This is a genomic window from Prauserella rugosa, assembly GCF_000719975.1.
GTDB lineage: Bacteria > Actinomycetota > Actinomycetes > Mycobacteriales > Pseudonocardiaceae > Prauserella > Prauserella rugosa.
Window position 1 is genome coordinate 1 of the sequence record NZ_JOIJ01000025.1, and the last position, 41,867, is coordinate 41,867.

At 67.7% G+C, this 41,867-nt stretch carries 57 protein-coding genes and 1 CRISPR repeat array; of the genes, 16 read left to right on the top strand and 41 right to left on the bottom strand.

All coding sequences use genetic code 11. The features are described from left to right. The 31 genes from IF64_RS25665 to IF64_RS0122570 form a co-directional block, all read right to left on the bottom strand. A partial coding sequence (locus IF64_RS25665) for a recombinase family protein (RefSeq protein ID WP_036877607.1) occupies window positions 1-492 on the bottom strand: 492 nt, incomplete at its 3' end. A gap of 237 nt (window positions 493-729) precedes the next feature. Further along, window positions 730-936 (bottom strand): hypothetical protein, encoded by a 207-nt coding sequence (locus IF64_RS0122425; protein ID WP_145600914.1) that lies wholly within the window; start codon window positions 934-936, stop codon window positions 730-732. Between the two features lie 56 nt (window positions 937-992). Then, complete coding sequence (locus IF64_RS0122430) at window positions 993-2,207, bottom strand: RNA-guided endonuclease InsQ/TnpB family protein (protein WP_030534152.1); 1,215 nt, start codon at window positions 2,205-2,207, stop codon at window positions 993-995. Between the two features lie 2 nt (window positions 2,208-2,209). Beyond that, window positions 2,210-2,617 (bottom strand): IS200/IS605 family transposase, encoded by a 408-nt coding sequence (tnpA, locus tag IF64_RS0122435; RefSeq protein ID WP_030534153.1) that lies wholly within the window; start codon window positions 2,615-2,617, stop codon window positions 2,210-2,212. A 102-nt stretch (window positions 2,618-2,719) separates the two neighbouring features. Beyond that, on the bottom strand, window positions 2,720-3,088 hold the full coding sequence (locus IF64_RS0122440) for a hypothetical protein (protein ID WP_030534154.1): 369 nt from the start codon (window positions 3,086-3,088) through the stop codon (window positions 2,720-2,722). A 106-nt stretch (window positions 3,089-3,194) separates the two neighbouring features. Beyond that, complete coding sequence (locus IF64_RS0122445) at window positions 3,195-3,806, bottom strand: hypothetical protein (protein ID WP_145600916.1); 612 nt, start codon at window positions 3,804-3,806, stop codon at window positions 3,195-3,197. A gap of 162 nt (window positions 3,807-3,968) precedes the next feature. Continuing rightward, complete coding sequence (locus tag IF64_RS0122450) at window positions 3,969-4,604, bottom strand: RNA polymerase sigma factor (RefSeq protein ID WP_030534156.1); 636 nt, start codon at window positions 4,602-4,604, stop codon at window positions 3,969-3,971. Next, window positions 4,601-4,888, bottom strand: coding sequence for a hypothetical protein (locus IF64_RS0122455; protein ID WP_030534157.1), 288 nt, complete (start codon window positions 4,886-4,888; stop codon window positions 4,601-4,603). The genes IF64_RS0122450 and IF64_RS0122455 overlap by 4 nt, the downstream gene beginning before the upstream one ends. Window positions 4,889-4,896: 8 nt before the next feature. Further along, window positions 4,897-5,541 carry a GmrSD restriction endonuclease domain-containing protein gene (locus IF64_RS0122460; protein WP_051758081.1) on the bottom strand — a complete coding sequence of 215 codons (645 nt, stop codon included), beginning with the start codon at window positions 5,539-5,541 and terminating at the stop codon, window positions 4,897-4,899. After that, on the bottom strand, window positions 5,538-5,747 hold the full coding sequence (locus IF64_RS0122465) for a hypothetical protein (protein ID WP_030534159.1): 210 nt from the start codon (window positions 5,745-5,747) through the stop codon (window positions 5,538-5,540). The genes IF64_RS0122460 and IF64_RS0122465 overlap by 4 nt, the downstream gene beginning before the upstream one ends. Continuing rightward, window positions 5,744-6,205 (bottom strand): NUDIX domain-containing protein, encoded by a 462-nt coding sequence (locus IF64_RS0122470; protein ID WP_030534160.1) that lies wholly within the window; start codon window positions 6,203-6,205, stop codon window positions 5,744-5,746. The genes IF64_RS0122465 and IF64_RS0122470 overlap by 4 nt, the downstream gene beginning before the upstream one ends. A gap of 5 nt (window positions 6,206-6,210) precedes the next feature. Continuing rightward, window positions 6,211-6,639, bottom strand: coding sequence for a hypothetical protein (locus IF64_RS0122475; protein ID WP_030534161.1), 429 nt, complete (start codon window positions 6,637-6,639; stop codon window positions 6,211-6,213). Then, complete coding sequence (locus tag IF64_RS0122480) at window positions 6,633-7,160, bottom strand: hypothetical protein (protein WP_030534162.1); 528 nt, start codon at window positions 7,158-7,160, stop codon at window positions 6,633-6,635. Before IF64_RS0122480 ends, IF64_RS0122475 begins: the two co-directional genes overlap by 7 nt. A 17-nt stretch (window positions 7,161-7,177) precedes the next feature. After that, window positions 7,178-7,405, bottom strand: a complete 228-nt coding sequence (locus IF64_RS0122485; RefSeq protein ID WP_030534163.1) for a hypothetical protein — start codon at window positions 7,403-7,405, stop codon at window positions 7,178-7,180. After that, window positions 7,395-7,640 (bottom strand): hypothetical protein, encoded by a 246-nt coding sequence (locus IF64_RS0122490; RefSeq protein WP_030534164.1) that lies wholly within the window; start codon window positions 7,638-7,640, stop codon window positions 7,395-7,397. Before IF64_RS0122490 ends, IF64_RS0122485 begins: the two co-directional genes overlap by 11 nt. Continuing rightward, entirely contained in the window at window positions 7,637-8,407 is a 771-nt protein-coding gene (locus tag IF64_RS0122495; protein ID WP_030534165.1) for a metal-dependent hydrolase, read from the bottom strand. The genes IF64_RS0122490 and IF64_RS0122495 overlap by 4 nt, the downstream gene beginning before the upstream one ends. 226 nt (window positions 8,408-8,633) lie before the next feature. Then, complete coding sequence (locus IF64_RS0122500) at window positions 8,634-8,822, bottom strand: hypothetical protein (RefSeq protein WP_030534166.1); 189 nt, start codon at window positions 8,820-8,822, stop codon at window positions 8,634-8,636. Continuing rightward, complete coding sequence (locus IF64_RS0122505) at window positions 8,819-11,248, bottom strand: MarR family transcriptional regulator (protein ID WP_030534167.1); 2,430 nt, start codon at window positions 11,246-11,248, stop codon at window positions 8,819-8,821. Before IF64_RS0122505 ends, IF64_RS0122500 begins: the two co-directional genes overlap by 4 nt. A 105-nt stretch (window positions 11,249-11,353) precedes the next feature. Beyond that, window positions 11,354-12,712 carry a hypothetical protein gene (locus tag IF64_RS0122510; protein ID WP_030534168.1) on the bottom strand — a complete coding sequence of 453 codons (1,359 nt, stop codon included), beginning with the start codon at window positions 12,710-12,712 and terminating at the stop codon, window positions 11,354-11,356. Between the two features lie 19 nt (window positions 12,713-12,731). Beyond that, entirely contained in the window at window positions 12,732-13,226 is a 495-nt protein-coding gene (locus tag IF64_RS0122515) for a hypothetical protein (RefSeq protein ID WP_030534169.1), read from the bottom strand. A gap of 14 nt (window positions 13,227-13,240) precedes the next feature. Beyond that, window positions 13,241-13,789: a hypothetical protein gene (locus IF64_RS0122520; RefSeq protein WP_030534170.1), complete on the bottom strand. Its 549-nt coding sequence runs from the start codon at window positions 13,787-13,789 to the stop codon at window positions 13,241-13,243. Then, complete coding sequence (locus tag IF64_RS0122525; protein WP_030534171.1) at window positions 13,776-14,141, bottom strand: hypothetical protein; 366 nt, start codon at window positions 14,139-14,141, stop codon at window positions 13,776-13,778. The genes IF64_RS0122520 and IF64_RS0122525 overlap by 14 nt, the downstream gene beginning before the upstream one ends. A gap of 205 nt (window positions 14,142-14,346) precedes the next feature. After that, window positions 14,347-15,408: a DUF2637 domain-containing protein gene (locus IF64_RS0122530; RefSeq protein WP_030534172.1), complete on the bottom strand. Its 1,062-nt coding sequence runs from the start codon at window positions 15,406-15,408 to the stop codon at window positions 14,347-14,349. 130 nt (window positions 15,409-15,538) lie between these two features. Next, a complete protein-coding gene (locus IF64_RS27310; RefSeq protein WP_157575532.1) occupies window positions 15,539-15,697 on the bottom strand; it encodes a hypothetical protein in 159 nt (52 codons plus the stop codon). After that, on the bottom strand, window positions 15,694-15,933 hold the full coding sequence (locus IF64_RS0122540; RefSeq protein ID WP_030534173.1) for a hypothetical protein: 240 nt from the start codon (window positions 15,931-15,933) through the stop codon (window positions 15,694-15,696). The genes IF64_RS27310 and IF64_RS0122540 overlap by 4 nt, the downstream gene beginning before the upstream one ends. Next, entirely contained in the window at window positions 15,930-16,277 is a 348-nt protein-coding gene (locus IF64_RS0122545; RefSeq protein WP_030534174.1) for a hypothetical protein, read from the bottom strand. The genes IF64_RS0122540 and IF64_RS0122545 overlap by 4 nt, the downstream gene beginning before the upstream one ends. A gap of 157 nt (window positions 16,278-16,434) precedes the next feature. Further along, window positions 16,435-16,701 carry a hypothetical protein gene (locus tag IF64_RS0122550; RefSeq protein ID WP_030534175.1) on the bottom strand — a complete coding sequence of 89 codons (267 nt, stop codon included), beginning with the start codon at window positions 16,699-16,701 and terminating at the stop codon, window positions 16,435-16,437. After that, entirely contained in the window at window positions 16,698-16,910 is a 213-nt protein-coding gene (locus IF64_RS0122555) for a hypothetical protein (protein WP_030534176.1), read from the bottom strand. The genes IF64_RS0122550 and IF64_RS0122555 overlap by 4 nt, the downstream gene beginning before the upstream one ends. Beyond that, a complete protein-coding gene (locus tag IF64_RS0122560; protein WP_145600900.1) occupies window positions 16,903-17,250 on the bottom strand; it encodes a hypothetical protein in 348 nt (115 codons plus the stop codon). Before IF64_RS0122560 ends, IF64_RS0122555 begins: the two co-directional genes overlap by 8 nt. 156 nt (window positions 17,251-17,406) lie before the next feature. Next, on the bottom strand, window positions 17,407-17,658 hold the full coding sequence (locus IF64_RS0122565) for a WhiB family transcriptional regulator (protein WP_030534178.1): 252 nt from the start codon (window positions 17,656-17,658) through the stop codon (window positions 17,407-17,409). Beyond that, the gene (locus IF64_RS0122570; protein WP_030534179.1) at window positions 17,655-17,900 is read right to left on the bottom strand and encodes a hypothetical protein; all 246 of its coding nucleotides are present in this window, start codon (window positions 17,898-17,900) and stop codon (window positions 17,655-17,657) included. The genes IF64_RS0122565 and IF64_RS0122570 overlap by 4 nt, the downstream gene beginning before the upstream one ends. Window positions 17,901-18,340: 440 nt before the next feature. On the opposite strand from IF64_RS0122570, the gene IF64_RS0122575 reads away from it, so the two are divergent. From IF64_RS0122575 to dnaB, 7 genes are all read left to right on the top strand, one after another. Continuing rightward, a complete protein-coding gene (locus IF64_RS0122575) occupies window positions 18,341-19,135 on the top strand; it encodes a GntR family transcriptional regulator (RefSeq protein WP_030534180.1) in 795 nt (264 codons plus the stop codon). Beyond that, window positions 19,132-19,905 carry a glycosyltransferase gene (locus IF64_RS26770; RefSeq protein WP_084706044.1) on the top strand — a complete coding sequence of 258 codons (774 nt, stop codon included), beginning with the start codon at window positions 19,132-19,134 and terminating at the stop codon, window positions 19,903-19,905. Before IF64_RS0122575 ends, IF64_RS26770 begins: the two co-directional genes overlap by 4 nt. Window positions 19,906-20,064: 159 nt before the next feature. Beyond that, complete coding sequence (gene folP, locus IF64_RS0122580) at window positions 20,065-20,844, top strand: dihydropteroate synthase (protein ID WP_051758093.1); 780 nt, start codon at window positions 20,065-20,067, stop codon at window positions 20,842-20,844. Beyond that, window positions 20,844-21,632: a GntR family transcriptional regulator gene (locus IF64_RS0122585; RefSeq protein WP_030534182.1), complete on the top strand. Its 789-nt coding sequence runs from the start codon at window positions 20,844-20,846 to the stop codon at window positions 21,630-21,632. Before folP ends, IF64_RS0122585 begins: the two co-directional genes overlap by 1 nt. 92 nt (window positions 21,633-21,724) lie before the next feature. Then, window positions 21,725-21,925, top strand: a complete 201-nt coding sequence (locus IF64_RS0122590; protein ID WP_030534183.1) for a type II toxin-antitoxin system prevent-host-death family antitoxin — start codon at window positions 21,725-21,727, stop codon at window positions 21,923-21,925. Between the two features lie 317 nt (window positions 21,926-22,242). Next, window positions 22,243-23,598, top strand: a complete 1,356-nt coding sequence (locus IF64_RS27315; protein WP_145600904.1) for a hypothetical protein — start codon at window positions 22,243-22,245, stop codon at window positions 23,596-23,598. A 232-nt stretch (window positions 23,599-23,830) separates the two neighbouring features. Continuing rightward, window positions 23,831-25,255 (top strand): replicative DNA helicase, encoded by a 1,425-nt coding sequence (gene dnaB, locus IF64_RS0122600; RefSeq protein ID WP_036877615.1) that lies wholly within the window; start codon window positions 23,831-23,833, stop codon window positions 25,253-25,255. Window positions 25,256-26,064: 809 nt separating this feature from the next. Here the strand turns inward: dnaB and IF64_RS26305 are convergent. The 3 genes from IF64_RS26305 to IF64_RS26310 form a co-directional block, all read right to left on the bottom strand. Continuing rightward, window positions 26,065-27,033, bottom strand: a complete 969-nt coding sequence (locus tag IF64_RS26305) for a ParB/RepB/Spo0J family partition protein (RefSeq protein WP_051758083.1) — start codon at window positions 27,031-27,033, stop codon at window positions 26,065-26,067. Beyond that, window positions 27,033-27,854 (bottom strand): ParA family protein, encoded by an 822-nt coding sequence (locus tag IF64_RS0122610; RefSeq protein ID WP_342779973.1) that lies wholly within the window; start codon window positions 27,852-27,854, stop codon window positions 27,033-27,035. Before IF64_RS0122610 ends, IF64_RS26305 begins: the two co-directional genes overlap by 1 nt. Before the next feature lie 396 nt (window positions 27,855-28,250). Next, window positions 28,251-28,524: direct repeats of the CRISPR family, unit length 30 nt; unit sequence CGGGATCACCCCCGCTCGTGCGGGGAGCAC. 171 nt (window positions 28,525-28,695) lie between these two features. After that, window positions 28,696-30,117: an RNA-guided endonuclease TnpB family protein gene (locus tag IF64_RS26310; RefSeq protein ID WP_211252643.1), complete on the bottom strand. Its 1,422-nt coding sequence runs from the start codon at window positions 30,115-30,117 to the stop codon at window positions 28,696-28,698. A 250-nt stretch (window positions 30,118-30,367) separates the two neighbouring features. Here IF64_RS26310 and IF64_RS0122620 point away from each other — a divergent pair, with 250 nt between their 5' ends. Beyond that, a complete protein-coding gene (locus IF64_RS0122620) occupies window positions 30,368-30,970 on the top strand; it encodes an NUDIX hydrolase (protein ID WP_246134945.1) in 603 nt (200 codons plus the stop codon). On the opposite strand, the gene IF64_RS0122625 is transcribed toward IF64_RS0122620, so the two are convergent. Then, window positions 30,967-31,470, bottom strand: a complete 504-nt coding sequence (locus IF64_RS0122625) for a hypothetical protein (RefSeq protein ID WP_145600906.1) — start codon at window positions 31,468-31,470, stop codon at window positions 30,967-30,969. The genes IF64_RS0122620 and IF64_RS0122625 overlap by 4 nt on opposite strands. 221 nt (window positions 31,471-31,691) lie before the next feature. On the opposite strand from IF64_RS0122625, the gene IF64_RS0122630 reads away from it, so the two are divergent. Beyond that, a complete protein-coding gene (locus tag IF64_RS0122630) occupies window positions 31,692-32,492 on the top strand; it encodes a hypothetical protein (RefSeq protein ID WP_030534191.1) in 801 nt (266 codons plus the stop codon). 12 nt (window positions 32,493-32,504) lie between these two features. Here the strand turns inward: IF64_RS0122630 and IF64_RS0122635 are convergent, their stop codons facing one another. Beyond that, on the bottom strand, window positions 32,505-33,284 hold the full coding sequence (locus IF64_RS0122635; protein ID WP_030534192.1) for a hypothetical protein: 780 nt from the start codon (window positions 33,282-33,284) through the stop codon (window positions 32,505-32,507). Window positions 33,285-33,361: 77 nt separating this feature from the next. Next, complete coding sequence (locus IF64_RS0122640; protein ID WP_030534193.1) at window positions 33,362-34,009, bottom strand: hypothetical protein; 648 nt, start codon at window positions 34,007-34,009, stop codon at window positions 33,362-33,364. A 109-nt stretch (window positions 34,010-34,118) separates the two neighbouring features. Between IF64_RS0122640 and IF64_RS0122645 the strand changes: the two genes are divergently transcribed. The 4 genes from IF64_RS0122645 (at window position 34,119) to IF64_RS0122655 (ending at window position 37,694) form a co-directional block, all read left to right on the top strand. Further along, the gene (locus IF64_RS0122645) at window positions 34,119-34,481 is read left to right on the top strand and encodes a hypothetical protein (RefSeq protein WP_030534194.1); all 363 of its coding nucleotides are present in this window, start codon (window positions 34,119-34,121) and stop codon (window positions 34,479-34,481) included. A gap of 214 nt (window positions 34,482-34,695) precedes the next feature. Continuing rightward, entirely contained in the window at window positions 34,696-35,019 is a 324-nt protein-coding gene (locus IF64_RS25670) for a DUF6247 family protein (protein WP_030534195.1), read from the top strand. A 162-nt stretch (window positions 35,020-35,181) separates the two neighbouring features. After that, a complete protein-coding gene (locus IF64_RS26775; RefSeq protein WP_145600910.1) occupies window positions 35,182-35,919 on the top strand; it encodes a ribonuclease H family protein in 738 nt (245 codons plus the stop codon). Further along, a complete protein-coding gene (locus IF64_RS0122655; protein WP_145600912.1) occupies window positions 35,916-37,694 on the top strand; it encodes a TnsA endonuclease N-terminal domain-containing protein in 1,779 nt (592 codons plus the stop codon). Before IF64_RS26775 ends, IF64_RS0122655 begins: the two co-directional genes overlap by 4 nt. 23 nt (window positions 37,695-37,717) lie before the next feature. On the opposite strand, the gene IF64_RS26315 is transcribed toward IF64_RS0122655, so the two are convergent. The 4 genes from IF64_RS26315 to IF64_RS0122675 all read right to left on the bottom strand — a co-directional run bounded on the left by IF64_RS26315 (window position 37,718) and on the right by IF64_RS0122675 (window position 40,015). Beyond that, complete coding sequence (locus tag IF64_RS26315; protein WP_051758088.1) at window positions 37,718-38,461, bottom strand: hypothetical protein; 744 nt, start codon at window positions 38,459-38,461, stop codon at window positions 37,718-37,720. 83 nt (window positions 38,462-38,544) lie between these two features. Then, entirely contained in the window at window positions 38,545-39,069 is a 525-nt protein-coding gene (locus IF64_RS25675) for a hypothetical protein (RefSeq protein WP_036877617.1), read from the bottom strand. A 101-nt stretch (window positions 39,070-39,170) separates the two neighbouring features. Further along, on the bottom strand, window positions 39,171-39,605 hold the full coding sequence (locus tag IF64_RS0122670) for an Hsp20/alpha crystallin family protein (RefSeq protein ID WP_030534198.1): 435 nt from the start codon (window positions 39,603-39,605) through the stop codon (window positions 39,171-39,173). A 230-nt stretch (window positions 39,606-39,835) separates the two neighbouring features. Next, window positions 39,836-40,015 carry a hypothetical protein gene (locus IF64_RS0122675; RefSeq protein ID WP_030534199.1) on the bottom strand — a complete coding sequence of 60 codons (180 nt, stop codon included), beginning with the start codon at window positions 40,013-40,015 and terminating at the stop codon, window positions 39,836-39,838. 1 nt (window position 40,016) lies between these two features. Here IF64_RS0122675 and IF64_RS0122680 point away from each other — a divergent pair, with 1 nt between their 5' ends. From IF64_RS0122680 to IF64_RS0122690, 3 genes are all read left to right on the top strand, one after another. Next, window positions 40,017-40,289, top strand: a complete 273-nt coding sequence (locus IF64_RS0122680) for a helix-turn-helix domain-containing protein (RefSeq protein ID WP_051758089.1) — start codon at window positions 40,017-40,019, stop codon at window positions 40,287-40,289. Window positions 40,290-40,554: 265 nt separating this feature from the next. Further along, window positions 40,555-41,046, top strand: coding sequence for a DUF5994 family protein (locus IF64_RS25680; protein ID WP_211252644.1), 492 nt, complete (start codon window positions 40,555-40,557; stop codon window positions 41,044-41,046). A gap of 254 nt (window positions 41,047-41,300) precedes the next feature. Further along, window positions 41,301-41,504: a hypothetical protein gene (locus IF64_RS0122690; RefSeq protein WP_051758090.1), complete on the top strand. Its 204-nt coding sequence runs from the start codon at window positions 41,301-41,303 to the stop codon at window positions 41,502-41,504. Window positions 41,505-41,867: the final 363 nt, after the last annotated feature.

The following is a 41,867-nucleotide window of genomic DNA, read 5'->3' on the forward strand; positions in this document are numbered from 1 at the left end:
CCGGATTGACTGTCCTTCGTCTCGGCGGGCGAGGATGGCGCGGCGTTTGTCGTCGTCGACGACGGGCGGACGTCCGCCGGTTCGCCCTTGTCGTTTGGCCGCCTCGAGGCCATTTTTGGTTTTGCGGCTGATGTCGCGGCGTCGGTCCTCGGCAAGGGCGAGGGCCAGGTCGAGCACGAGGGAGCGCTCGCGGTGCTCGCCGGCGGCGATGCCCTCGAGGACCTTGACCGCCACGCCGCGCTGGAACAGTTCCGAGAGCACGAGCAGGCCGTCGAGGAGGTTTCGGCCGAGCCGGTCGACCTCTTGCACTGTGAGCATGTCGTCGGGCCGCAAGTAGTCGACGGCGGCGGAGAGCTGCGGCCGGTCGGCCGCGCGCTTGCGCCCGGAGATCTTCTCCTCGAACACGCGCACGCAGATCGGCTCGAGCGCATCCCGCTGCCGCTGCGTCTCCTGCCCACTGCTGGAGACCCGGACGTAGCCCACGAGCGCCATCGCGCACGCCTCCGTTCGTTAAACGTGTTCGTCAACTGGTCCACACCCTAACTGTTTTTGAACGAGTTTGTGAACACCACGACGTGCAAACACGCGAACGCACGCCCTCCGGTGCGCGCCGTTCGGGAACCGACCGTTTGATGAACGACGTGCCGGGTCTTCGCAGACACAAAAAACGCGCCCCTCCACTCCCGGTTAAGGCCGGGAGTGGAGGGGCGCGTTCCGGTAATGCGGCTGTCATGCGGCCTGTGTAGTGGTGTTGAGGTTGCCGAGTACCTCGAGGGCGGCGCGGATCTTCTCGGCTGTCTCGAGGTGCGCATCGAGCTGGCGACGGGCCTGGTTGAGTAGCCCGTCGTGGTTGTGGGGCCGTTGAGCGGCCTGGGTGGCGGCGAACACGGTCGTCAGCGCCTCGCGTGTCCAATCGGTGCCGCGCTCGAGTGCCATGTGCAGTTGCCGTGACTCCACCCACCGCTAAAGCGGCGGGCTTCCTCCGGTGCTGCTCAAGCAGCGTCGGAGAGGACCAGCCCGGCCCTGGTTGCGATGTTGATCGCCGCGTTGACGTCCGCGTTCGCCGCGTGCCCGCAGCATTGGCAAACGAACTCGGCTTGGCTGACACGGTTCTCCTTCGCAACGTGCCCGCATTCCGGGCACGTACGGGAGGTGTTGCGGGCGTCTACCCGGATCACGTGGCGACCAGCGCTTTCAGCCTTGTCTGCCAGGATTCCGAGGAACTGTCCCCAACCCGCGTCGAGAATGCTCCGGTTCAACCCGGATTTCGCTGCTGCCCCGTTGGGCAGGAACGCGCCGGGTTGTTCCGGGTCTGGCTTGGATTTCGCGGCGGCGGTCATGCCGCCGATGTTGAGGTCTTCGTGCGCGATGACGTCGTGGGCGCGTACGAGCGCGAGTGCGGTCTTGTGGTGGTGGTCCAACCGCTGGCGGCGGACCTTGGCATGCAGCTTGCCGACCCTGCGCACGGCCTGGCGATGCTTCTTGGTGCGCGCCGACTTGCGAACCTTCTTCGGGAACTCGTCCAGGGCGCGTTGCGCTTCGGCCAGTTCGTCAGCAGCGCGTTGGGCATGCCTGGGGTTCGCGAAATGTTCGCCGTTGCTGGTGGTAGCGAAGTGTTCGACCCCCATGTCGATGCCGACGGCCCGGCCGGTTTCCGGAAACGGCTCAGCCGGGACGTCGTCACAGGACAGGACGACGAACCAGCGGTTCGCCTCGCGCTTGACGCTGACGGTCTTCACCCGCCCCTGGACTGGTCGATGCTGGTGCACGCGGACGTGCCCGACACCTTGCAGGCGCACGCGGGTCTGGGTGTCGTGCGGGGTGGAGTTCCACCGGCACCCGTCGCCATCCTTGGGGAAGTCGACGGTGTCGAAGTGCCCCTTGCCTTTGAACCTCGGGTATCCGGGCTCGTCTCCGTTGCGGATGCGACGGAAGAACGCCTCGAACGCCTTGTTCAACCGGCGCAACGTCGCCTGCTGCGACGAGAACGACCACCGGCCTTGCCCGTCCGCGTCTGCGGTTCGGATGTCGCGAAGCTGTGCGGACTGGTCGCCGTAGCGGACGCTGGTCTTCGACGGGTGCGCGTAGGCTTCGCGGCGTTCCTGCAACGCGGCGTTGTACAGGTCGCAGTGGTCAGCCAGCATCGCCCGCAACGCCTGCTGCTGCTTGCGGGTCGGGCGGAGGAGGAACTTGTACGAGCGGCGCACGGCTACACCCGTTCCCATTGGGTGTCGATGTATCGCTGCACGGTCTCGGCACTGACAGAGCCGACCGTGGCGGCGAAGTACGACGACGACCACAACGTCGGGAGTCGTGACTTGAGGTGCGGGAACTCTTCACGCAGCACGCGCGAGGTGAAGCCCTTGAACTGGTTCGCCACGTATGAGGCGGACGACTTCGGGTCATGCTTGACGAACAGGTGCACGTGGTCGGGCATTACCTCCAGGGCCACGATTTCCCAGCCGCGCTCGTCGGCTTTCTCCCGGATCAGTTCGTCCAGACGTTCCGCGACCCGGCCACCGAGGACTCGGCGGCGGTACTTCGGGCACCACACCACGTGCAGCCCGAGGTCGTACACGCCCCCGGAGAACCGGCGGACTTTCCTGGTCGCAGACACACCCTGATTATACACACAACGTAGGTATAACCTTGGAGGGGAGGGAGGCGAGGGATGTTCGGTGCAGGTTGGCGACGGAAGGTCGCGAAACGTAGCGCCGATTCACCCCGCAGCTAAAGCAGCGGGTCCCCTCGCCGAAAGATTGATGGCCACGCCTCGGGCGAGGGCTTCGAGGACGTAGGCGTCGGTGACGCTGATGAAATCCCCGCGGTCGCCGGCATGGGCCACGGGTTGGCCCCAGCCGGCCTGATCGAAGAACTCCAGCGCTGCGGTGATCGCGGCCCAGGGCTGGAGTCCGGGATCCCCGGTGGCGTCGTGGATGCGGTGGGTGGCCTCGTCGACGACGAATCTCCGGTCGCGCACGGGAAGGCGCATCAGCATCTCGGCCGTGACCGGTTCGGGCTCCGACGGGGCCTCACCGGTGTTGTGGACGGTGGCGGAGTCGGTCAGCGGCAGAACCGTGGTAGACACGACTGTCCTTTCAGGTGAGGGGACAAGAAAGTCCCGGGGCGCGCGGGCTGTAGGAGGCGAGCGCGCCCCGGGCACAAACTCCGGTCAGCTCTCGGCCGTGGCAGGGTCAGTCGATGCCGGTGCGGTGCTTCAACGCGCCGAGCTTGCTGCCGTACATGTAGAACACAGCCACGAACACGTGGATGCGATCCGGCACCTCGAGACTGTCGATGACCTCGTCGATGTCGTCGGAGTCGAGATCGACCCCGGCGGCGATGCGCCGGTTGAACACGTCTTTGGCCACCTGGTGAGGCCGATCGCCCATACGAATCGGGTGCAGTTCGCGCAGATCGAACTCCACCGGCAGCGGCAGAGTGACCAGTTCTGCCGGGTAACGGGCAGTCAGGATGGCCATGGCCGTGTTCACCACGTGCGTGATCAGCGACGGGCCCATGTGCAGGTTCTTGATCAGACTGGTCAGCTCGGCGAGCGTGACGACGTCGTCCTCGATGCTGACCGGGGTATCGATGTCCACATCGAGGCGGCGCATGGCGTCCTCGATGTTGTCCAGAACTTTCCCCGGATCGATCATCATCGTCTCGCCGTCGCTGACACTCGCGCGCCGGTGGCGTCGATCCAGCATTTCAGCGATCAGCTGTTCCGGCGTCGGGTCTTGGGGCGCAGTCATGAAACGTGTCCTTCTGTCGAGGGTGTTGAACGGCTCCAGTGTTGAAGCCACAGAGCGGGTTCCGGCGGGTTCGACGGACGGCTGCGCGACAACGTCGCTGCACAGCGCAGAAATCGACCCTGCTCAGCCATGACAGGTGACGAGGTGCTCGCGGGCCGCAACATGTCGCTTACCTGTGGCGCAGCCCCCGAAAGCGACCTGGGGTATATGGCGTTATGCAGCTCCTTTTCGGGCTCTCTGGGTGCGTGGTGTGGTGGCGGTGGTGCGCAGGCTGGTCAGGGCGCGATGTCGGGCTACGCGCACCGAGCTGATCGAGGAGCCGAGGCGGGCGGCGATGCTCTCGTCGGGTTCGTCGCGCAGGTAGTGCGCCACGAGTGCTTCGCGGCGGCGGGGTGCCAGGGCGGCGATGGCCGGTTGCAGCTGGCGCAGGGTGTCGTGCAGCTCGGCCTCGCGGTCGGGGCGGGATTCCTGCCGTGGTGCGAGGTGGTCGAGGTCCTCGGCCGTTCCGGCGGGTGTGGCGGGCCAGGACCGTTTCGGCTGGCGCATGAGGTCGGCGATGCAGCGGCCGGTGAGGGTGTGTACCCAGGCCAGCAGGTGTCCTTCGCTGCGCCACTCGAGCACGTCCAGGCTGCGCCACAGGCGCACCAGCGCCTCCTGGACGATGTCGTCGACAGTGCTGCCGCAGCGGTGGATCTGGTGCCTGCGCGGGCGGGCGTAGCGGGCGATCCAGTGGCTCAACGGACGAGCCAACGCCGTGAAATCCGCCGGCCGTCCGCTCTGCGCGGCCAGTAACAGTGGTTTCCACTCCTCGCCGCGCGGCAGGTGTGTCGGTTGTTTCGGTGTGGTCATGGCCGCTTCCTCCTTTCTGGGGCGGGATACAGCGGCGGTGGGAAGTCACCGGGTGGGCCGTCGGGGTCGGTGTTCAGCCGGTAGGTGGCTGGCTCGATCAGCTCGTCGCCGAGACTGCTGATGCGCCACCGGCCGCGAGAATCAACGCTGGTGGGCTGATATGCGGGCTGGTCGGCATAGGCGGTGGCGCGGCGACGTGCCGCGTGGATGTGCAGCACCAGGGCCACGCCGATCGTGGTGACGATGACCAGCACCGCCACCACGATCGCGACGAGAATCGGCATGTCCGACCTCAGCAGCGGTCGAGACCACGGTCGATGGCGTCGTGCTCGACCCGGTCCACAGTGAGCGCGTACTCGGCTTTCGCGGCGACGTAGTCGACGAGATACGTGCACACGTCGACGTCGGGCAGCCACTCGGCGGGATCCGCATCGCCCTTCGACCGGTTCGAGCTCGCAGTCACCGGAACCAGGAACCGCACGTCGTTCGCGAACTCGCCCCTGCGGTCCTCAGACCACGCGTAACCGCCGGAGGCGTGCGCCTCGGCCAGCGGGACCAAGTGGTCGATATCGAGTTCGGACGGGTCGGTCACGACCTCTCCGTCGTACGACGAGGTCCACCGGCCGTTGCCGATGGTGCAAGCCCCTTTGGTGCGCACCATGTCCTCGGCATGCTCACGAAGCACCCACTCGCGGGCATCGCAACCATCCCCGACAGGCATCCAGTGAGGCCAGTCGTCGCGGTCGTAGCCGTCGGTGCTGTGCTCCGGACGCACCTCGAGGGAGGCGAGCTGGTCGCGGGCCTGATCGACGTCGGCGACCCCGTTCGTCTGGGAGAACGGCGCAGCAGCGGTGTCACCATCGCTGATCCACACGGCACCCCCGGCCAAGACCACACCGGCGATCGCGTATCCGACGTACTGGACGATGCGCTTCACAGCTCCTCGCCTCCTGTCGGCACCTCGAGTACGGCCAGGGCGACCACGGCCGTGGAGAGCGCGTTGGCCAGCTGAGCGCGCTCCACGGCGGAGTACAGCCTCGGATCTGCCTCGCTGAACGCAGAGTTGGCGACGTCGAACGCGGCGAGGGCACGGTGATGCAGCTCGGACGACGACGGTGGCGCTGTCGTGGGTGTGGTCTTCATTCGTCCCCCTTGGCCCAGTGGCGGGTGCAGAGCATCTGGACGGCATCAGCGGCGATGTCGCCGTGGTCAAACGCCAACGCGGGCAACCAGTTGATCGACCACCAGCGGGCATCGGCGGCGTCGTCGGCAGGCTCAGGCCGCGGACATCCGCCGACCGGTCCGGTCGCGGACGGGACAATGCCCCAGTACGCAACGGTGACGAGTCCGCGCGGGTCCCGATCAGGCGTGGCATATCGGCCGACCGGGCGAAGTTCGTGGCAGGCGACGTTGGTTTCCTCAGCGAGTTCTCGACGGGCCGCGGTTTCGGTGTCCTCACCGGTCTCGATGTAGCCGCCGGGCAGCGCCCAGTAGTCGACGTACGGCTCCCACCGGCGACGGACGAGCAGGATGTGCCAGCCAGCGTCGTATCCGAACAACGCGACGTCGGCAGTGTCAGGAAACAGGGCCTGTGTGGGCATCGGAATCAGTCCTTCGTAGTCGTGGCGGTGACAGCGGCGGCGATCGCGTTCGCGACGTGGTGCCAGGCTTGATCGAGCAGCGGGGCACCTCCCCGCTCAAGGAACGGCCCCTTGCCCAGCAGTCGGGCAGTGCGTGGGAGGAGGCCGTGCTCGCGGCGGTCGGCGGCGTAGTGCGTGACAGCGGAAACCAGCTCGCCCATCAGCACGCCGCGGGCCGTGAGGCCAAGGTCAAATGCGCGGTTCGCCGCGGCCACAGCGGCGAGGTTGGTGGCGGTATATCCGGCGACGTGGGCCGCGCAGGCGATCGCGCCGTCGCGGCCCTGATCGCCCTTGCGTTGGGCCTGGTGGTCGGTCTGGACCCAATAGTCGCCGAGGTGGTGCGCGGCGTGGCGTACCGCAGCAAGGGCGGCGAAACGGGTTGCGCGGGTCAGCACCAGGGCCTCCAGACCATTACCGGGGATGCGTTGCGGGCGTAGGACGGCGTGGTGGTGGCGTCGTCGGCGTAACTGAATCGCCACGGCCGATCGAAGGCCGCTCGCTGGAGACACAGTCCGCACTCGTCGTTCGGTTCCAGCTCGGCCAGCACCTCGTAGTGGCCGTGCCGGGCGGAGTCGATCGCGCCTTCGAGGCAAGCGCACAGGGGCAGGTCGCAGACGTCGTAGACCCATCCCCACTGCTCGAACAGGGCCCCTTCGTCGAAGGGCTCCTCGATCTCGCGCTCCCAGGCCAGGCGTTCAAGCAGCGAGCGGACGTTGTCGAGTGGGTGGTGTCCGAAAACCACCACGAGCTGCTCCAGGGCAAGTGACGCGTCGTCGACCACGTCGACAACGGCCCAACGCAGGCCGTTGTCCTCCCCGCGAGACGTCTCAAGCAATTCCGGCGGCCACGGTCCTGTGGGATCGGGCTCGGCGAACAGTCCGCCGTCGCTGGCGCGTTTGAGCGTGGACGTGGGCATGGCGGCTCCAATCGGTTTCAGGGTTTGCGGCCGAGGGCGCGGGCCAGCAGGCGGATCTTTTTGCCGGTGCCTCCGCAGCGGCCGCATTTGCGCCAGTACTTGCCTTTCGAGTTCGGGGCGGTCTTTTTGCCGCCGCCGCACGCCCCGCAGTGGGTGTAGGGCCAGATGAGGGCGTAGGCGAGGTAGGCGGCGGCGAGGGCGAGTAGGAGGAGGAGGACGGCGCGAACGTTGGGGTCAGTCCACATAGGGCGGTCCTTCGGGGTGACGGTAGGCGTGCGCGCGGGCGGCGAGGGTGTAGGCGATCGCGTCGAGTTCGGCGATCACGACCTCCAGTCCGGGGTGGGCCGCGGCGCGCAGTTCGCGGGCGCGGGCTTGGAGGGCGCGGGCGATGGCGGTGTCTTCGTAGGCGAGGTAGTCCCGCTCGTGTGGGGCGAGCCCGGCCACCGGGGGCCGGGTCAGGCGCTGTAGCTGCGGGATCACACGTGACCTCCGGCGAGGCGGGCGCCGTGGGCGGTCAGTTCGAGCAGCAGTGGCAGCAGACCGGGGATGGCCGCCACGCACCCGACGAGCGTGGCGGGAAAGATCAGCCGGGTTTCCCAGGCCGAGCCGGTGCGGAACCGCAGCCAGCGCGGTGGGCGGATCTCGTACCAGGTCTCGCCTGCGATGGGCAGAGGGAACAGGAACGGGCAGCCGGACAGGGTGAGCGCGTCGCCGAGGCAGTGGGTTATGCACCCCACGGCGACGGCCAGGCCGAGGAGTGGTCCGAGAGTGGCCAGCTCGCCCATCGGGTCGGCGAGCCCTATCAGCCACCACACGGCCGCGCCGATGGCGGCGGGAAGGACCCAGTCGCCGAGGGCGTTCTCGGCCAGCAGCAGGCCGAACACGACCACTGCCAAGCTGGCCCACGGGGTGATGGCGGCGGCTCCGGCGGTGGCCGCGCCACAGATGAGAGCGAACAGCACGGTGTGAGACAGGTGCCGGTGTGTGCCGCTGCCGTTCTCGTCGCGCGGTCCTTTCGTGGCCTGATACAGCGCCGCGGAGGCAGCGCGCAGGCCGCGGGAGAGCAGGCCGGTGATCGGGCCGAGCAGTCGCGAGGCGCGGGCGTTCGGGTGGTCCAGGTCAGGCAGTAGGGCGTAGCCGGCGGTGGTGGCGGCGAACACCAGCGTTTGCGGGGTGTCGGTGCCGACGGCCGGGGCGACGAGCAGGCCGGCGAGCAGGCCCGTGGCAGCATGGGTTTTGCCCATCATCGGGGAAACACCTCCCCCTTTCGTTTCGTCGAGTGGTGGGTGGAGACCGGGTGCGGCGCGGGGTTGTCTGTGGAAGGGCGCGTCCGCGCCGCACCCGGCAGTAGCGGTGGTGTCGAAGAGTGAGGGCCTGGCCCGGAGCGTTTCGCCGTCGGCGTTCTCGTCTGGGCATGAGGAAGGCCCCGCCACCACTGGGTTGGTGACGGGGCCTTCCTTCGGGGGCGGGGAGTCAGCGGCGCCGGTCGGCGGCTTCCGCTTGTTGTGCGACCACGAGGGCCTGTGTTGCGGTGGCGAGGGCGATCACCGCGAGTGCGCGTTGCTCCTCGGTGGATTTGCCGTCGACGCCGCGGAACACGCGTTGTGCCTCGTGGAAGGCGTCTTCGGCCTCGCTGGCGAGGACGCCGTAGGACTTGCTCAAACCTCGTTCTCCTTCTTCCTGTTGATCCACTTGCCGTTTTCGGTTTTCGCGACCAGGCCGCGCTTGGCGGCAGCCTGGAGCCGTTTCGTCGCGGCCTGGCGGCTGATGCCGAGCAGGTCCGCGACCAGCGACGCGGTGTGTTCCTTGCCGTCCCAGCCGAGCGCGTCGAGCAGCGCGCGCTCGGATTCGGATACTGGTTCGCGCTCGAGCACCTGCGCGGCCTGAATGTCCGCGTCAGTCGGGCCGGTGTCCTCGACATCGTCGGCAAGCTCGTCGCCATCGTCGAACAGGTGCATTGGCGTGGCATCCGGAACAGCGAACAACTGCGGTTCGGTCTGCTGCCCTCCCGCCGGGGCGACGATGTTGCCCACGGAGGCGACGTCCATCGCCGCGGCGGTGCGGTTGTCCAGCTCGGCGGGCTCGTAGCGCGACATCCACACCTCGGGGTAGTCCTGCCCCGCATCCCGGTCCGGCCCACCGGGGCCGTAGGGGTCGCGCGGGTCTTCCGGGGTGTAGACCAGCGACGGCACGCGGTACATCGCCGACGGCCGATCATCGGCCCCGGGCCGGTAGCCGAATCCACCGAAGGGCAGAGCACCCAGGTTGGGGGTGCCGTTGGGCAACATGCCGCCACGGGTTTTCGGGGTGAACCGCAGCGTGAACAGGTTCTGCGACCCGCTAGTGGCCGAGCGCAGACGTTCCGACCCGCCGAGGGTGTCGTGCAGGTCGATGTCCTGATCTGCCAGCACCAGCGCACCACCGGTCTTACGAGACTCGCTGGCCCAGAACCCGAGCGCGTTGCCGTACTTCTCGTACTCGCGCGGCCCTTCCTTGCCGTTCTCGTCGATCGGGCCGGGGAACCGCATGGTGGCAATCCGGTGACACTCGTCGATGATCACCATGAGCGGTGGACGGTGCGGGTCGTAGTGGTACTGCCCGTCGAGCTGGCGGGCCAGCTCGGTGTCCTCGCTCAGCTCCCGGCTCCGTTCGTCCAGGAACGCCGACATACGTGCCCACAGGGTGGCTACATCGTCCGGGCTGGAGGTGTAGAACTCGTCGGCGGCGCGCTTGAGCATCGGCGACGAGGACCCGTTCTGCCCGTCGGCGTAGATGATGTACACGCCGAGCATCCGCAGCGCCACGGCGAGCACGTTGAGCAGCACGGACTTGCCGCCGCCGGTTCCTGCCAGGACATAGCCGGACATGACGCCGGCAGCACCGCCCAGGTCGTAGACCGCATGGCCGGTGCCGTCGACGAAGTGCCCGACCACGATCTGGATGTGCGCGGCGTAGGGCACCTCCCACCGGGAGTGCACGATCTTGCCGTTGGCGTAGACGATCGGGCCGGTGTAGTCGTACGACGGCGTGGCCACGACGTGGCGCATCCACACCACGGCCGGGTTGACCTCGTCCGGTTCGAACGAAAGCTTGTCCTGCATCACGCCGAGCTTCATCGCGATCTTCTTGATGTGCCCCGACACCTCGTCAGCGACCATGTCCCGGTCGGAGTCCAGGACGATGCGATAGGACTCGACAGCCGCGTTCTGCTCATGCGCTGTGATCGTCGATCCGGGAACCACAGAGGTGGCCACGCGGTTCTCCCACGCAGTCAGGATGCCCATGATCCGCTGGTGCTGCGCGTCCAGCTGGTCCGGCTCCGGTTCGGATTCCGGCTCCGGCTCGGGCTCTCGGGTGTCCTCGTCTGGCTTCGGCGGGATGGTGTGTTCGACGTTCTTCCACCACGGCAGGGCCAGCACCGCGGTACCGGCCACGAGGATGAACCAGGCGGCGCCGATGTTCGGCGTGGACCAGGTAATCAGCGAAGCCAGTGCCACGAACAGCAGACCGAGCAGACCGCCGAGCTTGGCGCGCTGGTGGAACCGGGCAGGCACGCGATCGCGCACCGGGGCCAGTCGCTTGCCGGCGCCGCGGGTCCACAACCACCACGCGCCACCGCCAGCCACAGCAGTCATCACGCCCGCGGGCACCACGGGCACGGTGACGCCCCAGCCGGCGCCGAGGGCGCCGCACACGGCGAACGGGGCTGCCATCGCCCACGGGGCGAGCTGTTTACGGTTGCGGTACACGGCGGTGATCACGTCGGACTTGACCGATCGTCCGGCGGCCTTGGCGTGCTCGACGGCCCACTGCTTGCGGTACTCGGCGTGCACCTCACGCTTGGCGCGCTTGGCGACCTCGCTCTCCAGGGAGGTGCGCATGGCCGTCTCGGTGAGCGGGTTGAAATTCTCACCGCGCTTCTTCGCTGCCTTCGCGTCCTTGGACTGCCGCTTCATCGCTGCGGCGGTCGCCTCTTTGAGGAGCTTCTCCGTGCGGGCCTGGACGTCGGCCTCGCGACGTTGCTTGCGGGTCGAGTTCTCGTCGACGAGCTCGTCGTCGACGACGTCAGGTTGAGTCGCCGTCGTCATCGGCCGGATTCCTCTCTGGAGTTGATGCGGGAGGTGGTGCCGAGGGGCCCAGAGACCGCACCCACCCGACAGGCGAGTGGATGCGGTCGAGTGCTGCTCGGCAGCTCAGGCGTTGGCGTAGAAGCTGGTGTTCTTCGCGACATCGCCGGAGTGGCTGGCGACCTGCTCGGAGATGCCGGTCTGCGAATCGAGCGACGAGGAGATCGTGGTGAACGCCGAGCGAGCGCCGTCAGCGGTGGCCGACAGCTCCGACCAGCGATCCCGCACACCCTGGGTGGCGGTGAGCATGGCCTGGATCTGCTCTGCGGCCTGGCCCAGTGCCGCGGCGGTGCGTTCCATGCCTTCGCCCGCGAGCGTGGAGTGGGCCATCTCGAGGCGGGAGAGCTGGCTGCGCAGTTCCTCGCAGGTGCGCTCGACTTCGGCGCGCTGCGCGTCCGCGGTCGCGATCATGCGGTCCGTGGCGGTCTTGCCCTGGCGTGCGAAGTGCTGCGCGTCCGCGAGGGTGGTGATCTCGCCGGTGGCTCCGGTCGTCGAGTTGGCTGCGGTCATGGTCTGGTCCTCCTTGGTGGGGATGGTGCTGCCGACGTCGGAAGTTCCGGCGTCGGAGTTGTCGCTGGTGTTGTCGTTTCCGCGAACCCAGGTGCGTTCGATCTGTCCGTCGTCATGGACCTGCCAGTGCTCGTCCGGCTCAGCGGTCACGGACACACCACGGGCGACGCGGTCGGCGAGGATCGCCTTCGCCGCGGCCTGGCGCTCGTCGCCGTCGCGGCGAGCGAGTGCGGCGAGCACGGCGTCGGGCATGGCATCGAGGCGCATGCGTTCGGGTTCGTCGCCGTCCTTGTTCTGCTCGGCGGCTTCGTCGGCGATGGCGTCGTCACCGCCGTTGGCGTCGGGGGCGTCCTTGTTGGTCTCGCGCTGCCGGAACGGCAGCACCTTCGCTGGTTCAGCGTCGGTCTTGTCCTGTTCGTCGACCACCTCCTTGTCGGTCTTTCCTTCGTCGGTTTTGCGGGCGGCGAGGACGGCCTTGAGGCGACTGCCTTTCTCGGCGTCGCGGAACGCGGTCAGGGCGCGCTCCCGCCTGGCCCGCCGACCGGCTTTCTTTTCGAGCTTGGCCTGCTCGGCGCGGTAGCCGGCATCGCTGAACTCGTCGCGATGCGCCTCAAGCCACTCACGATCGGCCTTGCGCTTACCGGCGTTCTTGGCTCGCCGCTTCTCTGCCGCGTTGCCCAGCAACCGGCGCAGGTAGCCGTCCTTAGGCTTGCCGTTCTTGCCCTTCGTGCGGCCGGTGACCGCTCCGGCAGCACGGCGGGCCGCCTTGCTGCGCCGTTCAGCCGCTTCCTGCGACGGCAGCGGCCCTTCCCGGCCTTTGGCGATGTGGGCGACGTCCTTGGCGGCCCCGCCGACGACACCACCGAGCAGGCCGGAGCCGAGGACGATCAGGAACGCGATCGTTCCGGGATCCATAGCGGGTACTCCTTTTCTGTTAGGTGACGGCGTTGATCAGAGCGGTAGGTCCGGCCAGAGCAACCCACTGGACAGCGCCGGTGAACATCGTCGCGATCCATCCGACCGAGGCCCATGCCAACGGCGGAGCGGCGAACACCAGCGTCTTCGCGCGCTTTTCCGGGTTGAGGTCCAGCAGGTCGATCACGGCGGCGGCGAGCAGGATGCCGAACGCGATGCTGAACGTGATCTCCGCGGCCCCGGCGCTGGCGCCGAACACTGACGCAACCCCCGTGCCAACCCAAAGCAGCACCGACCCGACGATCTGCGCGATGGACTGCCAGCCTTCGGGGAACCAGGGCAGCGGTGCGGTGAACAACACCCACACGCCGAACAGCAGCAGCACGAACTGAATGAACGCGAGCCAGTCGAACTTGCCCTTCGACAAGCGCGACAGGAGTTGGCTCTGGTTGAGGAGAGCTCGCAGGGCTAACAGCGCGATCCCCGCGGGCCAGAGGAGGAAATCGATCCCCATGGTCGGGTTCCTTTCTATTCGGTGATGGTGTGGATCTGCGCGGGGATCCACGTGGCGATGTGGGCGATGGGCTGCAGGACCGGCACGGCCAGCAACGCCGCTGTCAGGAGCGCGGCGACGACGGCGCGGGTCGGGGTGGAGATGACCCACTGGCAGGCGTTGAGGCCGTACACGCCGACCATGGCCAGCGCCCCGTAGATCTGGGCGCCGATGCGCAGCGGGCCGGATTCGGCGATCTGCGCGCCCTGCTGGGCTCGGCGGTAGACCTCGCTGGCGGAGTAGGGCCGTTCGGTGAACAGCGGCATGTCGAACCGAACCCCGGCGACGACCTGCCGGTAGCGGGACGGTTCGGACTCGCCGTCGGCATCGTCGTGTTCGACGACGTCGTCGAGATCGGCGTCGGGTTCGTCAGCGGGCGTGTCGACGACGACGGGGATTTCCGTGGTCGTTTCCCCTGGCGTCTCGGCCGGCACGTCCGGAACGGCTTGCAGGTGGGTGGGTCGTTCGTCCGGTTCAGCGGCGGCCGTGGCCGCAGCTGGTTCGATGTGTTCAGGCAGCGGCACGGCCGCCTCCCTTCCTCTTCTTGTTGGCCGCGCTCCGGCGGGTGCCGGTGCGGATGATCTGGTCAGCGGTGCGGATCATGTGCTGCACGAGTTCGTCGACCACGTGTTGCTCGGGCTCGTAGCGGCCCAGAGCTGAGCGCAGGTATTCGCGAGCCGCATCGATCTGCCCGGCCAGGTCCCCGCGGCGCTGCTGCACGCGGGCGTGGGCGGTGGACTTGCCGGCGGAGATGGCGCGGTCACGCTCGCGCTGGTCGGTTTCCCCGGCAGGCAGGTGGGTGCGATTGCGTCGCAAGACGCCGGGTTTGGTGGTGCGCGCGCCCGGTGCGGGCACGGTTCGCCGGTGACCGGCCATCGGTGTGCTCCTGTCGTGATCGAGGAGAAGTTCAGGCATGAGGGCGAAGGCCCCGCCCGACGGGGGATCAAGGGGTCGGGCGGGGCCTTCTGGGGTCACCACGCGGTCCTGTGTCGGGGGATGAGCTGTGCTCACACCGGACGTGGTGGTGACGGTGAAGTCCGTGCCCTGGCCGGGTCTGGGGGTCACCAGCCAGGGCACGGGGTCAGTTGAGCCAGTCGGCGCGCTGGTTGAGCAGCTTGCTCAGGTGCGGCCGGGACGGCGGGGTCTTGCCCTGCGCGAGGATCGCGTCGCGCAGCTGCGCCGGCGTCCTCGCTCCCGCCTCACGGCCGATGGCGAGCGCTTCCTCCGACGACACAGCCTTGGCCGTCTGCTTCGACTTCGCCTGCCTCGCAGGCGCAGCGGAACGCGTCGGGACGGTGACCTCCGCAGTGGTGGGCGCGGGTTTCGCCGCGGTCTGCTGGGCGGCGCGTTCCTGCGCGGTCCACTGGTGCAGCGCCGAGGCCGCCGAGTGCACGAACACCGCCAACAGACACGGGACCAGCAGCGCGGCCGCCGTCGACGTCCAGGCGTAGGACTCGGGGATGCCGGCCATCGTCTGCCCCGTGATCTCGTGACCGGTCACGTTGAACACCAACGACGCCGCCAACGTCAGCGCGCCCAAGGCCCAGCCGTTGCGGCGAAACACCGGATTCGACGTGAGTCCGGCCATGACCACGCCCGCGACCGCGCCCGCGTCGATCACGACCGGGAACAACTTCGCGAGCCAGCCGGTCCAGCCGTAGTGCTCGGCGGCGATCGCCATCATGTCGAACGACAACACGAACGCGCCGAGGGAGACGGCGGCGGCCATGACGCACACCGTGATCACCTGGCGCTGGGTGATCTCCTCCGTGGGCTTGGTCTTCTTCGGCGTCTTGGGGCGCTTGGTCGTCTTGGCTTCGGTGCGGGCATCGATCCACCGGGCAACTGCCGGCCTGACGATCGGCTCCCGTTTCCTCGTCCCGCTGTCCTGCTCCGGCCCGGGCTCCTCCTCGGCCTTCTCTGGCTTCGCCGGTTCAGGCTCGGAGGCCGGGGCGTCTTCGGAGGCCGGGGTGTCTGGTGTGGTGGCATCCGACCGGTCGACCGCATCGAACGGCGCTGTGTCGCTCATGGGGTCGTACTCGCGGTGCATCAGCTCGCGGATGTCGTCAGGGGTCGCGTTGCTGCCGCCGGGGATCCAGAGTCCGCTCGAGGTCTGGCGGGCGGGCGGGATCGGGTCGGTCACGGTGGTCTCTCCTTCGTCTGTGTTCGGTAGTCCCGGCGGACTGGGCTGCACACGGCCACCGGGGGAACGCCAGCAGGGGGCTGGCGTGGCCGTGCGCAACCCGGCACGCAGGGGCGCCAGATCGGGGCGGTCAAAAGATGTTCGCGGCGAACTCGACGATGTTCTGCGCCGCGTCTCCGAGGAGGCCGAATCCATCGCGGACGATGCCGGCGGCTCGTTCCGGCGATCCGATGATCAGGAACAACACCAGCCCGACAACGGCGATGATCAGCAGCTTTTTACCTTTCACAGCCGCACCTCGTCGTCGATCTCGCTGTCCTCGACGTCCCCGGCGGGTTCGGCCAGGTGCAGGCCGACGATGAGCATCAACGTGACCGCCACTGCCGCGTACAGCGCCGGGCGGATATCGGCGGTAGCGACGGTGAACGCCAAGCCGGCGCCGGTGGCTCCTGCGGCGAGGACGGTGACGATCACGAGCGCCACCTGCCGCCACACGGCCAATTCGCGAATCTCGGTGCCCGTCATGCCGCCGCCACCGCTTCCGGCGACCTCTCCGGCGCGTCGAGGCACATCACGAGGTTGTCGAGGTGTGCCTCGAACATCTCGGCATCCAACGGCTGGGCGCTGGACGTCACGAGAATCGCGATCCGACGAGCCGTGTCGCGGAGATTTTCCCCCTGCACGGCGGCGGTCATGAGGTGCAGCGACTCGACCCAAATTTCGTGCAGCCGGGACAGCTGCTCGGCACGTTCCAGGAAGTCGGCGCGGTCGTCGACGACGGTGGCGTCTCCGATCAGGCGGGCGTGTACCTCGCGCAGGTCGGACGGCCGGCGCACCTGGTTGATCATGTCGCGGTAGCCGGTAATCATCGGTTCCCCTCCTCGTCCTTGTTCTTGCGGTTGGCGCGCCAGGTTCGGATGCGGGGCGCGGTCCAGCCGGACCTGGGCAACCACCGGGCCCCAACGGGGTCTGGACAACACGGGGTCCGGTGGCTGCCCCGGCGCTGGCGCCGAGATTCAGAGGTGCTCACGCCGCCGGCGTTTCCGCCCGCAGGGCAGTGCGGACGGCGACGCTGGCAGCGACGAGCGCGATCAGCCCGGAACCGAGGACGACCGGAACCGGGCTGGCCAGGACGGCGACAACCGCGGCGACGGTGGCGAGGATCATCAGGATCACCACGGGCGCGGCGCGTCCGGTGTTCCAGTCGGCGATCTCCCGCGGCTCGAGACCGTCCTCGTGGTCCACGTCGTCGACGGGGTCGGGATCGAGGGTGGCTGTGTCGAGGCTGCTCACTGGTCCTCCTGGTGGTCGATGGAGCTGGCGGCCCATCCCGCCGATGCGGCGAGGACCAGGCCGGCCACGGCGGGTACGGATGAGGCAAGAGCGGTCGCGGTGATCAGTCCGCCTGCGGCGGCAATGACGGCCACGCCGATCAGGGCGAGCATCGCCACGAGCGGGTCGCCGCGGCGGGCCTGCTCGAGGTCGACGTCGAGCTCACGCACAGCGCTCACCGGTCTTGGTCGTGTAGATCGCCAGGCGGCGCCACTGGTGCGCGATGGTGATGCCGAGCATCGTCAGGGCCATGTCGCCGGAGTGCGGGAGGCGTTCGGCGTAGCCGGACTCGATCAGGTCCGTGATCGCCTTGTCCTGCTGGGCGGTGGCGGGCAGGCCATGAATGGTGGCCTGATCGGTGTCGTGGTCCAGATGCACCGCGTGGTTCGCGATGTCGTTCAGCATCTGGTGCACGTGCCACAGGTGCGGCATCTCGTCCACTGGCTCGAAAGGATCGAGCGGCTGCGTTCCGTCGGGCTGGCCGACGATCGGGTCAACTAGACTGGTCATAGCGGGTCTCCAATCCCCGTGCGTGAGGCCCCCGCCCTGACTGGCAGTCGAGAGGGCGGGGGCCTCGTTCTCTTTCTGGTCACCGGGTTCGGCGGCCTGGGAAACGCACCGGCGTGTTCTGCGGGCGCATGTGCCGGTGCGCTCCCCCGGTGCCGATCACCGGGTCTGGGCGGCCTCCCAGAGCTCCTGGCGCCAAATGGCGGCGCGGTCGTCCTCGGTCAACCCGCCCCAGATTCCGTGCTCGATGCGCCCGGTCAGGGCCTCGTCGGCACAGTCGGTCTGGACCGGGCAGCCGTGGCAGATCTCGAGAGCACGGGCAACGTTGAGTGGGGTCTGCGGGGCAAAGAACAGGTCGGCTTCGGCGCTGCCTCGGCAGGCGGCGGACACGTGCCAGTCGGCGGGCATCATGCGGCGACTCCCATCTGGTCGAGGTCGTGCGGCTCGGCCGGCGTGGTGGGTAGCTGGAGCACCGGCGCCAGCAGAGCGCGACGTTCACGAAGCTCATTGGCGGTGGCTTGCTCGGCGAGCAGCGCCTCGATCAGCTGTTGGGTCTCGTCCCACGAGTCGTGCTCGAGCGCGGCGAGGTCGGCGTCGGTGGGCTCGAGGCCGGGCAGGTCAGCAGCAAAACGGTCGATCGTGTTCACGGACATGTGATCTCCAATCCAGGCGATGTGTGTGGCTGGGGTGTCGCGGCCCGTCGCTCAACCCCCGGCGTACGCAGGACTGTTGAGCGACGACCGCCGCACGCCAGACAGATGTGCGGGGATCTGGGACCAGCCTCCGGTTTTGATCTCCGACCATCGGCGTCCTATGCCACGCCGTCGCTCGCCGAACCTGCACTTGCTGGTCCGGGTCGTCGCGGTCGCTCGCCAGTCCATTGCTGAACCGGGTCGTCGCGGGACTCACGCTGGTCGGGGTGCACCCCTCGCTGGTCCTCTGAAGTTCTCAAGCTGCAAACCCTCTGCACTAATCCCGCGATATAAATCCATTGGTCTTTTATCCCGGGATAAGTTCTGCTGAGGAGTCTGCATGAACCCCCGGGGTGACGTCAAGCCTTATCCCGGGATAAGTTGAGAGGGAGGAGGTCGCGATGACAACAACCGCCGCAGATGTGGCCCACCACCTGCGTGAGGCCATCAAGCGAGGAGACCTGGTACCAGGTCAGAGGCTCGGCTCGAACGCCGAGCTCGTGGCGCAGTACGGCGCTGGCAAGAACACCGTTTCGAAGGCGATCGGCCTGCTCAAGGCAGAAGGGCTGCTGGCCGGGACCACCAGCGCAGGTATTCACGTGCGAACGCCTCCTCCGCGCACGGTGCGCAGCAACACGCGCTACGCGCAGGAGAAGAAGTTGGTGCGCGCGCCACTCGAGGAGCGCCGCTGTTTCGGATCGGCCGAGGCAGATACCGATGTCAGCGTCGACGACCTCGACGAGGACTCGGCGCACTACGACGTGGTCGCAGCCGACGAACAGGTCGCCGCCGCGCTGAGGGTCGATGAGGGCAGCTCGGTACTGCGGCGGCGCTACTCGCGCCGCTATCACGCCACCGGCGGACTGCGCCCCTCGACGAGCTACCTACCCGTGAACCTGATCTCTGACAATCCAGAGCTGTTCGACGCTGGCCACGAGCCGTGGCCTGGCGGCACGATGCACCAGCTATACACCGTCGGCATCGAGGTGGCCTACATCGAGGACCGTGTCACCGCAGTGATGCCCTCTCCTGAGACTCAAACCGAGCAAGACATTCCCCCCGGTGTTCCGGTTCTCCAGATCGAGAAGATCAGCTTTACCGGCGACGACGTCCCCGTCGAAGTCACCTACATCCCCTTGTCCGCCGAGAACACCACCCTGATTTACCGCACCGACCTCCCGGGATGGACCGAGTGAACCTCATTTCGATCATCACGCCCGTCGTAGCCGGCCGACACCACTACCTCCCGCAGGCGTACGAGTCTCTGCTCGCTCAAACCCTCCCCGCAGGTTGGGAATGGGAGTGGATCGTGCAGGAGGACGGCGACACCGGTGTGCTCTCGGCCCTTCCCGATGATCGGCGTATCCGTGCTGGGGCCGGACGTGCTGGTCGGGCCGCCATGGCCCGCACCCTGGGACTGGCACGAGCTCGGGGCGTTCTCACGCGGACCCTTGACGCCGACGACGAGCTCACCCCGGGAGCCCTGTACCGCGACATCACCACACTGATCGACAACCCCGACATCAGTTGGTGCGTGTCACCGGCAGTGGATCTGCACCCTGATGGAACCGAGACCAGCGGCCCCTGCGACCCCCCGGCGGGGCCTCTTGCGCCCGGTACGGCTGCCGAGGGTTATCGCAACAACCAACTCCCCGTCGTTGGTGGCACCGTTACCGCGTACACCGAGCTGGTTCGGCTCCTCGGTGGATGGCCGGCTCTTCCAGCGTCCGAGGACGTCGCTCTGCTACTGGCCCTGGAAGCGGTGTCGCGCGGATGGATGGTCGGCACGACCAGCCTCCGCTACCGCAAATGGCCGGGGCAGAGCACCGCAGAGCAGACATTCCGCGACACAGACGAAGTCGAGGACCGGCGAGCAACGCTGTTAACGCGAATTCAGGCGTTCCGGCGAGCAGGTTGGAGCTGGTCACCGTCTCTACTTGCTGAGCCACTGACCATGCCTGCCTGACTACAATCCGACCCGACTCAGGTGTGGGGCCGTCCCGTTGCGGGGCGGCCCCACACCTATGTGAGCCGCCAGTGCATCTACCGATGAGGCAGGATCAGGAACGTGAGGTTCGAACTCGAGTTCCGCGGACGCCGGATCGCCCGCGACCGGGCGCTGATCATGGGGATCATTAACCGCACCCCCGACTCCTTCTACGACCGTGGCGCCACCTTCCAGCTCGATCACGCCAAACGCGCTATCGATCAACGAATCCACGACGGCGCCGACATCATCGACATCGGCGGCGTCAAAGCTGGCGAGGCCGGTGACTACGTCAGCACCGACGAGGAGATCGATCGGGTCATCCCCACCGTGGAATGGGCACGCCAGCAGTACCCCGACCTCATCATCAGCGTCGACACGTGGCGCCACGAGGTCGGACAGGTGGCGTGCGAAGCCGGCGCCGACCTTCTCAACGACACCTGGGCAGGCGCAGACCCAGAGCTGGTCCGTGTAGCTGGCGAGTTCGGCGCCGGATACGTCTGCTCCCACACCGGCGGACTTGCTCCACGAACCGACCCCCACAGACCCCGCTACAGCGACGTTGTCCAGGACGTAATCACAGAGGTCACCACGGCCGCCGAACGCGCAGTGAATCACGGCGTCCCACCACGCGGTGTGCTGATTGACCCCACCCACGACTTCGGCAAGAACACTTGGCATTCACTCGAGCTGCTGCGCAGTACCGACCGACTGGTGGCTACCGGTTGGCCTGTTCTCATGGCGCTATCCAACAAAGACTTCATCGGCGAGTCGCTCGGTACCGACGTGGACAACCGCACCGAGGGCACCCTCGCGGCGATCGCCATCGCGGCGATGGCTGGCGCCGCAGTGTTCCGCGTGCATGACGTAGCGATGACTCACACCACCCTGACCACTGTCTCCCGCATCTACTCGTGATGGAACCTCAGAAGACCCCAGCTCGAAGCCCGATCGCGGTGCGGATCGCCGACGATCTGCGCATCCAGATCGAGTCTGGCCAGCTGCAACCGGGCGACGCACTGCCGACCCTGCACCAGTTGGCCGAGCAGTGGTCGTGTTCCATCACCAGCGCCCGCACCGCGATCGACCTGCTCAAGAAGCAAGGGCTCATCACCGGCGGCAGGGGCAAGGCGCCGAGTGTGCGCATCCCGCCCCGGCAAGTGGTCCGCACATCGAAGCGGCACCAGGAGGAGAAGGACATCGTCCTCGAGCCCGAGGACGTGCGCAGTCGGCGCGGCCTCGCCCAGGACACCCTCGAACTCACCGCTGACTACCAAACGGTGCCCGCGGGCGAGAAGCTCGCCGAAGCGTTCGGCATCGACCCCGCCGACGAGCTGCTACAGCGCATCTACGAGCACTCCGACCCGCGGACCGAGCGGCTCGAAGCGTGGTCGATCTCGTGGATCCCGATGAAGCTCATCGAGTCGAACCCGGCCATCGCAGACCCCGCGAACGCGGCCTGGCCCGGCGGAACGCTGCACCAGCTCTACACAGTCGGCATCGAGGTCATCGAGGTCATCGACGACGTCACCGCCGCCATGCCCTCGACGGTCGACGTCGAACGTTGGCAACTACCCGACGGTGTGCCGATGATCTGGTGCCGCCGCACCTCGATCGACACCGAAGGCCGCGTGGTCGAGGTGACCGACGCCCAGTACCCGGCCGACCGCACCGTCCTCAACTTCCACACCCCACGCAACACCTGAGCGGGCGACACGCCAGAACCGAAGCACGCGAAATCGCGGTTTCATGCTAGGTTGAGACCACATCGCAGCACTGTGACCACCAGGAGAGCGCCATGACCGAGATGACGCTGACAGACCTCGACGACAACACCGGCCTACTCCGGAAGAAGATCAAGGACGGCGAGTCGGTCACGCTGACGTTCCGCGGAAAGCCTGTCATCGCGGCCGTACCGATGGACCAGTACGAAGAGCTCGTCGCGGCAGCTGAACGTCTCGCCGAGATTGAGGCGCAGTCCGAGGCGGTGCCGGCATGATTTAGTCACAGGCATCGCGGTGGTGCTCGCACGTCGTCTGGCGGGATGTGGCCGGACGTGGAGGCCAACTCCGCACGCGCCGACTGGCGAAATCGTGGCCGGGCCGGTGCAGGGACAGAGAGCAACGCCGCAAAACGACCCCAGACAGCAGAAAACCCCCCGCCTGAACTTTGGCCGGTCCAGCGAGGGGTCTTCTAAGCCAGTAGCTGCGCCCGCAGCTCCTAATTCGATGATACATGACGAGGCATCGCAGTACATGCGTTGTCATGACCACGATCACGTGGTGCGGGCGCGGCTCCGATCACTGGAGCCCTTAGTTGAGCAACCTGTCCAACGCCGACGCCAGCAACGACACCCCGACTAAGGCTGGCGGCGACTTCCCCCATCGCATCGAAGCTGCCTACCTCGAATCGCCCGGCTGGGTAACGGTGCCCCGCTGGGTACAGCTGTCCGGAATCTCCCCGCTCGCACGGGAACTGGCAGCCGAGCTCGTGGACGGCGCGAACCGTGTGCACGGCGACATGGCTCCCACGTTGGATCGCGAGTACCTCGCGTGGGTCGTCGGAGTCAGCCGCTACGACAAGATCGCTCGAGCTCTCCGGGAACTGGTCGACATCGACTTTCTGGTGATTTACAGCGGCGGCACCGACCGCAACGGCAACCGGACACACCGGCATGACTCCCGGACTGGTCGGAAGCTGCCCGATACCTACGGCATCCGCCCGAATCCGCCGGAGTCGTATGCCGGACCTCGGAACACCACCGAGGCGTACGAGCTGTTCCTTCGTGACCGCGAGAGCGCCCGACAGCGGTCAGGAAGTTCAAAGCGGGCACTGTCGATCCCGCGCCAGTCATTCACCCGCGTCTCAGCGTTTCCGCGGGTCACGCCCACACCCCCCACTGAGGGTGCGGGGGTCATACCCACACCCTCAGTGGGGGGTACGCGCCAAGAAACCGCAGGTCACGCCCACACCCCCTGTGAAGGGTGTGGCCACATCCCCTGTAGGGGATGTGGTGATGTTTTCGCAGGTCACGCCCACACCCCCGAGCTACGCGTGCGCGCGCGTCGATCTGAGTCTGATCTCCTCTCCGAGGAGAGGAGAGGAGATCAGACTGAGCCCGTGCCGGGCGGTGCGGCGGAGCCGCCCGCCACGGGCAAGGACGAGCACGATGTGGCGGCGGCGGAGATCGTTGAATCGGCTCCGTGGGAGCGCGTTGCTACCCGCTTGGGGTCGGAGGTCTCTGCCTCGCAGCTGGATGTGGACCAGATGACTGGGCGGATCGCGGAACGGCTGCGGGATGGGTCGGTGACGGTCGCGCAGGCTCGGCAGGTGGTTGCTGCTGCTTTGGACGAGGCCAAGCACAAGCCGGTGGCCTACGTGGCTGGGGCGTTCGCTGCTGGTCAGCTGGCGAGTTGGCGTGCTCGGGTGAGTCGGGTGGTGCTGGCCCAGCCGTCGGCATCGGTCGAGGTGGCTGAGTCGGGTTCGGGCCCGGTGAGCAGCGCAGACGCGGCCGAGTCGTTGCCCGAGTGCGAGGAGTGCGGCACCGCCGCAGGGGGCTCGACGAAGGGGCGTTTCCGCCGGGATGAGCGCGGTCGCATGGTGCGTGATGCCGACGGCAACCGGGTTCCGTGCGTGTGCGTCGGTGGTCCGGCGGTCTGGCACGCGGCCTAGATCACCCCGAAATGCCGCTCAGTTGCTCGCTGTCGTCCTCTGAGAGTTACATGCGTGTGATTCCCCGGGCTGGGGCGGTTGTGGCGGCACAGGGCGAATCAGGGCCAAATTTCGATCTTGTGGTCACGATCGGGCCGCAGTAGCGGCGCCCGGCGTGGCCACTCCCCCGAGACAAGAGCCCGGCCGGGGCGGCATCCCCGGCCGGGCGGTGAACACGAAAGGTGCGCCAATCATGTCCACAACCACGAGTGTCTCTCAGGACGACGAAGCACGTGAGCTGCTGGCCGACCTGCGTGCCGAGCAGTCAGTGCTGGGCGGGATGCTGCTCTCGGCCGATGCGATCACCGAGGTCACCGCGACGCTGACTCGCGAGGAGTTCTTCTCGATCCGTCACCAGGCGGTATTCGCGGCGATCGTGGCCTTGCACCAGGACGACCGGCCGGCCGATGCCATCACGGTGGCCGCCGAGCTCGACCGTCGGGAAGAGCTGCACAAGGTCGGCGGTGCGCCGTACCTGCACACGCTGATCGAAACCGTGCCGACCGCGGCGAACGCTGGCTACTACGCCACGCTGGTGCACGAGAAGGCCGTGCTGCGACGGGTGGCCGAGCTCGGGATCCAGGCCAACCAGCTGGCGATCAACAGCGCCCGCATCGACGGTGACGGCGGTGCGGATGTGGCCCAGCTGCTCTCATCGGTGCAGCAGCGCCTTGACGAGGTCAACGACGCTGCCACCGGAACCGTGCGGAAGGCGACGTTCGCGCGGCTGACCCGGGACCGGCTGCAGCACCTCGACGACTTGCAGGCCGGTCGTCTGCCGGGTGGGTTGCCCACCGGCTTCGCCGACCTCGACGCGGTCCTCTCCGGTGGCCTTCGGCCCGGCCAACTGGTCACCGTGGCCGCCCGCCCTGGCGTGGGCAAGTCGACCCTGGCCATGGACTGGGCCAGGCACGTCGCGTTCCACCACGGCGACCCCGCACAGCGCCAGCCCGTGATGTTCTTTTCCCTCGAGATGTCCGAGGGCGAGCTGTGGGACCGGGTTATCTGCGCCGAAGCCCGGGTTCGCCACTCGGACTACACCAGCCAAGGGCGACTCGACGAGGCCAGCCGCGACCGGATCTACCGCAAGGCCGCCGAGACATCCCAGCCCGTGTCCGAGGGCTCGAACACCTGTGTCGGGGATCTGCTGATGATCGACGACAACGCACGCGTGACCCCGGGTCAGATCCGCGCCCTGGCCCGGCAGCAGCAACGTCGCACCGGCCTGTCGATGATCGTCGTGGACTACCTGCAGCTGATGCACGCCGACACCCCTGCCGACAACCGCGAACGCGAGGTCGCTTCCATCACCCGCGAGCTCAAACTCGCCGCCAAGTCGCTCGAGGTGCCGGTCGTGATGCTCTCCCAGCTCAACCGCAAGAGCGAAGACCGCGCCGACAAGAAGCCGGCCGCCTCCGATCTACGCGAGTCCGGCGCGATTGAACAGGACAGCGACATCATCATGCTCATCCACCGCCCAGACTCGATCGAGCCAGACTCGCCCCGCGCCGGCGAGGCCGACCTGATCCTCGCCAAGAACCGCGGCGGTCCGTGCTCAACGATCTCGATCGCCCAACAGCTGCACTACTGCCGATTCGCCGACCTCGCCCAAGGCTGACCGAGTCCGTATAACGCCCTACACGGCCGGGCCATAACGGCCGTGTAGGGCCGAGGGTTGCGCGGACGCGTGCGCGGGCAAGCTCAGTAGCTCCGGAAGAAGCCCTAAGCGACGCGACGCGCGACGCGCCTACGCGCACGCGCGCGCGAGGGCGAACATGTTTCCGCAGGTCACAGCACTATGGGATGCGCGGCGCAAGTTGCGGTGTGATGACGGGTTGCACTCTGGGGTTGCGCCGGGTTGCGCTCACACAGTTTCTGCAGGTCACAGGGGGTTGCGCCCAGGGTTGCGCAGCCGTCGTCGGCGTCAGAACGGCGCCGGCTCCGTCCACTCCTCGAGCGCGGCCCCCGGGGTGGCACGTGTACTGCGCCTGCCGGGACGACATCGACAACCGCCCGTGTGCCACCGACGCGATCACCACGCTCGGTCCAGTCGCACCGAGCTCCCAGGCTGTGGACCCCCGCTGGGCCACGAGCCTACGAACACACCAGTCGCCGGCTGGGTCACACGCCGCCGCGCCGGCGGTCCGATGACACCTTCGACAGGCCCTCCGGGACACCGGGATGATCGTCACTGACGACACCATCGCGGTGTCGTCGAGCCGGAGCCGGACGACACCCCGAACCCGTCATCACAAGGTGTCGTCCACCGTTGTCGATGACACCCCGCGCACCCGTCATCGGCGGGTGTCATCAGAGTGTCATCGGGGGTGTCATCGCGACCGTCATCACCGCAGCTCACGCAGCAGATGACACCCCCGGCGACGACACCCACAGGGACAGTCCAATGACGGTGTCACCGACGCCTGATTAATGGCTCCCTGACGAAGCCTGGGAGCCATCGAGTTTGGCCGCCGCGAGCACCGCCGGAGGCAGCCCGTCGACGTCCACGCCGAGTCCGTCGGCGACGCCTTTGAGTATCGCCCGCAACTCATCCTCGGACGTCCCGTCGCGACGCGCGTCGCCGACCGCGAGCACCAACTCCCGCACCGCCTTCGCTGCGTTCGCCGCCGCCTTCGGCAGGCCCGGATGCAACTGCGCCGACTGCGATCGCTTCGACCGACCGTTACCGGCCGTCGACTTATCAGGGCCTGATAAGTCGACGGCGCCGTCCTCGTTAACCTCCGGCTGTCCTCCGCCGGATATCAGGGCCTGATAATCGGCCACCTGATCCGCATGGCTCTTGCCCTTCTTCGCGAGCTTGAGGGCGTCGTCGATGGCGAGTTCCCCGGCCTCGACCTTCTGCTGCAACTCGGGCGCGACCTGCTTCCGCAGCTTGACCCTGCCGGATATCCATCCCTGCGACCGGCCCAGTGCCTTCGCTGCCGCCACCTGGCCGCCGTGCAGCTCGACCAGCTCGGCCACGGCGTCCGCCTCGGCCAGCGGCGACATCGCCCGCCGGTTCACGTTCTCCGACAGCACCGCGACCCGCAGATCGGCAGTCCTGACCTGGTGCACCGGAACCGTGGCCAGCCCGGCCTCCCTGGCCGCCCACAACCTCCGGTTGCCGTTGACCACCACGTGCCGAGCCTCGGATGCCTGCACCTCGGCGGCGTGCTCCGGCCATGTCTCACAGAACGTCTCGACCGTGACGATGCCGAGCGGCTGGAGCACACCCTGCGCGCGGATCGCATCGACCAGCTCGTCCGCGTCGTCCTGGGTCTCGTCCCGCCGATTTGCCGGTGACCCCACGAGCAAATCCAGCGGCATCTCCGCCGCCCGCTGGATCGACTCCGGCCGCGCCGGCGACTGACCCGTGAACCTCGACTGTCGCGCCATCAACGACTACCTCCGACCAGCTCGGCCACGATCGGCGAGTACACGCGCTCCATGAGCTGACGCAGCCGAGGTGGACCTTCATCCAGCCCGCGCCCGGCGTGCACGTGCTTCGAGATGTCGGTCCAGAGTGGCACCGTCCGGTCGGTCCAGACTGGCGTGCCGGGCAAGTGCGCGTCGAGGCCGGCGACGAGTTCGTCAATGACCTGTGTGGCCTCGGCGGTACGCCGGTAGCGGTTCAGTAGCACGCCTGCGGTACCCAGATTTGGGTTCAGGTCCTCGCGAATGTCGGCGACCGTCTGCGCGAAGTCAGCGACCGCGTCGAGCGACCAGGCATCGGGTTCTGCGACGAGAATGACGTCGTTGGCGGCGGTGAGCGCGTTCACCGTCGACAGGCCCAGAGCGGGTGGACAGTCAATCAGGATCAGGTCGTACTCGGTCGTCACGGACTTGATGAGCTTGCGGAGTCGCATCTCGCGCGCTACGACCGAGGCGAGCTGGTCCAAGGCCACCGACAGCGTCGCACCGGCGGGCGCGAGCATGACGCGCTCCCAGATTGCAGGCACGACGACGTCGGCGAGTTCGACGTCACCGACGAGCGCGTCGGCGATGGTCACGGTATCTGCCGGCACAGGCTCGGCAGCGAGGTCGGAGGTTGTGTTGGCCTGGGCGTCCAGGTCGACGACAAGAGTTCGGTGTCCGGCGATGTGTGCGGCGCGGGCAAGGCAGATGGTCGAGGTGGACTTGCCCACCCCACCTTTCTGATTCGCGACAGCAACAGTCCGAGAGAGTTGTGACGATGTGCTGGCAGCCATAGCGGGCATCCTGCCACTGTCGCGTGCAGCGTCGGCACAGATATCAGGCCCTGATACGTCGCGGCGTGAGCGACAGCGCGAACAGGGCGCTATACCGGGATCGCAGATTTATCAGGCCCTGATATGCCACCAATGCTCGCGCGGGGCGCACCCGGCCGCTCGTCAAAAGGATCGGGCGTTGGCGCACCGGCCTGGATCACCCCCTCCCGCTCGTCTGGCCGGGCCGGATAACCCCCGCTCGTGCGGGGAGCACACGGCGTCGTCGGTGGCGCCGTACCAGTCCTCGGGATCACCCCCGCTCGTGCGGGGAGCACAACGGCCCGCTCGCGAACGAGATCAAGTCCCACGGATCACCCCGCTCGTGCGGGGAGCACGTCGTGTCGGTGTCCGTTGATCACGTCAGTCCCGGATCACCCCCGCTCGTGCGGGGAGCACTTACCGGGAAGGGTGGTCAAGTCCGGTGTGGACGGATCACCCCCGCTCGTGCGGGGAGCACGTTCGCGCGTGCATCTACATCATCGCCATTTCGGGATCACCCCCGCTCGTGCGGGGAGCACGTAGGCGTTCATCGTGTTCCCCTCCGATGTCCGGGATCACCCCCGCTCGTGCGGGGAGCACAGGGGCAGGGGTGAACGTCGTGCTCATCGGTTGGGATCACCCCCGCTCGTGCGGGGAGCACACTTCCTGACCTGCGCTCATACCGTCGGTATCCCCGCTATTGAGTTAGGAGGGGTGAGCAGGAGATCACTCTCCTACGGTGCCCGGAGCAGTGCTCTGGGCTGCGCGCTTCGCCGCGGAGAGCCACACCAGCCAAGGGCCGGCGGGGACTTACACCCGCTCCACGCGCGGTTTAGCGTCGCCCTCCTCCAGGGTCGACGGGGACAGCCATTGCGGCGATGTTGCGTGCCGCGTTGACGTCCCGATCACACACGAACCCGCAGTGGTTGCAGGTGTAGACCCGCTCGGACAAAGGCAGCTTGGTTTTCGCTGCCCCGCATGCCGAGCATGTCTTGCTGGTCGGCGCCCACCGGTCGCACACCGCGACCGTGGACCCGTACCAGGGCGTTTTGTAGTCGAGCTGACGTCGGAACTCGCCCGGCGCCGCGTCGAGGATCGACCGGTTCAGTCCGGTCTTCGCGCGCACGTTCCGCCCCGGCTCGGCGACGTCGCCCTTCGCCGATCGGGTCATCCCAGCAACGTTCAGATCCTCAATCGCGACTTCGGCGTACGACGTCGACAGGGTTTTGGTGATCCAGTGCAGATGCGAGGCGCGTTGCACGGTGACCTCGCGTTGGATCTTCGACAGCCGTGCGCGGGCGCGTTTCCACCGGTTCGACGGTTTCTGCCCGGTGCGTTTGTCAGGTCCGACCCGGCGTGACATCTGCCGCGCCGCTCGCACCAGCCGGCGCCGGGCCTTCTTCAAGTGTCGCGGGTTCTCGATCAGACCGTGCTCGTCGGACAGCCCCGGCACCGGTTCCGACAGCGCGGCCAGTGCTTTCGTGCCCAGGTCCACGCCAATCCGCCCGGCGTTCTTCTGCCGGTGCGACGGGCCGACCTGCGTCTCGCGGCCGGGCGTGACGTCTGGCTCGTCGACGAGCACGGAGGCATACCACCGGTGCCCGCGGCGGCTGCACGTCACCGACTGCACCCGGCCGCCCCGTTCCAACGCCCGCACCATGCGCTTTGCGGTGTCGTGCAGTCGCACGGTGCCGATGTTCGGCATCCGCAAACGGCGGTAGCCGTCGGTGCGGATGGTTGGTTTCTTGACGTCGTGGTGCAGCCGGAACGACGGCGTCACCCGGCCCTTGCGCTTGAACCGCGGCTCTCCCACCCGTCGGCCGGCGCGTTTCCCGGCGAGGCTGGACATCCAGTTCGACCATGCCTGGTCGGCGTCGCGGAATCCGGAGGAGAACGCGAACCGGTTGATGCCACGCCACCACGGGCAGATCCCGCCGCGCCACGGATCAGCGGCCGGGTTGTCCCGCCAGGCGGTCCACCGGCGTGCCACCTCGGGCGCGTTCGGCGTCTTGACCGCCGTCTTGCGGGCTTCGGCTTCGGTGAACCCGAGGCCGGTCAGCTCGGCGACTTGGAGTCGCCAGGTCTCGTTCGCAGCTTTCTTCTGGGCCAGGGCGAAGTTGAACGCCCACCGGGCGGCGTCGGCGTGTGCGGTGAGCACGGCCTCTTGGGCAGGGGTCGGGTCGAGCGCGAACCGGTAGGCGCGCTGGCGCCTCCGCTCGTTCTCGTCCACCACCGTGCTGCCCGGATCAACCACGCGCAGCACGGTAGCGCCCACCCCTGACACTCCCCGCCACCACGAACCCGCCGACGCCGCCCGACGGGCATGGAAATGCGTCGAAGAATCGCTGATATCCGTCCGGATTGGTCGAGGGCTGGTGGCGCGATGTCGACCATGACTGCCAGCCCATCATCACAACCCGCTCGGACTGGGGTCGACTTTCACGTTCGGCGGATTCCTGGTGGAGTTGATGTGGCGGGTCGCTGCGATCGGCAGGGTCGGTGGCATGACTGATGGAATGCCGAGGATTCGTCCACTGGGTGCGTACGAACCGGAGAGGCCGCAGAAGAACACGTCGTGGACGGTGCATCGCTCACGAACGGCATATGACGGGTCGCCGTGGCTGCGGGTGGACATGGTCGATGTGACCGCGCCAAATTCAGACCGTTTCGAACATGCAGCGATCTGGGTGCCAGATGCGGCAGTGGCGCTGATCGTCGACGAACAGCGCCAGGCGGTGCTGATGCTGCGCCGGGAGCGGTGGGTGATTGGCCAAGACGGCTACGAACTGCTCGGCGGCCTGGTCGATGACGGCGAGGACCCCGTAGACACTGCGCGACGGGAATTACTCGAGGAAAGCGGCTATGTTCCACACGGGCCTTCGGAGCATCTGCTGACAGTGCATCCGATGCCGGGCCTGATCGACAGCGCCATGCACGTGTTCCTCTGGCGCCAGGGCGCCGAGCAAGTGTGCGAGCCGTCGGATCCGTACGAGGCGGGCACAGTGTCGTGGATACCGCTCGAGCGCGTCGACGAGCTCGCCGACGGCGGCCAACTGCTGGGCGCGACCACCGCGGTCGCGCTGTATCGCTACCGGGCGCTGCCTTAGGGCTCCTCCTGCCGCGGCGATTCGGGCAGCGCCAGCGTGGCGGTGCCGTCGGCGAGCGAGACGATCTGCAGGTGTGGGCTGGGGCCACGCACGATCGCGCTGCGCCCGTCCGCGGCGACATCCAACGTCCAGCCCTGCTTGGCTTCGGACACCGCGGGTTGTTGATCCCAGAGGTCGGTGAGGTAGATCTGGGGGACCGAGCGCAGCCAGCTGGCTTGGCCGAGGCTGCGGCTGCGGGGTGCGGTGCGTCCGATGGCCCAGTCCCACTGCGGCGCTTCGCCGAGCTCGAAGGTCACCGTGTTGGACTCGGGATCGCGGTGGGTGGTGGTGATGGTCCATACCCCAGCGATGCGCCCGTCGGCGATGGCCATCAGCTCGTCCCCGTTGCGGTCCAGGGCCGCCCGGGAGATCGTCCACGACTGATCCAGACAGGCCCGCAGCGCCTGGTCCGAGCGGGAATCCGGGTCGGGCAGAAACGAAGTGACGTCGACGGCCAGCACGGGGTCCCCTTCTGCGTAGTCAGCGCTGATGTTCCACGGCGGCCGGGGCACGATCACAGGGAACTCAGCGACATGAAGCGAGTATCGCGGAATCAGCCGCCACCTGCGCAACGTCGACCGTGTGCGGTCTGAACCGGGCGCGTTCGTGTCCGGACGTGTTTACCGTGGACGGTATGGACGGTGGGGGAGGGCCGTCACGACGGCTGGTGTGGCGTCGGGGCGTGATCGCGCAGGTTGGGTTGTTGACCGCGGCCGCGGTCGTGGCGGTGACGGCATACGCGGTGTCCGGTGACTGGGTGCCGTGGCTGTGGGCCGCCGGCACGCTGGTGGTGCTGGTGTTGCTGGGCGCGCGGCAGCGGTGGGGTCCTGCGTGGACAGCGGCGGCCGCGTTGGTCGTGGCCGATGTGATCTGGCTGTCGGCCATGCCGTGGTGGGCGTGGTTGCTCACGCTGGTCGCGGCGGTGGTCGGGGTGCTGGTGTGGTTAGTGCGTGGCCGCCGGGTCCCGGCCACACACCCGTCTGTGATCACCATGGCCGTGGTTGGTGTTGCTGGTCTCGTGACGGGGATGGTAGGCGCGGTCTTGCACATTCAGGCTCGCGCCGAGCAGGCCGCCCAGGAAGCGGCAGCGCAACGGCAAGAGAGCGTGTCGCGGATCCTGCCGCACTCACCGACCGCGGTGGCCGACTACCTGGCCCGAACTCTCGCCGAGAACGACCCGACCTCGACGTGTTTCGCCTTCACACCGGAGGCTGCGGCGACGTTCGCAGCAGCCCATGGGGAACCGGATTGTGAGTCGGCCGCTCGGACGCTGGCCGGCCGGATCGACAACCCGGTCGACTACCAGAACAACTTCTGGGTGCCGGGCAGTCAGCAGGATTTCGACGGTGACACCGTCACGGTGCGGGTGTGCGACATCGATGTTGGCTCCACTGGGCCCCGGTCGCTGGGCATCCTCATCGTCGAGCCCCACCGCGGAGGCGCCGGCGGATTCGAGATCACGGCGTGGCGACCCTGCCCATGACCGCGCGCGTGGTCAGCCGACGGTTAGACGGAGCACGTACGGGTGGGTGTCGGGATCACCGTCGGAGAGTTCGTAGGGGGTGTAGTCGTAGTCCACGCCGAACAGTGTCTGGTCGGGGTGGTCGGCCAGCCAACGGCTGGCGGCGGCGAACGCCTCGACGTTGCTGCTGCCGCGGATGGTGATCATCTCGACCAGCGATTCGCGGTGCACCTCGGCGGGCGCGTCGCCGCGGCCCCGGGATAGTGCGACCACGGTGCCGGACTCGTCGTCGAGCGGTTGGCCCGCCGGGTCGCGGCGTGGGGTGTGGGCGGGGATGGCCGCGCGGAGTCGTTGCAGCGATAGCTCGCCCATGTTGCGCATCGCCTGGAAGGCGCGGTCGGGCACGAGCGCGACCTCCTCGACCCACTGGAAGTGGTGGCGGGCCAGTACGTTGCGCACCTTCAGCGGCAGCTGCTCGTCCCGATTGGATAGCGGTTCAGGCTCTGCGGGCAGCTCGGGAACGCGCCAGCCGTCGAACCCGCCGGCCAGCAGTGCGCGGACCGAATCGGTAAGACCGCCGACCCCGACGGGCAGCACGAGGCCGGGCTGGATGCAGTGCAGATCCACCCGCGCCAGCGCCGACTGATCAGCGGGCGCGATGGCCAGCACGGCTGCGGTGGGAGTGCGGGCATGGCCCAGTAGAAGCGAGAGCGCGCGCCCCAGTGCGCCTTCGAGCGTGTCGACGGGTGGTTCGGCATCACCGAGGTAGCTGTCGCCATCGCGTTTGACTCGGTACTGGTACTCGCTGCTCACAGGCTCAGCGTGCCAGCCCAATCCCGGAACACTGTGAACTCAGGCCGTGGCACGTGGACGGCTTGGCTGACCTCCAGCTAAGGCCCGGCGTCGGTCTCGCCGCGGGCGCGGCGCATGTCGGTGCACCGGTGCGGCCCGGCCTGGTCGGACAGGAGAGGGGATAGGACGCTGGCGGCGAACGCGCGTGTGACGAGGTCGGCGTCGCGGTCGATGTCGGCGACCGACCAGGTGTAGCCGGGGCCGCGGGCCAGGCCGGCGGCGACGAGCAGGCGTCCGTAGCCGAGCTCGCGGTGAATGGGTTCGACGTGGACGTGCTCGATGACCCCGACCTGGCACGGGCCGCACACCCGCAGCTGGGCCACTCCCGCTCGGTCATGTTCGACCCACAGGGCGATCTGCCCGAGCCCACCCCGCGTCGATGGCGGGGTGGCCCGCAATACCAGGTCGTTTGAGTGCGGCGGCTCGTCGCTGCTGGCGGCGAGTTCCTGTTCGGTCGGATCGACCAGGCACCAGGTGGCTCCGGGCAGCCGCAGGTCGGCGCATACCCGGCATGTGGTCGAGGGCTGCTGGTAGAGGTGCAACCAGCCGGCCCGGGCGCCGCCGACGGCGAGCTCGTGCCCGCGCGGGCAGCGCTGGGGCGGCGGCTGTCCGGGCCAGAGCGGGACCACGCGCTCGGCGCGGCCGAACTCACCCTGCGACCCCGTCAGTCCCCGTCGATCGATCATATGTTCGATGATAGCCCAGCCGCGACACGCGATCCCGGCCTTCTTGAACGGACACGGCGTCGCACTCACCTACTGGCCGGAGGTGGACGCTGCGGCACCATGCCTACCCATGGCAGACAGTGAGCATGATCCCGAAGACGCCCGCGTGGCAGGTCAGCTGTTGATGTGGGCCGAGCAGCTGCGGGACGAGAACTGGGACCAGCCTGGATTTCATCGTCGGGCGCTGGCCGCGCTGATGGTCGCGCAGACCACGGCCGGCTACGACGCGATCGAGCATCAGCTGCTGGCCGCGCTGATTGCGCGGATGCGCCACCGTGCTGGCATGCCGCCCTCGGGCAGTGTCACTGACCAGTGGCGCGAACAGGCCTACTTCGAGACCCTGCGAGCGCTCGAGCTCATGGCGGTCGAAACCCCACCGCTGACCGGGCAAATGTACGTCCGTGCCGTCACGGACGGATCGGCCCCGGAGTAGCCAGCCTGCGGGGTGACGTAGCGGCGCGGGATTCGCGAGGATCACGGGCATGCTGACGGCGGGGAGAGAGGGCCCGCGCGGCGACATAAGGGGGGAGGTGTCTGCGCGGGCCCTCCCTAGGTATTCAAACGTCGCCATTCCATGTGGTCCAGGGCCAGGCGTTGGGTGTTTCGCGAACGGGCGGTAGTCGAGGCGGCGTTATTGTGGGCGCGTGATGCGCGCAACGACACTCGAACCCGGTCGCGCCCGGTTGTTGACCGAGGCGTCTCCAGCCGAGGTGCACGCTGCGCTGGTCCCGGAGGAAGCGGCAGAGTTCGCGCGCGACTGGCGCGAGGCCATGGCCCGTGCTGCGGAGACGCTGGACTTGTCCGAGGTGGCCGAGATCGTGGAGTCCTGGCGGCTGGTTGCGCAGCTGACCGCCGCGGCCGGGCCCGCGGCACACCGCGCGATGTATCGCCGTGCGGCTGCCCGACTGGCAGGGCAGGAAGTTCCGCACGATGAGCCGTTGCCGCGCACGAAGGCCCGACTGGGGCTATAGCCGCGCGGCGAGTCGTTGTGGTGTTGCGGCCAGTTGGGTGAGAACTGGCTCGGTCCGTGTTGTCGGGTCCGATGGGGTCTGGACCTCTGCCACGATGCCCTCGTAGATGGGCGTAGTGCGCAGGGCTGTGGCCAGTCTGCGCAGGTATGAAGGGGTGGTGTCGTGGCGGGGTTGGTGATCGCGGCGACGGATGGTGCTGCGCAGCCGAACCCGGGCCCGGCGGGATGGGCGTGGATCATCGGTGATGATCAGGGGCGCCGTCCGGTGCGGGGCGCATCGGGATATCTGGGGTCTTCAACCAACAACGTCGGTGAGTTGACGGCTGTGGAGCAGCTTCTTCAGGCCACTGATCCGGCCGTGCCGTTGGAGGTGCGGATCGATTCGCAGTACGCGATGAACGCGGTGACCACATGGTTGCCGAATCAACGGCGCCGGGGATACCGCACTGCTGCGGGCAAGCCGATCGCGAACCGTGAGTTGATCGTTCGCATTGACGAGCTGTTGACGGGCCGGTCGGTGCGTTTCGTGTATGTGCGGGCCCACCAGGTCGATGGTGATCCACTCAACGCGGCCGCGGACCATGCGGCACAGGATGCGGTGCGCAGCCGTCGCGGGTGGGACTGGACGGGTGAGGAGTTGGCCGCACTTGCGGTGCTGAGCACATCGCCCCCGGCCGCAGCCGCGCGAACCTCTGCGCCGCCACGGGCGGCGCAGAGGGCGGGGACGGGGCGGTGTGCTGCGACGACGAAGGCGGGCAAGCCCTGTCCGATCGATCCGCGCCCGTCGGGGTGGTGCCATGTGCATGATCCGGCGGTGCAGTGCGGAGCGGTCACCGCGAAAGGTCGGCCGTGCACGGTGGCCACCGGTGGGGGTCGCTGCGCGCAGCACCGCACGTCATGAGTGAGCAAGACGAACCTGCCGACGCGGCAGCGGCGTCACATCAGGGGAAGGCCTGGACCCTTGAGGAGGATCGCCAGCTGGTGCAAGAGATCACCACGGGCGCGTCCGCGGAGGACATCGCCCAACGTCACGGGCGCAGCGTCGGGGGAATCCGTTCGCGGGCGCGGCGCATGATCCCGCCGGAGGAGCGGGTCGCCACCGTGGACGCGCTCGGCTGGATGGAACGGACGTTGGCCGCCAATCCTGCCTATGACTGGCAGAGCGTGCTGGACCGTCGCCGCCGCGCTCGGTCGTCTTCACGGACTGGCCGCCGCCAGGGCCCGGCCGGTGAACCGCGGAAGCGTACGGCGGATCAGAGGTCGCCGACGCCCCCGGCCGGGGCGGACGGGGTGCTGGTGGTGTGGGAGGCGGTTACCGGGCACACCCTCTCCGGCGAGCGGCGCCAGGAGTTCCTCTGTCGCCCCGCAACACGGGTGTTGACCCGGTTCGATGACGACACACTGCGCCGCGCCGGCCGGGCCGTACACGACCGCACCGGCACGTTGCTGCTGGAAACCTGGGCGTTGGAGTGTCGCCAGCCCGGACTGTCGGATGTGACCATCACCGTCGAGCAAGTGGTCGCAGCCCATCCCGATGTGGCGGCTGATGTGCGCGAACTCGTCTCTGCCGCCGCGGCGGAGATTCGGCATGATCGGGCCCGCCGGGCGCTGTCCCGCGTGATCGGGCTCGACGGTGACCCGGCCACCCTCGCAACCGTGGCCAAGGAAATGGGCCTGAGCCGCGAACGCATCCGACAGCTCGTGGACAAAGCCTTCACCCGCTGGGCACAACCGGTGGAAGGCACCGCTGGCCACCATGCGCGCACGGTGCTGTCCGAGCTGCTGGCACACCCGCCGCAGGGCGGACCGGTGGCGCTGCTGCTGGATCTGGCCGAGCTCGCCTTTCCCGCGGCCAACCCGCGGTACTCCGTCAAAACCCTGGCCAGGGTTGCCGGATACGTGCCGGCCAGCGGCATGCAGCATCTGTTCGCCGAGGTGACCTCCCTGCTGCGGATGCGCAAACGCCACCTCCGTAAGGAAGCCGCTGCCCAACGGCAACTCGAACGTGCCACGGCACGCATCGACCGTCTCCTGGAGCTGGCGGACTGGCCTGACGAACTGGCCCCGGCACCACCGTCGCTGCACCGCCTGCGCAGCCCCGATGAGGTGTCGGCTGACGAGGACGATGACCGCCGCTGGTACTCGCCCAAACTGGACCGCACCGTCGTCTACGAATCCAAGACCGAACTCGACGTGATCCGGGCGCTCGACCGCAGTGCCAGCGTCGCGGACTTCTGCGAACAGCCCATGGCCATCAACTACACCGTCGACGGACACAGCAGGACCTACTACCCCGACCTGATGGTCACCACCACCGACGGCCGATGCCTCCTGATCGAGGTCAAAGGCAACATCGCCGACGTCGCACTCTGGGCCAACCGCGCCAAAGCCCGCGCGAGCCGAGCCCTGTGCCATAGCAACGGGTGGGGGTGGCTCATCACCGACGGGCGCCGCAATCTGCACCAGCACCTCTCCGAACGTCACGTCGAACCCAGCATCGCCACCACGGTTGGCCGCTATCTCAGCGACCTGGGCAGCCTGACCTGGCAACAAGTCCGGTGGATCGCCAGAACCTACGACACCAGTACCACCGACATCGCCGCACTGGCCCTCCAGAAAGGCTGGCGCATCGACCTGCACCCCTGGCGCCTCACCCTGCCCACACCGGGGCCGTGACCAGGTGGCAGAGGCCTGTCCGGCTATTGCTCTGTCGAGTGCAGATGGTGCGCTAGTTGATGTTCCCGGCGACACGCGGTGCAGGTCGCTTCGTTGTTGGTCGAGGTGCCTTCTTCTGGTGCCCACACGAACCCACATAGTGCTGTGGTGCTTGTGGGGTCCAGCACGTAGTGCGAGCCGTAGTCGGGAATGTGCACGGTCGTGACCGGGCCGTCGTGGGGCGTGCCCTCGGGCCAGACGTAGAGAGGGTCGGTGGTGCAGCGCATGCGGTAGTCCGGTCCAGGCCAACGCCTTCCCTGCCGCGTTTGGTCAGCAGCATCGACGGCATCGGCGAGTCGTTCAAACGAGATATCGTAGTCGTGCATGTGGAGCCAGCGGCCCGAATCCTGCTTGGCCTGCAAGAAACGGAACTGCAGAAGAAGCCGCGCCAGATCGTGGCGCTTGACCCGCACAGTGTCGGTAGCGGGGTCGTAGTCGTCGGCTTTCTTGCGTGCCATTGGCGAGTTCCCTTTCGGTGTTGCGCGGATGGTGCGGGGAAGCGGCTGGTGTGGCGCCGGCATGTTGAAACCGCTGGTTACGTGCGTATCCACCGGGCGGGGACACGCAATGGGGGACAGGTCGGGCAGTTCGACGAGGTCGCCGTTGGCATCGCGCAGTAGCCCGTCGAGGACGTAATCACCGTCCGGGAGGCCGGGCTGCTGTACCTGGTCCGGGGTGAGGTCGAGTCGCACGTGCGAGCCGGGCATGATCCGGATTCCCTCGACCATCGGCGGGGTGGCTGTGGTGTCGAGGCTGGTGACGGTCAGCCGGAACCGGCTGCCGCGCAGGCGGTGCAGCTGCTGCCGCCTGGTTAGTGGTGGGGGTTGTCGTAGTCGGGGTGGGGTAGGGGTTGTTCGTGGTCTTGGTCGGCGATGTCGGCGGGGTTGGCTTCGAGGGTGTCCTCGGGGCGGCGGAGTTGGTGGTTTGTGGTGGTGGGTTCGGGGTGTGCTGGGCGTTGTTGGTCGGCGAGGTCGTTGGTGGGGGTTTCTTCTGTGGGCATGGTGGTTCCTTGCTGGTGGTGGGTGTGGAGTTGGTGTAGGTCGTCGCAGGCCGGGGCGAGCAGCAGTGTGCCGGTGATGAGGCAGCCGTGCATGGCTCGCAGGTCGGCGAGGAGTTCGTCCAGTGTCTGTGGATGGGTGTGGCCGAGGGTGCGTGGGGCTTGGCGGATCAGGGTGGTGACCAAGTCAGCCAGAGCGGTGCTGGTGGCCACGGCGCCGCGGACGGCAACATCCAGCTCGGCGACGCGCGGGGAAGTTGTGGCCAGCTGCTGGTCGGCCGAGACCAACTCGGCGTGGGCTTGGTTCAGATGTTCATGCAGGGTGTCGAGGTCACTCACCGTCCTCACCTCCCCGATTCCCAACCCCGCGCACCACGCCGGCGTGTTTGGGCCGGGGTGGTGCGCGGGGTTGGGAATCGAACACGAGGGGCGTGTTGGGGTTAGGCGTTGATCTGTTTGGCCCCGGTGGTGGTGTCGCTGATGGCGATCTTGCGTGGCTGGGCTTGGTCGGCGATCGAGACCCGCACGGTCAGTACCCCGGCCTCGTAGTGGGCGGTGATGGTGTCAGTGTCGAGGGTCTCGCCCAGGAACAGTTGGCGGGAGAACACGCCGCGAGGGCGTTCGGATACCTGCACGTCGGCGTTGTCGCCGTAGTGCGGGGTGCGTTCGGCGTGGACGGTCAACACGTTGCGTTCGACGTTCAGATCGATCGTTTCCGGTGCTACGCCGGGCAGGTCGAACTGCATTACGTACTCGTTGCCCGAGCGGTAGGCATCCATCGGCATCACCGCTGGACGGCTGCTGGTGCCGTGGGTGCCGAAGAACTGCTGGGTCAGACGGTCCAGCTCACGGAACGGGTCAGTTCGCATCAACATCGTCATGCGCCTCCCTGTCTGTTCCACGTTCGCCGCCCTCCCGGCGAGAGCTGGAAGCCGGGTGGCAGCTCGCTCAACCTGTTCTCAACCTTGCTAACGACGCACTCAAGTTTCGTGTTCCCGCAGCGCGCACATACTGGTTTCTGATGCAGGGAGCGTGTACTCAGAGGATTCGCGGCCCCGGCGAGAAGGGACGTCCCCATGGTTTTCATCAGGGGCAACGCCCGTGGTCAGTTGTCGGGCGTCGTGTGGGGGTCGTGGTCGGTGTGGGTGAGTATGCGTTTGGTGAGTTGGTCGAGTAGTTGATCGGGCTGTCGTGGCGTGAGGGTGTCGGGCAGGGTGAGGTGTTCCACGATCAGGCCGAGTGTGCCGAGGTAGAGCAGGACGGCGTCGGTAGCGCTACCGGGCAACGTGGAGCGTTGGTATGTGGCCTACACCATGGGACGCGCCGCCGACATGCTCGGCACGAGCCAGAACTTCCTACGTAGCCTCGATGAGACCGGCCTGATCGAACCACAGCGCTCGGCCGGTGGCCACCGTCGTTACTCCCGTCACCAGCTACGCCTCGCCGCGCGGGTGCGGGAACTGGTCGACCACGGAACACCGGTCGAGGCAGCCTGCCGCATCGTATCCTTGGAAAACCAGCTACACGAGGCCCAACAGCGCAACAACCGGCAACCGTGACACCCCGGCTCCCGGCTAGCCTGCACCCACACAGGGCGATCGCTGCTGAAGGACAGATTCGCTGGTGCCCCGCCGACGTGTTGAGGTCGGCGTAGGCTGGTGGTACCAGAGGCGATGGCGTACCCGCTGTTGTGTGGGTGCCGCTTCGGGCGCGCGAGTAATCCCCGGCTCCTGATGGGCTGCCGGAGGCAGGAGCGCCGAGATGATCTCGGACCCGCTACGTCCCACCCCGACAACGACAGGTAGCCAGGCGCGAAGTGCGCGGATGGCGATGAAGCCGGCCGGTTCGATACCGGGATACGTGGACGGCGGGTGGTGGCCGCGTTCGGGTGATCTCGCGGCCGAGGTCCCGGAACTGGTGTCCGCGCTCGAACTGTGGGTTGGCATCGTCAGCCGGGTCTCGTTCCACCTCGGCACGTGGGGGACGGTCCCACGCAAGGCACTCGTCCAGGATCGGATCGTGCGTTTCGGAGGTTTCCGTTCCATGGACCCGAACACGGTCACGGTGATCGGTGCGGACTCCCGCCGGGTCAGCCTGCTTGTGGTGCCCTCCGGCGTGCCTGGCGGCGCGGCACGCGCCGCGTTGCGCTCGTCCGCAGGTCATGACTCGGTCGCGACCGTGGCAGAGATTCTGGCCAGCAATGGCATCACATTGGGCCACCGCCCAGGCGTGGCTGTCGTGCCTGGTCCTCGGGCGGCTAGCGCCGTGGAACAGCGGTGGGAAGCCGACGGCGGCCGAATCCGCGACACCGACTGAACTACCACCGATGTCCGTGCCCCATTGCCATGCCCGGGTGTCAGACCGAAATACCCAAACGAGGACGGCAGCCATGACTGCTCGAAGCCAACCGGAGAAGAACACCAGCCAGTTAGAGGTGTGGCGAGACCTCATCCAGGCACTCGAACACGTCGACATCGCATGGAGGCCCTGGACTCCTGAAGCTGTCCCGAGCCGCAAGGTAGCGGGGTGCTCCGATCAAGGGCCTGGTCGGTGATCGATAGCGTTCGCGGATGCAGCGCGAGTGGCAGCCGGATGAGCTGGTGGGTTCGTGGACGCTGGTCGGTGAGGACTGGCGGTTGGTGGGCAACAAGACCGGGCCAACGCGGCTCGGGTTCGCGTTGTTGCTGAAGTTCTTTGAGGTCGAGGCGCGGTTTCCACGCTATGCCGAGGCGAAGTCGCCGGTGGCCAGTTCGTGTGCCTGCCAGTTGGTTTGAGACGGACGATCAGTACCGGGCACGCACGAAGGCCCGGAGAATAGGAATCCCCGTAATGCCGCCTCGTTCCGCCCACAGCGCGTTGTCCCTGGTCGGCATGGTCTACCGGATCAGCTGGACGTCGACGGCGAGGTCCAGGTTTTTCCACGCCTGGTCGGCGGTGAGTGCCGGCCGGTCGAGCCGCTGAGCCAGCGCCAGGCACGCTCGATCGCCCAGGGACAGCCCTTGGTGTCGGGTGTGCGGCCACAGTTCGGCGGTGGCCAGCTCCGGCTGCTTCGCCGAATACCCGTGGCACCCGGACCCGTCCAAGCGCTACGCCGCGCTCTACCGCCCCTACCACTACGTCGGCCTCGAACTGGGGAT

Coding starts and splice junctions, on each gene's coding strand:
- IF64_RS0122425 (WP_145600914.1), bottom strand. CDS start 936: ATGGCACTCGAGCGCGGCACCGATTGGACACGCGAGGCGCTGACGACC.
- IF64_RS0122450 (WP_030534156.1), bottom strand. CDS start 4,604: ATGACCACACCGAAACAACCGACACACCTGCCGCGCGGCGAGGAGTGG.
- IF64_RS0122455 (WP_030534157.1), bottom strand. CDS start 4,888: ATGCCGATTCTCGTCGCGATCGTGGTGGCGGTGCTGGTCATCGTCACC.
- IF64_RS0122465 (WP_030534159.1), bottom strand. CDS start 5,747: ATGAAGACCACACCCACGACAGCGCCACCGTCGTCGTCCGAGCTGCAT.
- IF64_RS0122470 (WP_030534160.1), bottom strand. CDS start 6,205: ATGCCCACACAGGCCCTGTTTCCTGACACTGCCGACGTCGCGTTGTTC.
- IF64_RS0122480 (WP_030534162.1), bottom strand. CDS start 7,160: ATGCCCACGTCCACGCTCAAACGCGCCAGCGACGGCGGACTGTTCGCC.
- IF64_RS0122485 (WP_030534163.1), bottom strand. CDS start 7,405: ATGTGGACTGACCCCAACGTTCGCGCCGTCCTCCTCCTCCTACTCGCC.
- IF64_RS0122495 (WP_030534165.1), bottom strand. CDS start 8,407: ATGATGGGCAAAACCCATGCTGCCACGGGCCTGCTCGCCGGCCTGCTC.
- IF64_RS0122505 (WP_030534167.1), bottom strand. CDS start 11,248: ATGACGACGGCGACTCAACCTGACGTCGTCGACGACGAGCTCGTCGAC.
- IF64_RS0122510 (WP_030534168.1), bottom strand. CDS start 12,712: ATGGATCCCGGAACGATCGCGTTCCTGATCGTCCTCGGCTCCGGCCTG.
- IF64_RS0122515 (WP_030534169.1), bottom strand. CDS start 13,226: ATGGGGATCGATTTCCTCCTCTGGCCCGCGGGGATCGCGCTGTTAGCC.
- IF64_RS0122525 (WP_030534171.1), bottom strand. CDS start 14,141: ATGGCCGGTCACCGGCGAACCGTGCCCGCACCGGGCGCGCGCACCACC.
- IF64_RS0122540 (WP_030534173.1), bottom strand. CDS start 15,933: ATGACGGGCACCGAGATTCGCGAATTGGCCGTGTGGCGGCAGGTGGCG.
- IF64_RS0122545 (WP_030534174.1), bottom strand. CDS start 16,277: ATGATTACCGGCTACCGCGACATGATCAACCAGGTGCGCCGGCCGTCC.
- IF64_RS0122560 (WP_145600900.1), bottom strand. CDS start 17,250: ATGACCAGTCTAGTTGACCCGATCGTCGGCCAGCCCGACGGAACGCAG.
- IF64_RS0122565 (WP_030534178.1), bottom strand. CDS start 17,658: ATGATGCCCGCCGACTGGCACGTGTCCGCCGCCTGCCGAGGCAGCGCC.
- IF64_RS0122570 (WP_030534179.1), bottom strand. CDS start 17,900: ATGTCCGTGAACACGATCGACCGTTTTGCTGCTGACCTGCCCGGCCTC.
- IF64_RS0122575 (WP_030534180.1), top strand. CDS start 18,341: ATGACAACAACCGCCGCAGATGTGGCCCACCACCTGCGTGAGGCCATC.
- folP (WP_051758093.1), top strand. CDS start 20,065: ATGGGGATCATTAACCGCACCCCCGACTCCTTCTACGACCGTGGCGCC.
- IF64_RS0122585 (WP_030534182.1), top strand. CDS start 20,844: ATGGAACCTCAGAAGACCCCAGCTCGAAGCCCGATCGCGGTGCGGATC.
- IF64_RS0122590 (WP_030534183.1), top strand. CDS start 21,725: ATGACCGAGATGACGCTGACAGACCTCGACGACAACACCGGCCTACTC.
- dnaB (WP_036877615.1), top strand. CDS start 23,831: ATGTCCACAACCACGAGTGTCTCTCAGGACGACGAAGCACGTGAGCTG.
- IF64_RS26305 (WP_051758083.1), bottom strand. CDS start 27,033: ATGGCGCGACAGTCGAGGTTCACGGGTCAGTCGCCGGCGCGGCCGGAG.
- IF64_RS0122610 (WP_342779973.1), bottom strand. CDS start 27,854: ATGCCCGCTATGGCTGCCAGCACATCGTCACAACTCTCTCGGACTGTT.
- IF64_RS0122620 (WP_246134945.1), top strand. CDS start 30,368: ATGACTGATGGAATGCCGAGGATTCGTCCACTGGGTGCGTACGAACCG.
- IF64_RS0122640 (WP_030534193.1), bottom strand. CDS start 34,009: ATGATCGATCGACGGGGACTGACGGGGTCGCAGGGTGAGTTCGGCCGC.
- IF64_RS0122645 (WP_030534194.1), top strand. CDS start 34,119: ATGGCAGACAGTGAGCATGATCCCGAAGACGCCCGCGTGGCAGGTCAG.
- IF64_RS25670 (WP_030534195.1), top strand. CDS start 34,696: ATGCGCGCAACGACACTCGAACCCGGTCGCGCCCGGTTGTTGACCGAG.
- IF64_RS0122655 (WP_145600912.1), top strand. CDS start 35,916: ATGAGTGAGCAAGACGAACCTGCCGACGCGGCAGCGGCGTCACATCAG.
- IF64_RS26315 (WP_051758088.1), bottom strand. CDS start 38,461: ATGGTCGAGGGAATCCGGATCATGCCCGGCTCGCACGTGCGACTCGAC.
- IF64_RS0122670 (WP_030534198.1), bottom strand. CDS start 39,605: ATGTTGATGCGAACTGACCCGTTCCGTGAGCTGGACCGTCTGACCCAG.
- IF64_RS25680 (WP_211252644.1), top strand. CDS start 40,555: ATGGCGATGAAGCCGGCCGGTTCGATACCGGGATACGTGGACGGCGGG.
- IF64_RS0122690 (WP_051758090.1), top strand. CDS start 41,301: ATGCAGCGCGAGTGGCAGCCGGATGAGCTGGTGGGTTCGTGGACGCTG.